The sequence below is a fragment of the Kitasatospora sp. NPDC091207 genome, assembly GCF_044768625.1.
In the GTDB taxonomy this organism is placed as follows: Bacteria; Actinomycetota; Actinomycetes; order Streptomycetales; family Streptomycetaceae; genus Kitasatospora.
In genome coordinates this window covers 85242-142912 of record NZ_JBIVVS010000004.1, presented here as the reverse complement: position 1 = coordinate 142912, position 57671 = coordinate 85242, and the positions used below count along the sequence as shown (strand labels likewise).

The following is a 57671-nucleotide window of genomic DNA, read 5'->3' as shown; positions in this document are numbered from 1 at the left end:
TCCGTCAGACGCTCGGCGGCCCGGTGCGGTCGGCCCGCGCCTTCGACACCGCGGTCGGGTCCTCGGTCGCGGTGAGCCGGTAGTCGACGCCGGTCGAGAAGGTGCCGGAGCCGCCGCGAAGGACGATCTCGTGCTGCCCGGGGGTGAGCCCGTCCAGTCGTACCCACAGGCCGCAGGCCCAGGAGTCGTTGAAGTCCCGGTGGCCGGGGACCGGGCCGTCGGGCACCGAGTCGGCCCGGATCTGGGTGGAGCCCAACTCCTCCACGGGCAGGCCGGTCCCGTCGAGCACCGCGCTGCCCCGGGCGTCGTTCATGAACGCCAGGCAGTCGGAGCTCTTGCCGTACATGGTGACCACCGGGAAGAGGACCGGAATGCCGGCGGGCACCGTGCACCGGCGGGTGACGGTCGCGTCGAACGTCCCGGCCAGCAGCCAGATGCCCTCGCGCTGGCCTTCACCGCAGTGACGGCCGTCGGGGTCGACGACGGGGTTGCGCTTCGTCGGGGTCGACCCCGCCCAGCTCCACCAACGGTTCTGGAGCCCGGCCGAGGTGAGGGAGCGTATGTCGACCGGGGTGGGCTTCGGGGACGGACCGGCGGACACCGGGGTCTCCCCGGCGGCGTGGGCCGACGTGGCCGGTCCGGTGGCCGAGGCCGGGTCCGTGGCCCCGGAGCAGCCGCTGAGCAGGGCGAGTGCCGCGAGCGGCAGCAAGGGAGTTCGAACGAAACGCATGATCGGCAGCCTAGGCCGGGCGGCTCTGCCGCCGCTCGCCATTTCCGGCCGGTCGGGGGGACGGGGAGTTGGTGACCGTGGCCGCGTCGCGGACGGCAGGCCGCTTCCGCTGCCTGGGCGGCGTGCGGGTGCCCGCTCAGGCGGGTGTGTCCGGCTTCCCGCCGCGCCGGGCGCCGAGGAGAGCGAGCCGGAGCAGGATCAGCAGGGCGGCCGCGGCGCCCAGTGAGGCGAGCAGGTAGGTGGCGGGCAGGTCCTCGTCCGGGTAGTGGTCGCCCACCACGCGCGCTGTCGCCGGGTTGCCGGCGGCCACCTCCAGCGGGACACCCACCCCGACGGCCGGATGTGCGACGCGCTTGAGGCCGAGGGTTCTCGAGTAGTCGCGATCGCCCACCCGGTAGGTGACCTTGTAGTCCGTGCCGCCCTTCCGGAGCATCACGGAGGTGATCGTTCCGTCCACCCGGAGCGGCTCGTCGTCGATGAGGCTCCCGGCCCGCCACTGCGCGGCCGCGCCGGTGAGACACCCGATGAGCACCAGCAGGGCGACCAGCGCGCCCGCCAGTGGTGCGAACCCGGGTCGACGTATCAGCTCTCCCACGGTCCGGACGATACGCGCCGTCATTCCGGCGGCTCCACGCGGGGCGGCGCGACCGAGGAGGTGCGACCGAGGAGGTGCGGCCGGCCACGAACGAGCGCGGCCGCCCGGGTGTCAACCGGCCGGTCCTGCCGTCGCCGGGTCGGTCGTCCTGCTGGACCGGCCGGCCGTCGCGGGCTCGCCGCCCCCATCGCCCTGGACGAACTGGTCGTCTATCACTCGTTGACGGCCTGTCTACCCACGCTGCCTAGCGTCCTTCTCGTACCGGCCCGATCCCGGGCCGTCGCCGAAAGGGAGAACTCTCGTGCTGCGCAAGACCCGCGCTCTGCTGACCGGTTCGGTCGCCGTCCTGGCCTTCAGCCTCGCCACGCCCGCCTTCACCGCCCACGCCGCCGGAGACCAGAGCGGCATCGATGCCTGCGCCCGCGAGGCCCAGTGGGCGGGCTTCGCGAAGGACAAGTCCGGAGAGGGCCGCAACGACGACGCGATCTACGCGGTGGCGATCGCCATGGCCGAGTCCGGCTGCAACCGGCTGGCCGTCCACACGAACCTGCCCACCGACCCCGACCCGGGCAGCAAGGACCTCGGTGCCTGGCAGATCAACGAGCGCTGGTACCCCGATGTCCACGGCCACGACGCCGGGGTCGTCACTCCCGAGAACTGGCAGGACATGGGCTGGTCGGCGCGAAAGGCCTTCCAGATCGACAACGACGGCACCGGCCGCGGCTGGGCCTCGTGGGCGGCCTGGCACCTGGGCACCTACCAGCAGTACCTCGGCCAGGCACGCGAGGCGGTCTACCGCGTCTGGCAGTGACGCCCGACCCCGAGTGACCACCGCGGGCCCCCGCCCCCGCCCGGCCGCCCCTGGTGCCCCCACCGGCACCGGGGGCGGCCGGGTTTCGACGGGCCCGGCGGTTGGGCGCCGCCTTCCGACGCGTCGATGCGGGGACCGGGAGGCCGGCGCCCGACGGACCGCCGGGCGTACAGCGCCGAGCCGAAGCGGGTCGGCGGCGACCGGCAGACCGTCATTCGGACCGGTCCTCGACGACGAACTCCCCGCCGGTACCCTTCCCCCCACCCGGGGACCGGCCTGCTACGGGTGGGCCGGTCCTCTCTGCTCATCCCCGAGAGGACGCCCATGTTCAAGGTCAACGAATACTTCGACGGCACGGTCACGTCGATCGCCTTCACCGCGGCGGACGGACCGGCGACCGTCGGCGTCATGGCGCCCGGCGCGTACGAGTTCGGCACCGCGAAGCGCGAGATCATGCACGTGGTCTCCGGCGCCCTGACCGTCCGGCTGCCCGGCTCCGACCGGTGGGAGACCTTCGAGGCCGGCGAGCGGTTCGACGTCCCGGCCGACAGCGGGTTCCAGGTCAGGGCCGACATCGAGACCGCCTACCTCTGTGAGTACCGCGACTGATCCCGGCCTCAGCGCCCGGCCGGGACGGCTCGCCGCCGGGGAGCCGAGGACGGGTGGGGCGCCGAGGACGGGTGGGGGCACACCCGTCGCAGCGGCGTCAGGCCGGGGCGGCGCCGGTGCCGGTGACCATCGGGGCGACGGTTCGCCCATCCCTGCAAGGTCAGCCGCTCGACAATTGACAGGATCAGCGGCTGCGGTCTGCTGTCACCCATACCGACAGCAGACCGCAGAGCTGACACCACGTCACCGCCCCCGGCAAGGAGAACCTCGGAACCACGCAAGGGCCTCACGTGGCGACCGCAGATCTCAAGACCAGCTCACTAGCTGTAAGCGATGCGCTCGACCTCGAAGAGCTGGGCGGCACCGATCCGGCCCTCCTCCAGGGAAAGCAGCCAGCTCAGCAGTTCCGGTGCGGCGTGCAGCTCGTCGTAGGAGCCGAGCCGGAGGTCCGCGAGCCGCCCCTCGAAGAGCCAGCCGTCGAGCGCGTCGGAGAGGTGGCGGTCTGCCGCCTCGGTCCGGGTGCCGGCCCAGACGGTCAGCCACGGTGAGAGGCTCCCGGTGCTGACGGAGATCGCCTCCAGTACCCCGGTGACGGGCTCGGTGCCCGGGTACGCGTGCAGGGCTGCCGGCCACCAGGCGTGCCAGACGGCCTCCAGCGCCTCCCGCTCCGGCGACGTCCAGGTCCGCAGCTCCGCGGCGAGCAGCCGGGAGGCGACCAGCCCGTGGTGGACGTGCAGTCGAGCGGTGGCCAGGAGGCGGACGATTCGCGGTGTCATCCGGCGGTAGAGGGCGGGGAAGTCGTCCCAGTGGTCGGTCGAGGTGGCCGCGACGGAACGGATCAGTTCCTCCGGTACCCGGTGCGAGGGCCCGGCGAGTGCTTCGAGGTCGGTGTCGGTGTAGCAGTAGGTGCAGCCGCCGACAGCGGAGGGCCGCTCGGAGAACGGCGCGAAGACGGCGTCCAGCTCGTCGAGAGCGTTCCGGAGCTGCTGGGAAGGGTCGGTCACGGGAACCTGCTGGGGGACCTCATCCGGCCTACCGGAGAGGGGATGGACGCTACCACACGCTTTCAGTCCGTCAGGGCGCCGGGTGGACGGTGCGGGGAGGCGCCGGCGCCGTCCCCGGACCTCTCCCGGACCGACTCGCCCCGACCATCGCGGCGTAGCGGCCCGAGAGCGCCATGAGCTCGGGGTGCGACCCCTGTTCGACGATCCTCCCCCGGTCCATGACGATGATCCTGTCCGCGTCCCCGATCGTGGAGAGGCGGTGCGTGATGGTGATCGTGGTGCGTCCTTCGGAGAGGGTCTCCAACGCCTGTTGGATCAGCCGCTCCGTGTGCACGTCCAAGGCGCTGGTGGCTTCGTCCAGGATGAGGACCGGCGGGTTGCGCAGCATCGTCCGGGCGATCGCCAGGCGTTGCCTCTCGCCTCCGGAGAAGCGATGGCCCCGCTCTCCCACGACGGTCTGGTAGCCGTCGGGCAGGCGCTCGATCAGGTCATGGATGTGGGCCGCCCGCGCCACCTCGGCCAACTCCTGGTCCGTGGCGCCGGCCTTGGCGAAGCGGAGGTTGTCGGCGATCGTGGTGTGGAAGAGGTGGGTGTCCTGTGACACCACGCCGATCGTGGCGGAGAGGGTGTCGAAGCTCAGGTCCCGGACGTCCGTCCCGTCGATGGTGATCCGTCCACCGGTGACGTCGTAGAGCCGGGCCACCAGGTACCCCAGGGTCGTCTTTCCGGCACCGGTCGCTCCGACGATCGCGATGCTCCCCCCGGCGGGGACGTCGATGTCGATGTCGGACAATCCGGTGGCGGCGCCCGGATAGCGGAACCGCACCCCGTGGAACTCGACGTGTCCCCGGGGGCGGGGAAGTGCCTTGGGACGCGACGGTTCCGGGACGTGGACCGGCAGGTCCAGGTATTCGAAGACCCTCTCGAACAGTGCCATCGAGCTCTGGACGGAGATGCCGATCTGCAGGATCGACACGGACGGTCCGAGCAGCGCCTGCTGGAGCACCGCGAAGGCGACGACAGTGCCGATCGACGTCGGACCCCGTCCGTCGACCCCCACGGTGCCGGCCGCCCAGTAGACGGCGACCGGCATCACGGCCAGGACGACCGAGACCGTGGACTGGTGCCAACGGCCCGTCATCGTCGACCGGACGGCAAGGTCGGTCAAGTCCCTGGAGTGGCCGGCGAACTCCCGGTTCAGCGTGCCGGTGCGCCCCATGGTCCTTCCGAGCAGGAACCCGTTCACCGACAGCGACTCCTCGACCAGCGCGGACATGACCGCCAGTTTCTGCTGGTACTGCCGGGTGACGTCACGCCGGTCGTCGCCGACCCGGCGGGTGATCCAGGCGAACAACGGCAGCATCGCCATGGAGAGGACGGTGAGGGTCGGATTCAGGGCGAGCATGGCGATCAGGCTGGTCACCACGGTCGTGACGTTGCCGACGACGGAGGTGGCGGTGGTGGTGACGGTCGCCTGCATGCCCCCGATGTCGTTGGCGATCCGTGACTGGATCTCACCCGTGCGCGCCGTGGTGAAGAAGCTCAGCGACATTCGCTGGAGGTGCGTGTACACGGCGATCCGGAGATCCTCCATGACCCGCTGGCCCAGGACCACCGTCAGGTACGACTGGAGTACGCCGAGCGCGGTGCCGGCGGCGATGACGCCCGCCATGCCCAGGGCCAGTGCTGTGAGCAGTCCTTGGCGCCCCTCGGGCAGAGCGACGTCCAGGATCTCCCGGAGCATGAAGGGCTGGGCGAGTGAGACGACGGAGGACCCGGCGACCAGGGCCAGCAGGAGGGAGAGCCGGCCGCGGTGAGGCCGGAACAGCCGGAGCAGTCTCCGCAGCGGCACACTCGAGGATCGTTCCTTCAGCCTGGGGCTCAAGGGTCTGGTTCCTCTCCGGAATCGGGTGACGGACTCGGGTGGTGACGGATTCGGGTGGTGACGTATTCGAGGGGTGGCGGTTCAGGGGTGGCGGATCGAACCGCCCGACGAGGGTGGTCGCCGGAACGGGGCAGCGCCGCCGACCGAGGAGGACCCCGGTCGGCGGCGCTGTCCCCGCCGGCGCTCAGTCGAACGTCAGGAAGCCTTCCCGGAGCAGCGACTCCACCAGGACCAGCCGGCCCGGCCCGTCCAGCTCGCCGGGAATCGACTGCGGGGAGAAAGCGGGGCCGCCGCCGTTCTCCACCACGAACCGGACCTCGTCCGTGACGTGGGCCGGGTACCTGACCTTCTTGTTGTGGAACTCCAGCTCGACCCCGTCAGGGGTGCTGCTCAGGGCCCATCCGAGGTCGCTGCGGCGCCGCACCAAGGTGGTGGGCCGGAGGGACGAGAGCGCCTCCAGGTCGCTCAGATGGTGGCGCAGGCTGGTCGGCCCGATGGCGGCCGCGTGCTTCACGGCCTCGGCCGTCATGGTCGCCGGCGCGAGCCGCGACGCCAGCAGCCCGACCAGTTCACCGAGGGTGTCCTCGGTCTGCCGCTGGAGGGCGCCGCTCTTGGCGAACCCCAGCGGGAGGGAGGTCCGGAACCGGACGTCGTCGGCGAGCACCCGCCCGACCGCGTCCTGGAGGACCGATGCCCACAGCAGCGGGTGGACACCGATGGTGACGTGGACCGAGGCGGAGTCCATCGAGGTTCCCGCATGGACCGTGCCGCGCGGGAGGTAGAGCAGGTCCCCGGCCATCAGATCCAGCTCCTGTTCGGCCTCCTTCGGCAGCGGATCGGAATGGTCGTACGGCTGGCTCCGCAGCGGCAGCTCCTGTGCGCTCCCGTACAGCGACCACCGCTTGGACCCGTGGACCTGAAGGATGAAGACATCGTGGGTGTCGTAGTGGGGGGCGAAACCCCGCTCGTTGCCTCCCGGGGTGAGATAGACGTTCATCTGTGGCCGCGCGCTGATCTCCGCGCCGAGTTCCGCCGCGAACCGGCCCAACGGCTCCCACCGTCGGTCCAGGGAATTCAGCACGATCGTGGATCCGGTGCGGTAGTGCTGGTACACGGCCTCGACCGCGGCGGTCCTGCCGGTGGAAGCGTCCGACGCGACCAATGCGGAGACCGGAGTCTCCTGGCCGTCCCTGATGATCCGAACGGTATCCAGATTGGCGTCGACCAGCGCGAGCAGCCGGTCCACGTCGTCCAGGGTCAGGAGTTCGGCGAAGTAGTGCGGATCCGCGTGACTGACGTGCAGGCTCCGACGTTCCCAGAACTCTCCTTCGAAGGTCTCCCGCTCGACCGGATCGAGCATCCAGGAGAGCGCGGACACGAGCCTCCCGCCACGCGTCCGCGTCGCCTGTTCGCCGGTTGCTGTCGCCATATCCCGTGACTCCTCGTCTGTGGCACTCGTGCAGGGCCGGCCGGTCGTGGGGTCAGTCGTTGTCATCCCGATACACGTTGGTGTTGGGGTAGTTGTACCAATCCTTCTTTCCCTCGTCGTTGTAGTTGTTGTCGTCGTGGTTCCCCTTACTGCGGTCATGAGCGGTCGGGGATTCGCCTCCCGGCCGGACGACGACGATGTCCTCGGGGTCAAGTGACTGGGCCATCAGCTTTGTCTCCCTTCGGCTCCCGTGACGGAAGCCTGTACGAGCCGGTCCTTCGACGTGGACGGGCCGACCAGGTGCCTTCGGTCCTGCCGCCCAGGCCGTCGAAACCGGTGGCAGACCCACCGTGCGACGCATTTGTTTGTCCGTCACTACGGAATGGGCCAAGGGCCAGGTGAGTGGCGGACAATCCGGTTTGGCCGTGGACAGAGCAGGGGCACGGGGAGGGTGCCGCGCAGTGCCCACGGGGCGCGTGCCGCGCCTGCCCACGGGGTGCCGGGGCGGCGCGGGGAACGACGCCCGGCCGACGACCGCGACGACGCTGACGCTGCCGCTGGTCCGCACCCGACCCGGTCCGCTTCGCTTCCCCCGCTTGTCCGTGGACAAGGCGGATTGTCCACGGCCCATGTGGCCCTCAGCCAATTCCTCGTTGATGGACAATCAAAGACGTCGCACGGTGGGACCTCCACCGATTCCAGGAGTCTGGACGGCTCCCGGTGCGCACGCGACGTCATCCGAGGAACGGTCGATGGCCACTCGGATGCGCGACCGGGCTCACCGTGCGGAATCGGCTCTGCAGGGAGGGAAACGATGAGGAAGTTCAAGGCTGCCGCGGCGTCACTGATCGCCAGCGGTGTACTGCTGCTGGCGAGTCCCGGAGTGGCGTCCGCGACCGAGGTCCACCAGTACCTCGGAAACCTGGAGAACCCGGGTGCGAGCGGCGACAAGTGGAAGAGCACGGTCAACGCGACCGGGCGCTACAACACCTCCTGTGCCACGGTGAGCGGCTACACGGGGGCGGGGGGCTGGGCCCCGAACGGCTGGTTCAGCTCGATCCGGCGGGCGAGTGACCAGTCCGGGGCCTTCTGGAGTTCCGATCACTACGAGAGTGGCCGGTTCTGCATCTCGGACAAGGACCTGAAGAGCTGGGGTGACTACTACACGCGGGTGACCGCGAAGCACACCACGGCGCTGTCGGGGGTAAGCGTCGATCACTACGCGTGGTAGGTATCCGCACCGCGTGACCGTCCCGGGCGGCCGGGCCGCCCGGGACGGTCATCCCCTTCGGGTCACAGAGGATGTCCGGCGTGAAAGATCGTCCAGCGAGGTCGTCGCACCTCGCACTGCTGTTTCTGGTGTCGGTCGTCGGCTGCTCCGCGCCGACCGGCGGATCCCACAACGCTTCATCCGATTTCCGTCCGGTGGCGTCCGGTGAGGCGGTCGGGCACACCTGGGAGTTGCTGCGCGGGGAGAACGGCGACGGGGTCTCCTGTCTGAAGGTCAAGGTTGACCAGACGGAAAGCTCGGCGGATTGCGGCATGAGCGTGGAGGTCGCGCCGTTCAACGTGGCCGTGCAGAGGTTCGCCGATGGATCCACGGCAGCGTTCGGCATCGCCAGGAAAGAGCTTGCCGCCGTTCTCGTGGAGCGCCGGGGTGTAACGGAATACGTCTCGACCATTGGCTCACAGTCTGCGGGCGGCCCGAACTATGTGGTGGTCATCGGGGCTGTCGGAAATCCGATCGGCAACATTTCGTCGAAAGGTCCGGATGGCAGGGAGTATTCCATCAAGGACAAGATGGATGAGGTCAATTCGGAAGGCGCGTAGCGCCCCTGGCAGCCGCCCTTGGCCTCGCCCGGAGGGTCGGTGCCCCCGCACCGCCTGACGGGCGCGGCCGGGCAGGCCAGGTCCCACGCTGCCCGGCCGGCGACGTCCCGGCCGGAATACGTCCGGGCGGTGGGGGGTTACCGCTGGACATGCGACGTGATCTTGAACCTCCCAGCGGCATACACCCCCTGTTGGCGGCACGGTTCAGCCCCCGCGCGTTCGACCCGTCGGCGACCATCGACGACCACGCCCTCGGTCTGCTGCTGGAAGCCGCGCGGTGGGCGCGGTCGGCCGGGAACTCGCAGCCCTGGGGGTTCTTCACGAGCCGGCCCGGTGAGCCGGCGCACGAGCGGGTGGTGCCGCACCTCGCGCCCAGCTCGGCCCGGTGGGCGACGGACGCCGGACTGCTGGTCGTGACGTTGACGCGCCGACACGTCGACGACACGCAGCTGCTCTACTCCGAGTTCGCGGACTACGACCTCGGCCAGGCCGTCGCGCACCTGACCATCCAGGCCCAGGCATTGGGACTGGCCGCCCGCCAGTTCAGGGCCTTCGACCTGGAAGGCCTCACCGAAGAACTGCGCCCGGACCCGGGATGGGCGGTGGTCTCCATGATCGCGATCGGCACGGCCGCCGGAGCACCGCCGGACCCTCGTGCCCGGCGCAGCACCGCCGACCTGCGGTCCGCTCCCTGGGCGCTGCCGCGGTAGTGCGCCGGTGACAGGGCGGCGTCTCCGGTCCGGACGGCTGCTGCGACGGGCCGGGGAGGTGTCCCGGTTCGTCGCGGACCCGCTCGACGACGTGCTGGATCCGGGGCCGGCCGGGCCCGGGAGGCTCCGGGGGAACGTCAGTCCGAGGTCCGTTCCCCGGCCGAACCGGTGAGGTCGGCCACCACCAGCCCGGCCGCCCGCACCGGGTCCCCGCCGGCGCGGGTGAGAAGCGCGATCACGTCGTAGCCGGTGTCGGCCGTCTCCCGGTCGGTCACCGGCAGGGTCAGCCGCATCCCGTGCACCGACTCGTAGCGCGGTGAGCTGAGCGCCGCGCCGATGTCGGGGCGCAGCCGCTCCAGTTCCGTCACGACCGTCCAGGCGTCGTCCTCCATCCGGGCCCGCCGCACCGGGTCGCAGGCCGCGACGGCCCGGTCGGTTTCGGGTGCGTCGGGCTCGCAGGCGGCCAGAGCCGGCAGGAGTTCGGGGAGGCCCAGGATCTCCGCTGCGTCGAGGGTGAAGGAGTGGGACCAGCTGTCGGATTCCAGCAGTCGCGCGATCAGTGGGACGGCCCGGGGGTCGTGCCGTCTGGCGAGCCCTCGGGCACCCTCCTCCCGGACCTCGCCGTCCTCGTCGGTGGTGCACGTCCACAGTGCGTCCCTGATGGCGGTCGTGTCCTGCTCCAGTTGGAATCCCAACGTGAAGGCCGCCCAGTTGCGGACATCGGCGTCCTGGTCCCGCGTGAGCCGGATCAGCGCCCGGACATCGGGCCCGTCGGGCAGTCCGCTGTTGACGAAGGTGAGTTCCGAAGCGACGTGACGCCGCAGGTCGACGTCCTCGTGCCCGGAAAGCCTGACCAGCACGGGAACGGCGCGCCGGTCCTGCGTCCGGCCCAGCCCGCAGACGAGGGAGGACAGCACGCAGGTCTCCGTCTCGACCTCGGCCAGCGCCATCAACGCGGTCGCCGCCTCACTGCGCAGCGACTCGTGCGTGGCGGCCGCGCTTCCCACCAGATCACAGCCCACCGTCCGCTCCAGGACATCGGCCGACCTCAGCCACCCCGACCCGCAGCGCAACGCGGCCTCCCCGTTCCCCTCCGCCGCCGTCTCCCGGACCAGCGCCCAGTAGGCGTGCCCGTCGTGGTCCGCCTCCGAGGCCTGCGCCACTCGCGCCGCCGTCATCAAGCGCCCCGCCAGCCCCACCGCGTTGTCCATGTGCGCATTCTGGCCCGACGGCCCGGTGCCGGGCACCGGATTTTCACGGCTCGCGTCGGTACCGAAGAACGTGCTCAGTCGTAGAGGTGCTGAGGCAGCACGCGGCGCGGCAGCGGCTGACGCCAGTCACCCAGCCGGGCAACGAGGATCCGGCGAGCCAGAGTCCGCGCCTCGTTCCACGCGGCATCCGCGGTCAACGTGTCGGCCCACCGGCCGGCAAGAGCATGGTCGTCCATCTCGCCCACAAGTCGACCGACGGCTTTGAGGTCCCGCAGGGCTTCCTGGTCGAAGGTTCCCCGATCCGCCATCGCTACGGCCAGCTGGAGGCTGAGCTCGACCTCTTCGGCATCGGCGGCGGTCCGCACCTGGTGCTCGCCGGCCCATGCCAGCTGGTCCAGTGCATCAGCTCCGAGGAAGGCGAGCAGGGGTGTGATCCGCCGCTGCCAGCAGTCGCTGTCGCCGTTCATGCCAGCAGGATCGCACCGGACCGCTCCGGCACCTACCGCTACCCCCGGCCAGGCCGTGGGTGAGGTCGTCCGCAGCCCTGTCGACGGACCGTCGCTGGGCCTCGGCGGGCTGACCCGATCCCCCGAGCCGACCTTTCCGTCCGATCCGACCGTCCGACCGGGAGACGCGGGGTCAGCAGTACGTTTCGATGAAGAGGAGCACCCGGCCGTCGTCGGCGGTGAACTCGTACGCCTCGTAAATCGGCAGGTCGGCGGCGTCGAACCTGGCCCTCGCCGCCAGCCAGGCAGCCGGGCGCTCAGCCTCCGTCAGGAAGCGGGGGAGCCACCGCTCGACGTGACCGTCGTAGTACTCGCCCATCGACATCACGTCGGCGCGGACGGCGAGCCGCTTGGCCCGGCGAGGGTCCAGCGGTCCACGGGCGAGCCGCCAGTAACAGCCGTCGGCGTCGGTGAAACCACGGGCCGCCACGGGACGGAGGACGTACGAGCCACCGCGCTGATCCGCCGCCGCGGGTTCCATGGCGGCCACCATTTCGGCGAAGGCCGTGGCACGCTGACGCTTCTTCGGCACCCGAACAGGATGCCAGGCTCGGTCGCGCCGGTCATCAGCGGATCACGTGGCGGAAGTCCGCCGGCCGTCGCGATCGGTCGCCGCCTGCCACGGGACAGTTGCCGTGCGGTGGGGCCGGGCGGTCGCGCAGGCGGATTCCTCACTGCATGCCCTGTCCTTCCGCGCGGATCCAGACAAAGGAAACCTTCGTGAAGTTGTTCCACCGCAAGGCCGGGAAGTCCCGGAAGGCCCTTCCCGTGCTCATGACGGCGATCTGCACCGTGGCCGTGACGTTGGGGGTCCAGCACGTCCTTCCGCAGAAGCACGGAGGAGAGCCGCGGGCGACGGAGCGGATCGTCACCCCCGCCGCGGGGGGAACCTCCACCGCGGGCTTCCACCTGCTGGACGCGGCATGGACCACGGCCGACATCGTGGAGAAGGCCCGGGCAGGGCCGGCGGTCGGTCGGCGCCCGGGGCTGTGATCCGATGATCGGACGGAACGCCTCGGGGCACTCCCAACGCGATCCGGGAGAGGAAAGCCGTGAGCACAGAGACCGTCCGCCCGCCGATCGAGGACCTCGGCATCGCCGGAGTCGGGCGGTGATCCTGACGGAGCAGGACCTGCGCGAGCGTCGTGCCCCCGCCCGGGGGTTCGTCAGCGGCCCGGCGGGTCAGCGGCCCGGACCGGCCCGTCGGACGGTCAGCATGTCCTGGGTGTGGCCGATCTCGTAGCTGCCGTCCGGCCGGGCGAAGTGGTCCTGGACGTAGGCGGCGAGGTCGGCGCGGTCGGGCAGCGGGTCCACGGCGGTCAGCTCGGCCACGTTCACCATGAACTCGGCGACGTCCACCGCCTCGTCCAGGCGGTCGGTCCGGTAGTGGAGGTCCAGGGTCTCCAGCGCGTAGGCGTGGGCCGGTTCCCGCTCGCGCAGCCGGTCGGCGAGCGGCCGCAGGTCGTAGCGGACGCCGGTGAAGTGCGCGGCCATCCGCATGCACGGGCTGTCCGGGTTCTGCAGCACCACCAGCAGGGCGCCGCCCGGCGCGGTCCAGTCCAGTGCCCGGCCGACGGTGCGCGGCCAGTCCTCCGGCGGCACGTAGTACAGCACGTGCGAGAGGTGGACCAGGTCCGCCGGCCCGGGAGGCCGCACCCGGTCGAGGGGTTCCGGCAGCACCAGGGCGTCCGGGCAGGCCAGGCGCAGCTTCCCGCGCATCGCCGCACTGGGCTCGACGGCCACCGTGCGCTCGAAGTACCGCCCGAGGTGGGCGGTGGTCCGGCCCTCGCCCGCGCCGAGGTCCAGCAGCATCCGGCGGTGCTCCAGGCCCTCGACGACCTCGCTCAGCCGGGCGTGGGTGAGGGGCTTCTCGTCGGTGCCGGCGAGGAACAGTTCGAACGCGTGGCGGTAGGCGGCACCGGAGACGTCCAGTACTCGGAGCGGGTTCGAATCCGCTGTCCTTGTTTCCACCGGGTGGCCCCTCTCGACGTTGCTGCTGCCCGCTCATTGCACCGGGGCGCCCGGCAGGCGTCCGGCAGGGACGTTCCTGCCCGCGTGTCGCACGGCGGGGCGGTCTGCGGCGAGCCGGTCGGCGGGTGGCGGCCGGGGTCGCACCTGCCCTTCCGTCCCCGGGGTGCTGCCCTCCCGGCCCTGGCCCCGTGACCTTCGGTGGCGGGAGAATCACGAGCTGTTCATGACACATCACTGCCCCGTTGAGAAGAGGTGGCGCCTTGTCAGGCTCCCACGTGTCAGGCTCCCACGTAGTGCGCAGACTGGCGCACGTCCTGGCGCTCGGCGTCGCCGTGGGCGCGGTCCTGCTCCCGACGAGCCCCGCCACCGCGGCCGGGTCGGTGTACACCGACGCCGTCGACCTCGGGTCGACGAGCCGGGCGGACTGGATGAAGGACCTCGCGGGCGGTACACCGCTGTCGGCGCTCTCGCTGCCGGGCACCCATGAGACGCTCGCCATCCGCGGGCTCGAACTGACGAAGGCGCAGCAGGACTTCGGCATCAGCGGGCAGACCCTGGCGGTCCAGCTGGACCGGGGGATCCGCGCCGTCGACATCAGGGTGCGGGTCACGGAGGGGAAGTACTTCACGATCCACCACGCGAAGGAGTACCAGAGCGCCAATTTCGACGATGTCCTGAGCAAGGCGCGGACCTTCCTCCAGCAGCACCCGAGCGAGACCCTCCTGATGCGGCTCCGGGCCGAATGCCCCCGGTCGAACATCAGCATCACGGACTGCACCAACGATCCGTCGACGGTGACCAGTCAGAACATCAGGACCATCTTCGACAGGTACGCCAACACGGACTACTCCGGTCTGTTCTACAAGGAGTCGACGGTCGAGGGGAAGCCGACCGCGACGCCCACCCTCTCCCAGGCCCGTGGCAAGATCGTGCTGACCCAGTTCGACAACGTCGAAGCCGAGTACGGAATCGCGTCGTACAACGACCACACCGAGGACACCTACAACAACCCGGGCATCAGCGCGAAGTTCGAGAAGGTCAAGGCCAATGTCGAACGGGCGGTGGCCGGTAGCGGCGGTCAGTTCTACGTGACGTACACATCCGCGAGCGGCGGCGGCGCCACACCCCTGTTCTACGCCGGCGGGAGCGGCTGGGACCCGGCCAGGCAGCAGCCCTCGGTCCTGGGGATCAACCCCCAGTTCATGCGCTACCTCAACGGCGGCGGAGGGAACGGGCGGATCGGCGTCATCATGATGGACTACCCGGGCTGGGCGCTGGTGGAGAACATCATCGCCCGCAACGGCGGGTACGTCGTCAAGGGGGCCCATCAGGCGGTCTGGCAGGTCAACGCCGACAAGACCTACGTCGACACCCGGTACGGCCGGTGCATGGTGCGCGGCCCGGAGTTCGACAGCTCCAAGACCGGCGGGCTGGTCACCCAGCGCGCATGTCAGTCGACGGCACCCAGCAGCCACCAGTGGGGTGCCGTGAAGCCCTCGACCTACGACGGCCAGGGCTACTACTGGATCAAGGCCAACAACGGCACCTGCCTGACGGCCCCCTACAACAACGGCACGCCTCCGCCGCCCGGGACCCAGCTGTACTGGTGGGGCTGCGAGACCCGCTGGTTCTCCGGCAACCAACTCTGGAACGTCATCCCGACGCCGATCAGGGTCGGCGGCAAGGACACGGGCGCCTACAAGTTCATCAACCAGTGGACCGGCCTGTGCCTGTCGGTGGACCCGGCCACCGCGGCGACGGCCGGCGGCAAGGTGACCCTGGACACCTGCCCGAAGTAGCGTCCGCGCCACGAGTGACGGCGACGGTCCGACCGGCGGCGGAGGGGGCGCGTGCACAGGCGTCGCGCCCCCGTCCGTGATCTCGTCCGCCCCGTCCGCGCCCTGAATTCCGCCTGTCGCCGCTTCGGCGCCGAAGAATAGGCTCGTGCCGGGCATTCCGATCAGATCGTGCGCAAATCCCGTTTGCGACCCCTGGTGGGCCGTTGACGGAGCATCGTGCACGAGTGGCGATAGAGGCATCAAGTACCCCTAGACGGAGGAGAATTCCATGCGGGCCCAAAGGACCACGGCCGCGTTGGCCGGACTACTGCTGACGGCCGGGATTTCCGTGGCGACGGGGTCTTCCGCGCAAGCGGCGGCTCCGTGCGAGGGCACCTACACGATCGTCGTCGGTGGCACCGGCAGTTCGTGGAACAACGACGGCTTCACCGGCAACATCCAGCAGCACGTCGGTTACCCGACCCAGATCCCCAACGGCGCGAGCGCCCGGGCGGGCGTCAACGAGCTGAACCGGCTCGTGCGGGACCAGCGCAACGCGTGTCCGGGCCAGCACGTCAAGGTGGGCGGGTACTCCCTGGGCGCCGCCGTGGTGCACATCTGGGTCACCGAGAACTGGCAGACCTTCGACAACGTCAACGCCGTCCTCGTCTCGGACCCCAAGCGCCAGGGCCCGCCCGGCGCCAACGGCGGCGCGGTGCCGTTCGGCGGTGTCATCGGCGCTCCGCTCGCGGGCGCCGACAAGTTCTTCGGCAACGTGCCGGTCAAGACGATCTGTCACTGGGACTACGTCTGTGACGAGTCCGCCGGCATCTGGACGTACCCGCAGAACCACGTCAACAACTACCCCAACGACTTCAACATGGACCACCACAACGACAGCGCCAACGAGGTCTGGTACAACGGCGCCTGGTATCCCGCGTAGCCGCAACACGCCGGCTGCCCACGGCGGTCCGGCCGCCAGGCAGCCGGTCGGCGCGCCGCCCCGGTATCGGGCGCGCCCACCGGCGTCCAGGTCACCCTGCGCTCGGCACGCCGGTGACCCGCACGGGTCCGGCCGCGGTGCCGGTCACGCGCGGTTCACGCGGTGGGCTCGATGCCGAGGTCGGCGAGCAGGCCGCGGATCCGCCGCTCGATCTCGTCGCGGATCGGGCGGACGGCCTCGACGCCCTGGCCGGCCGGGTCCTCCAGGGTCCAGTCCAGGTACGTCTTGCCGGGGAAGAACGGGCAGGCGTCGCCGCAGCCCATGGTGATCACCACGTCGGAGGCCTGCACGGCCTCGGTGGTCAGGATCTTCGGGGTCTCGGCGGCGATGTCGATCCCGACCTCGGCCAGAGCCTCGACCACCGCCGGGTTCACGGCCTCGGCCGGGGCGGAGCCGGCCGAGCGGACCTCGACCCGTTCGCCGCCGAGGCGGGTGAGGAACGCGGCGGCCATTTGGGAGCGGCCCGCGTTGTGCACGCAGACGAACAGCACGGACGGGACGGCGGGAGTGCTCACAGCGGGGTGTCCTTCGGTCTTCGCAGGCGGGCAGGCAGGCAAACAGGCGGGGTCGGCTCAGCGGCCGGCCGGGGCCGGGTGCTGGTCGCCGTGCGGGACGACGACCTCCTCGGAAACGGCCGGGGCCGGGCGTCCGAACAGCACCGTGACCAGGCCGAGCCCGGCGGTCAGGCCGACGAGCTGGGCCGCGATGAACGGCAGCACCGGGGCGGGGGCGATCCCGGCGAAGGTGTCGGTGAACGCCCGGCCGATCGTCACCGCCGGGTTCGCGAAATTGGTCGAGGACGTGAACCAGTACGCGGCGCCGATGAACGCGGCGACCGCGACCGGGGCGAAGCGCTCCCGGCCGACCCGGGCCAGGCCGAAGATCAGCAGGATCCGGCCGGCGGTCGCGACGACCTCGCCCAGCCACAGCTGCGGCGCCCAGCGGTCGTGCGTCGACCAGCGCACCAGCGGCCCGCCGAACATCGCGTCCGCGAGCACCGCCCCGCCGACCGCCCCGGTGGTCTGCGCGACGGCATAGGCCGCGACCTCCCGCAGGCCCGGCCCCGCGCCGCCGCGCCGGCCGGTCCACCAGGCGGCCAGCGTCACGGTCGGGTTGAAGTGGGCGCCGGAGACCGGGCCCAACAGCAGGATCAGCACGCCGAGGCCGAACACGGTCGCCAGCGAGTTGGCCAGCAGCCGCACCCCGACGTCCTGGGAGAGCTCGACGGCCTGGATGCCGGAGCCGACCACGACGGTGACCAGCGCGCCGGTCCCGACGAACTCCACGGCCGCGCGACGGCCGAGCGGCACCGTCGCGGTCATCTCGCGCCTCCGGCGGCCGGGGCCTCCAGCAGGGCCTTGATCAGTCGCCGAGCCCGGCGCGCTCGGCGACATCCCTGTCGAAGATGACGAGGACATCATCGGTGCCCAGGTGGAACGGCCCCGGCCCGTCGGGCTCGTACGTGGCCGAGCGGCCGGCGGCGATCCACACCTGACCTGTGGCGGTCCGCAGGTGTACGGCCTCCGGCACCGGGGTCGGAGCGCCGTGCTCCTCGTCGCACCACTGGACGCGGCACGACGTGATCGGGGCGGAGAGGACCCCCGCCCAGCGGGGGTGCTCCGTGACCGCGACGCGTGCCGTACCGCCCGGCTCGCCGACGCGGGAGAGGAAGTCCCGCATGGGCGCCGAGTAGAGCTCGACGCCGTAGTGGTCGAACGTGCTGCCCCACACGGCCGAGTAGGTGCCGCCGTCGTCCGTGGTCAGCTCGACGCCCATCGTGGGCTCGTGCCACGCGCCGTAGTCCCATGCGTCGGGATCGGTGCCCTCGTCCCCGACCATCAGCACGAAGTAGGCGACCGCGACGACGGTCCGCCCGCGCAGGCCGGCGACGAGCCGTCCGTAGCTGTCAGGGGTCAGGAGCGGCGCGGTACTCACCGGGGCATCCTGACAGTGCCGGTTCCACCAGGGCGAGCGGATTTCGCGGGTCGGGGCCGGGCAGGGCCTGCTGCGCCCAGGCCGTGGGGCCCGCCCCACGGCCTGGGGCGCAGATCCCTGTGCCCGGGGGTGTTCAGCGCTGCCGTCGGCCGCTCGGCGCGGAGTCGTCCGGAGGCGCGCGGTACCCGCCGTCCGCCGTCCGAGCGCGAGCATCGCCTCGGTGACCTCGTCGAGGGCCGCGACCGGGATCGCGGTGGCGGCGTCTTCGAGGACGAGCAGTCGTGCGTCGGGGATCGCGCGCGCGATCGCCTCGCCGTTGCCGACGGGGAAGAACGGGTCGCGGCGGCCGTGGACGACGAGGGTGGGGATCCCGATCCCGGGCAGGCGCTCGCGCCAGCGGGGTCGGCAGTCGAGCTTGGAGAACACCATGCGCAGCTGATTGGCCGTCTGGACCGGGGGCGCGGTGCCGGGGGTGCGGTCCCAGATACGCGCGGCGGTCGCGCGCGCCGTGCCGGGGTCGTCGCCGAGGATCTCGGCACCGGCGGCGGCGAACTCGGCGACGGCCCGGCGGTCGGTCCAGTCCGGCATCGGGCGCGCGAACAGTCGGCTCATGGTCGCGGGGTCGTGGTCGGGGAGGTCGTCGTCCGGCGGGCCGGGGGCGACCGGGCGGGTGCCGACGAGGGTGAGCGCGGCGAAGGTGCCCGGGTGGTCGAGCGCGGCGACCTGGGCGACCATGCCGCCGACGCCGATGCCCGCGAGGTGGGCGGGGCCCCCGCCGAGTGCCTCGGCGAGGGCCGCCGCGTCGGCGGCGAGGTCGCGCAGGGTGTAGGCGGGCGCCAGCGGATCCGCGGTCGTCGACTCCCCGCTGTCGCGCAGGTCGTAGCGCACCACGCGGCGGCCGCCGGCGGCGAGGCGTTCGCACAGCGCGTCGGGCCAGGAGAGCATCGTCGTTCCGCCCGCGAGCAGGACGAGTGGCGCGTCCTCGTGGCCGAACGACTCGACGCCCAGGGCGATCCCGTTGGTGCGGACGGTGGTCATCGGGTCACCGGGATTCGTCCCGCCCGAGGCCGCGGTCGGGCGCGCTCATGTCGCCCGTCGCGGGCGTGCCGTCGGCGAGCCCGTAGCGCAGGTAGACGGTGCCCTCCGGACCGGCCACCGGCGGTTCGAGGAGCGTGAGGTTGGTGGGCACCGCGCCGCCGTCGAACACCTTCTTCCCGACGCCGAGCGTGATCGGGTGCACCCAGAGGTCGAGCCGGTCGAAGAGCTTCTCCCGCAGGAGGGTCTGCACCAGGTCCAGGCTCCCGACGACCTTCACGTGCTCGTGCCGCTCGCGGATCTCGCGCACCGCGCCGGCCAGGTCCGGGCCGAGCCGCGTGGACCCGGCCCACGGGAGGTCGGGCGTGCCCCGGGAGGCCACGTACTTCGGGACGCGGTTGAAGAGCTCGGCGATCTCGCCGTCCTTCTGGTGCGGCCAGTAGGCGGCGAAGATGTCGTACGTGCGCCGGCCGAGCAGGAGGGCGTCGGTGCCCTCGTACGCGGCGAGGATCTGCGCCCCGGTGGCCTCGTTCAGCAGGGGTGCCTGCCAGCCGCCGAACGGGAACCCCACCGGGTCCTCGTCGGGTCCGCCGGGCGCCTGCGCGACGAGGTCGAGGGTCGCGAACAGCTCGATGTGGATGAGTCCCATGTCTGTACTCCCGATGAGTCGGTGATCCCGGTCGAGATATAGACCCGCCGGGACCGGAAAACTCATCGCCGCGCCGGAGCCCGGTTTCCGTATCCATCGGTCCGCCGTCCGGGCCGTCCACCGTTCGGGCCGCCCGGCGGTGGCCGGGACCCTCGGGCCGGGACCCGCGTGCCCGGGCGGCCCGCTCCTCGGTCGCCGGCGCACGGCCGCTTCGCCCCCCTCGGGGGTACCACTCCCGCCGCCCGGTCAGGGCTCAGCCGCAGTGCTCGTAGCTGTAGCCGGCGTCACCCTGTCCGGAGAACTCGTTGTACGCGAGCCGCCCGACGAAGTCGACGCAGGCCCCCTTGGCGTACGTGTAGACCGGGCCCGCGTAGCTGGTGTAGTTGCTGCCGGCGCCGTCCTGGACCCAGGTGCTGCCGCCGGAGCGGCGTAGGGCGACCGTGATCTCGTGCTGGCCGGTGACCACGGCGTCGTTGCCGCGGGCGATCGCGCAGTTGTAGCCGTTCCCGCTGTTGTAGTAGATGTCGATGAAGCCGACCACCGCGCTCAGGGTGCGACTGTCGGTGATCTCCCAGCTCTGCTTGAAGGTGTACGCGCTCCCGCACTTGTTGACCCGGGGGTAGGCGTGGGCCGCTCCGGCGGAGAGGCCGACGAAGCCTCCGGCGAGGACGGTGGCCGCGAGTGCCGTCGCCAAGTGCTTCTTGATCATGGAGAGCCCCTTCGAGTGCGGTGGTCGCCGGGGGCGGGACCGCCGGGTGGCGGTGCCCGGGGAACGGCGCGGCCCTGCTTCCAGGGCCGGAGGTCCCGGCGTGTCCCGTCGCGGGCTCCGGCGAGCTGTCCGAAGGCCCGGTGGAGCTCCCACGGTGCGGGCACAGGTGATTGTCCGCCCACGAGAGCCGGTGACGGCCCAGGTGAACAGTGGACAACCCGGATTGTCCACGGACACGGCAGGGGGAAGGGGCACGGAGTGGGGGAGCGCCGGACGTCCGCTCGGCAGCGTGTCCGGCCGTTCGCGACATCCGTGCGGGCATGAACAACGGCCGTGCGGCGCTGTGCCGTTCCGGTCCGCCGCCTGCTTCGTCCCCCGGGTGTCACGAGTGAGCGCTCCGGGCGATCAGCGGCGCCCGAACGATCACGGAACGGTAACCGGTCTGTACCTAAGTTGGGGAGTTGTTCATACAACCGTGTTTTGAGGGAGGCCGGGGGATCGCCGTGCGGCTCCAAGCTCTTCAGCGGCGGCCGACGTGATGGAGCCTCATCCCGGCCCGCCCGTTCCGCACCCGTCCCCGTCTCCCCGGGAGTTCCCGTGCACATGTCCCGCTCCGTCCGGGCCGCCCTGGCCACGGCCACGCTCACCGCGGCGCTGCTGCCGCTCACCGGTGTCCAGGCCTCGGCGGCCACCGGTCCGTACAAGGGTCTGCCGAACGGCACCAAGACGGCCAAGACCCTGGTGATCGGTGTCGACGGCACCCGCTACGACAAGCTGTTGACCGCCGACGCGCCCAACCTCAAGGCACTGATGGCCTCGGGCCTGACCGCCACCAGCAACCTGTACGCCAACCCGCTGGCCCCGACGCTCTCCGGTCCGGGCTGGTCCACCATCGCCACCGGCGTCTGGCCCGACAAGCACGGCGTGAAGGACAACACCTTCGCCGGCTCGCGCTTCAACCTCTACCCGGACCTCGCCACCCGCCTGGAGACGGCGTCGCCCAGCGCCTCCACCCTGGTCGCCGCCTCCTGGAACCCGATCGCCGACAACGTCTTCAACGGCACGGCGGACCTGCGGATCGACGAGAGCGAGAACGACCCCAAGACCGCCTCGGACGCCGTCGACTACCTCACCAACGGCAACCCCGACACGACCTTCCTGCACTTCGACGAGGTCGACGAGGCGGGCCACAGCCACGGCGGCACCAGCACCCAGTACGCCGCCGCGATCCACGCGGCGGACGCGCTGGTCGGGCAGGTCGTCCAGGCGGTCCACAACCGCGCGACCTACGCCTCCGAGGACTGGCTGATCATCGTGACCACCGACCACGGCCACACCGACGCGGGCGGCCACGGCGGGAACAGCGCCGCCGAGCGCCAGACCTTCCAGATCGTCAACGGAGCCGGCTACCCGGCCGGTTCGACCCGCTTCGACGTCAAGCCGGTCGACATCGCGCCCACCGTGCTCAAGCACGAGGGCGTCGCCCTCCAGCCGGCCTGGCAGCTCGACGGCAAGCCGATCGACGAGATCGTCCCCGACGCGTTCGACGCGCTGCGCCCGAGCCTGCAGACCCGGGTGGACGAGACCGGCATTCCCGCCGCCACGAAGGGCTGGACCCACACCCCGCCGAGCGGCTGGACCATCGACAACTCCCGGATGCCGAGCGGCGGCGTCACCGAGTGGCGCGGTTGGACGTTCGCCACGGACGAGTTCTGGACGGCCTCCCAGCTCGGCCAGTCCCGGGAGACCAACGTCCGGGCCCGCAACGTCTTCGCGGTCGCCGACTCCGACGAGTGGGACGACAAGTCGCACGGTGCCGGGCAGTTCGACTCCACCCTGGTCAGCCCCGCCTTCCCGGTCAGCGGCACCCGGGCCACGGTGTCCTTCGCCACCGACTACAAGGTGGACGGCCCGCAGACCGGCGACCTGTACATCGTCTTCGGGACCGGCGCCCCGCAGCTGGTCAAGTCCTACCGCAGCGACCTCAACACCGTCGAGACGCTCCCGGTCACCGTCCCGGCCGGCGCCACCACCGCGCAGCTCCAGTTCCGCTACACCGGCACCAACAGCGCGTTCTGGACGGTGGACCAGGTCTCCGTCACCTCCTGACGCACCCGCGGGGGCGCGCTCGCCACGAGCCGCCCCCGCGATCCGCTGCCCGGGCGGCGGCCTTCCCGGCGCCTTGACGGCCCGCCCCGACCACCGGGGCCGGGCCGTCAACCGCACGGAGCGGCACCCGTCGACCCACCGGCAGCACCACCGCGGCCCGGCCCCCGAGGGGCCGGGCCGTCGGCATGCCCGGCCCGCAAGCGTTCTGACGCTCCGTCGACGCGCCCGGGAGCCCGCCGCGTGACTGTCGGCAGGATGCCGGATCCCCACCGCTCCTCCGGGCTGTGAGAGGTAACACTTGGCGATTGAACGAATCTTGCGCTGTTAGTGTCAGATTTTTGCTCTTTCATATGGACTTCCTGCGACGGCGCCCATAGTCTCTCCTCGCTCGGCGGAAACCACCGCGCCACACGCTCGAAGCCTCCGCGCCATCCGATCGTCCGCAGCGCCCCTGCCGGTGTCGACCGCCCTGCCGCCTGGTTCCCACCCCCTGGCACGCCCCCCACGACCAGCAAGGATGTGTAACCGATATGCAGTCACCGCCCGCCCGCCGGCTACGGAGCAGCGTCGCCGCGCTGACCGCGGTCGCGCTCGGCAGCGCCGCCCTGTTCACGGCCGCCGTCATCGGCACCGCCACCCCGGCCCGCGCCGCCGGAGTCCCGACGCTCTCGCCGCTGAACGTCTCCGGCCGCGGCGCCACCGTCCCGTTCAAGGAGCAGGAGGCCGAGTACGCGGTCACCAACGGGTCGGTGGTCGGCCCCGACCGGCTCTACGGCCACCTGCCCTCGGAGGCCTCCGGCCGTCAGGCGGTGACGCTCGGCTCGGTCGGCCAGTACGTGGAGTTCACCCTCACCGCGCCGGCCAACTCGATCGACTTCCGCTACAGCCTGCCCGACACCGCGGACGGCAAGGGGCGGGACGCCTCGCTCGACCTGCTGGTCAACGGCAGCAAGCTGAAGAGCGTCGACGTCACGTCCAAGTACAGCTGGTACTACGGCGGTTACCCGTTCAACAACAACCCGGGCGACACCAACCCGCACCACTTCTTCGACGAGACCCGGACGATGTTCGGGACGAGCTACCCGGCCGGGACGAAGATCCGGCTCCAGGTCTCCTCCGTCGCGCAGTCTCCCAGCTTCACCATCGACCTGGCCGACTTCGAGCAGGTCGGAGCCCCGGTCGGCAAGCCGGCCGGGGCCATCGACGTGGTCTCCGACTTCGGAGCCGACCCCACCGGCGCCACCGACTCCACCGCCAGGTTCCAGGCCGCCGTCAACGCCGGCCAGTCCCAGGGCCGCACGGTCTACATCCCGCAGGGCACCTTCACCCTCTACGACCACGTGGTGGTCGACGGCGTGACCCTGGCCGGGGCCGGCCCCTGGTACAGCGTGCTGGGCGGCCGCGACCCGAACAACCGCGCCAAGGCGGCAGGTGTCTACGGCAAGTACGTCGGCCAGGGCGGACCGAGCCAGAACGTCACCCTCAAGGACTTCGCCGTCATCGGCGACATCCGCGAGCGGGTCGACGAGGACCAGGTCAACGCGGTCGGCGGCGCGATGTCCAACTCCACCCTGGACAACCTCTGGCTCCAGCACACCAAGGTCGGCGCCTGGATGGACGGTCCGATGGACCGCTTCACCGTCAAGAACAGCCGGATCCTGGACCAGACGGCCGACGGCGTGAACTTCCACACCGGCGTCACCAACTCGACCGTCACCAACACCTTCGTCCGCAACACCGGTGACGACGGCCTGGCCTCCTGGCCGGAGCGGGTGCCGAACGTCAACGACAGCTTCACCCACAACACCGTGGTGCTGCCGATCCTGGCGAACAACATCGTCACCTACGGCGGCAAGGACTTCACCATCTCCGACAACGTCATGTCGGACACCATCAGCAACGGCGGCGGCCTGCACATCGCCAATCGCTACCCGGGGGTCAACTCCGGCAGCGGCACCGCCGTGGCGGGCACCATCACCGCCGCCCGCAACACCCTGATCCGCACCGGCAACAGCGACTTCAACTGGCAGTTCGGCGTCGGCGCGATCTGGTTCGACGGCCTGAACGAGCCGATCGCCGGCGCGACCATCAACATCACCGACACCGACATCCTGGACAGCTCCTACGAGGCCGTCCAGACCATCGACGGCGCGTCCAGCGGCATCAACTTCACCAACGTGAACATCGACGGCGCCGGCACCTACGCCATCCAGGCGCAGGCCAACGCCAACATGAGGTTCACCAACGTCAAGGCGAGGAACATCGCCCAGGCGGCCACCCCGATCCACAACTGCGTCGGCAGCGGCTTCGTGATCGTCGACGGCGGCGGCAACTCCGGCTGGAACAACGGCACCACCTGCAGCGGCAACTGGCCCACCCCGCAGTGGACCTACGGCGGCCAGCCGTCCACCGGCGGCGGCACCTCCTCGCCGAGCCCGTCACCCAGCACGCCGACCACCCCGCCGGCCAGCCCGTCCCCGTCGCCGACCACCCCGACCACGCCGCCGGTGTGCGTCCCGGGCACCGGCAACCTGGCCCAGGGCAAGACGGCCACCGCCACCAGCGCCAACCAGACCTACACCGCGGCCAACGCGGTGGACGGCAACGCCGCCAGCTACTGGGAGAGCGCCAACAACGCCTTCCCGCAGTCCATCACCGTCGACCTGTGCGCCGTCACCGCGGTCGGCAGCGTGACCGCCAAGCTGCCGTCCGGCTGGGAGAAGCGCACCGAGACCGTCACCGTCCAGGGCTCCGCCGACGGCGTCTCGTTCAGCACCCTGGCCCCGTCGGCGGGCATCACCCTCGACCCGGCCACCGGCAACACCGCGACCGTCGGCTTCGCCCGGACCGACACCCGCTACGTCCGGGTGACCGTCACCGGCAACACCGGCTGGCCCGCGGCGCAGCTCTCCGAGCTGGAGATCCGCGCCCCCGGCTCGACCACCCCGCCCACCACGCCGCCGGCCACCGCCAACCTGCTGGCGGGCAGGTCCCTGAGCGCCACCAGCACCGCGGACGTCTACGGCGCCGGCAAGGCGAACGACGGTGACGCGTCCAGCTACTGGGAGAGCGCCGCGAACGCCTTCCCGCAGTCGCTGACGGGTGACCTCGGGGCGTCCACCGCTGTGGGCCGCCTCGTCCTGAAGCTGCCCCCGGCCACCGCCTGGGCCACTCGCACCGAAACCCTGAGCGTGCTCGCCAGCACCGACGGCGCCACCTGGACCACGGTGAAGGGCCCGGCCGGCTACACCTTCGACCCGGCCACCGGCAACACGGTGACGGTCTCCGTCCCGGGCACCAGCGCCCGCTACCTGAGGCTCTCGTTCACCGGCAACACCGGCTGGCCCGCGGCCCAGCTCTCGGAGTTCGAGGCCTACACCTCCTGACCCCGGCTGACACCGGGCTCCCACCGGGGCCCCTCCGGCCCGCCCCACGCGGGCCGGAGGGGCCCCGGCCTGTCCGGGGTCCGCCGACCGGAGGGTCCGGGCGGTCCGGGTGGTGCGGCGGTTCCGGGGCCCGTGCTGCACCGGGCGGCCGTTCGGTGGGTGGCCGTTCAGCGGGCAGCCGGTTCCGACGGCCCGCAGGTGCCGGTGTGCGGGGCGCCGGTCCGGCGGGCCGGCGCGGGGCCGGTTCCGGGAGGACGGCACCGGTGAGTACCTGGGGGAGGGTACGGGGTGTGCGCGGGATACCCCCGGTCCGGGACCGGCGGGCGGACCACGCGGTGCGAGCAGGCCCTCCCGGTGGGCGACCAGCGCGGCTGGGTGATGAACCGGGTCATGGACTCCACCCGCCGGGGCTGAGCCCGGGAACGGCCGACACCGCGGCCCGGCACCACGCCCGGCATCACGCCCGGCATCACGCCCGGCGCCGCGGCAGGGCACGGCGGTGCCGCCGGGAGGCGTGGCCCCCGGCGGCACCGGATCCGCTGACTACCGTGCGAACCCTACGGGTTGACGGTGATGGTGAACGTCGACGTGGTGTTCTTGATGTTCTGGACGTTGTTGCTCATCCGGAGGTTGTTGAAGGTCACCGAGCCGACCGCCGGGCCCTGGCCGGCCTCGGCCGCCTCGTTGGCCCAGACCCCGATGCCGGACTTGGCGTCGAAGGCGTCGCCGCTCTTCTGGGCCCCGGTGATCGAGATGTTGGTGAAGACGGTGTCGGTGATCGGGTTCTGCGGCTGGCCGCCGGAGTAGTTGGTCTGGAACATGATGCCGTGGTACGTCGGGTCGACGATGTCCACGTCGCTCACCCGGATGCCCTGGAACACCTTGGAGGCGGAGAAGACCCAGATGCCGCCGAAGGTCTGCGAGCCCCAGAAGTGGCCGCCGGCCCGGACGATGGAGATGTTCTGCAGGGTGGTCGGGATGGTGCCGAAGCCGTTCATGGCGTACCCGAAGTCCAGCGAGCTGATGGTGATGCCCGAGTAGACCAGGGTGTCGGCGATGTAGATGTTGCGGAAGGTGTTGTCGTAGCCGCCGTAGACCGCGACCCCGGCCGCGCGCCAGGTCAGGATGGTGCTCAGGTTCTCGAAGACGTTGTTCTTCTCGTCCGCGCCGCCGGCGTCGATGGCGGAGAAGAGCGCGAAGCTGTCGTCACCGGTGGACCGGGCCTCGTTGTTGCTGACCAGGTTGTCGGTGCTGCCGTTGGTCATGTTGATGCCGTCGGCGAAGGTGTCCCGGATCCGCGAGTTCTTGATCACCATGGAGTCGGTGTTGGCACCCCAGTACATGCAGATCATGTGCTCGGTCCAGATGTTGTCGATCGTGATGCCGGAGACGTTCGCGAAGTCGAACACCTTGCCCGGGCCGTCGATCCTGGACGTGTAGTTCCCGAAGTAGCCGAAGCCGGAGAACGTGGAGCCGTTGGCCGTCGACTGGGCCCGGAAGCCCACGTCCGTGTTGGACTGGTCGGCCGGCGCGTAGAAGCGGGTGAACCACGGGCCGGCCCCGACGACCTTGACGGCCTTGCCGTAGACCTGGAACTTGTTGGCGGTCTGGTAGTCACCGGCCGGCAGGTAGACGCCCACCAGCTTGCCGGTGGTGTCCATCCGGACCTTGTCCAGGGCCGCCTGGACGTCGCCCTGCGCGAAGCCGGTCGGCACCACGTACGTGGCCGGGTCCGGGTTGGGGATCGCGGTGGCCTGCTCCAGGCTCACGAAGTCGATCGCGTAGGTGCTGGTGTTGGCGGCGTCCTTCTGCAGCTTGATCCTGCTGCCGGCCGGGACGGTCGTCCCGAGCAGGATGTTCGCCTCGTCGTAGACGTGCCGCGGGCCGCCGGCGCCCGGCGAGTTGCCCGGGGCGGTCTCGTTCCCGTACAGCCAGGCGTACTTGGAGGTCAGGTCGATGGCCTTGAGGAAGCTGCCGTTGACGTAGACGTTCAGCGTGGAGGTGATGCCGTCGCCGCCGGCCGCGTCCGGGACGGAGAACCGGGTGACCAGCGTGTTGGTGCTGGCCTTGGTGGTGAACTCGACCGAACTGCCGGTGGAGTCGAGGGTGACGGCCTTGCGGCCGGAGGCCTCGCCCGCCAGGTCGCCGACGGTGCGGTTCGGGCCGACCACGGCCGCGCCGCCGCCGAGGACGCCGTCCTCCGCCTCGTACGTGTCGTACGGCATGTTGGCGCCGCGGCCGACGTACAGGGGCTGGCTGCCGGTGTTGTTGGCCTGCTTGACCGGCAGCTCGTTGGCGTCGTTGGCGATCACCGTCCGCACGGTGTACTTGCCGTTGCCGGCGGTCCAACTGCCCAGGTTCACCGGGGTGCTGGTCGCGCCGGGCGCGATGGCGCCGGTGTAGGAACCGGTGAGCGTCCTGACCACGCCGCCGGTGGTGGCGTCCGCGACGGTCAGGGTGACGCCGTGCGCGCCGCCCGCCGAGGCGACGGTGCCCTGGTTCTTGATCGCCACCGTGAAGGTGACGTTGTTGCCGGCCGCCGGGTTGCCCGGGGTCCAGCTGACCGGCGCGGCGACCAGGTCCGAGCTGGCGACCTGGGCGACCACCAGCGCGGTCGGGTCGGTGTAGCTGTTGTTGGTCTCGTCCTGCTCGATGACGGCGTTGGCCTCGTCGACCTTGGCGATCACCTGGTAGCTGCCCGCGTTCTGCGGGCCCGCGGAGACGGAGACCGTGCTGGACGCGCCCGCGGCCAGCGCGCCGACCTGCGCGGTGCCGACCTTGGTGGCACCCAGGTAGAGGGTGACGCCGGTCGCGCCGGAGGCCGCCGTGCCGTTGTTCCGCACGGTGGCGGACAGCGTGACCGGGTCGGTCTCGACCGGGGAGGCGGGCGTGGCCGAGGCGGCGGTGACCAGGAGGTCCGGGTTGGGCGCCGGAGTGCCGATCACCTGGAACTCGGCGACCTGGCCGGCCGAGGAGCCCGAGTTGGCGGTGATCCTCAGCCGGACGTCGGCCACCGTGGCCGACAGCGGGATGGTCACCGTGTTGCCCGAGGCCGGGTCGAAGGTGTAGGACTGCGCCGCCGACAGGCTGGTGAAGCCGCTCGCGCTCTGCTCGCGGCCGAGCACCTCGATGGTCTGGGTCCGGGTCGCCCAGGCCGCCGCCGGGTTGAGCTTGACCACGACCGAGTTCACGATCGCGTTCGAACCCAGCTGGGTGGTCAGGGTGTTGGGGTAGCTGCCGCCCGCACCCTCCCAGTAGGTGGCGGTGTCGTTGTCGTTGGCGTTGGCCGCGACGAAGGTGAAGACGCTGGAGCCGGCCGAGATCGGCTTGCCCCCGGCCAGGTTGGTCCCGCCCCCACCGCCGCTGCCGGTCCGCACCACGGTGTTGCTGGTCGCGGACTGGTTGCCGGCCGCGTCCTTCGCCTTCACGAAGTAGGAGACGGTCGCGGTGTCGGGCCGGCTGTCCGTGTAGGTCAGGACGTTGCCCGCCACGCTGCCGCGCAGCGCGCCGTTGGCGTACACGTCGTAGCCGGTCACCCCCACGTTGTCGGCGGACGCCCCCCAGCTCAGCCTGACCTGGCCGGAGGCCGGCTGGGTGAACGTCAGCGTCGCGGGCGCGGACGGCGCCTGGGTGTCACCGGGGGCGCCCGTGCGGGTGACGGTGTTGCTGCCGGCGGACTGGTTGCCGGCCGCGTCCCTCGCCTTCACGACGTACGAGACGGTGGCGCTGTCCGGCCGGCTGTCCGTGTAGCTCAGGACGTCGCCCGCGACGCTGCTGACCAGTGTGTTGTCGGCGTAGATGTCGTAGCCGGTGACACCGGTGTTGTCGCTGGCGGCGTTCCAGGTCAGCGTGATCCGGCCCGCGGCCGGCTGGGTGTAGGCCAGACCCGAGGGGGCGGTCGGCGCCTGGGTGTCCCCGGTGGCCGGCCCGTAGACCTCGAACTCGGACAGCTGCGCGGCCGGCCACGCGGTGTTGGCGGTGACCTTCAGCCGGACGTACCGGGTCGTGGTGGTGTTCAGGTTCAGTGTCACCGAGTTGCCGGACGCCGGGTCGAACACATAGCCGGCGGAGGCCACCAGGTCGGCGAAGGCGGTCCCGTCGTTGCTGGTCTGCACCGTCAGGGTCTGGGTGCGGGTCTCCCAGCCGTCGGGCAGCTTCAGCATCAGCTTGTTGACCGGCACCGCGGAGCCGAGGTCGGCCTGGATCCACTGCGGCAGCGCGTTGTTGGCGCTCTCCCAGTAGCTCGCCCGGTTGCCGTCGTTGGCGTTCGCGGCGGTGTAGGTCTGCGAGGTGCTGCCGGCGGACAGCGTCCGGCCCAGGGCCAGGTTCCCGCCGGTGCCGGTGCTGCCGTGCACCTCCAGCTCGGAGATCTGCGCGGCCGGCCAGCCGGTGTTGGCCGAGATCGCCAGCCGGACGTACCGGGTGTTGGTCGCGGGGAAGGAGATCTTCACGGTGTTGCCGTTGCCCGGGCTGAACGCGTACGCCGCCGAGCCGGTGACGGTGGTGAAGCCGGTGCCGTCGGCGCTGCCCTGGACGGCGAGCGTCTCGGTGCGGGTCTCCCACCCGCTGGGGAGCCTCAGCACCAGCTCGTCGATGCTGGTGCTGCTGCCGAGGTCGACCTGGACCCACTGCGGGAGCGCGTTGTTGCTGCTCTCCCAGTAGGAGTTCTGGTCACCGTCGTTGATGAAGCCCGCGGTCCGGCCGGCGGTCGCGCTGCTCGCGGAGACGGCCTTGCCGGCCGCCAGGTTGGGGCCGCCCGCGGCGTGCGCGGGCAGCAGCGGGCCGGCGACGATCAGCAGGCCGGCCGAGGCCAGCGCGGCCATCAGCCGGGGGATGGGAGCTGTCGATCTCACTGGGGTCCTCTGGATCTCGTCAGGATGACAGGGTGGGGGCGCGGAGACCTGGGAGCTGTCTCCTCGGTGCCGATCCGTGAGTGCCGTCCGGGGTGCGCGGGCATGGCGGTGCGCGGGTGTCCGGCGGCGTGAGGGGAATCCGAGGGGTGGTGCGCGAGCCGAGATCATCTGGAGCCTCCGGTGGAGGGGCCGACGTACTCAGGGCGGGTGGCGGCGCGGCGCCGGTACGGGGCGCGGTCGAACAGCGGTCGGCGGTGGCGCGGCCGGCCGGACGGCACCGCGGAGAGCGCGGAACGGGCGGAGCGTGCGGAGGGGGAGCGTGCGGCGGGGGAGGGACGCTGGCGGAGCGGGCGGAGCGTGCTGCGGGGACGAGCCGCGCCGCCCCCCCGAGGACGACGCGGCCCACGGTGGGCGGCGGCGCTGTCAGGCGGCCTGTCAGGCGGCCCCGCTCCCAGCGCGTACGCGGAGCCGGCCGGTCATGCCCCGCGCAGCCAGACGGCGGTGTCCGCCGGGAGGTGTCCGTCCGCGAGCGGACCGCTGGCCAGCAGGACGGTGGAGCCGGTGGGCAGCGGCACCGGGTCGGACGAGAGGTTGACGACGCAGCTGAAACCGGTGCCCCGGCGGAAGGCGAGGACCCCGGCGTCGCCGGCCAGCCACTCGAACGTGTCGCCGTGCGGACCGGCGTCGGCGCGGCGGACGGCGAGGGCCGTCCGGTAGAGCGCCAGCATCGAGCCGGGGTCGGCGCACTGCGCCTCCACGGTGAGCGCCGCCCAGTCGGCGGGCTGCGGCAGCCACGGCTCGACGCCCGGTGGCGAGAAGCCGTACGGCGCCGCGGTGCCCGACCACGGCAGCGGGACGCGGCAGCCGTCCCGGCCGGGGTCGGTGCCGCCGGAGCGCAGGTGCATCGGGTCCTGGAGCCGCTCGACCGGCAGGTCCTCGACCTCGGGCAGGCCGAGCTCCTCGCCCTGGTAGAGGTAGACGGCGCCGGGCAGTGCGAGGGACAGCAGCGCCGCCGCGCGGGCCCGCCGCAGCCCGAGCGCCAGGTCGGTGGGGGTGCCGAAGGCCTTGGTGGCGAAGTCGAAGCGGGTGTCCCGGCGCCCGTACCGGGTGACCGTCCGGGTGACGTCGTGGTTGCAGAGCACCCAGGTGGCCGGCGCCCCGACGGGGGCGTGCAGGGCCAGGGTGGAGTCGATCGAGGCGCGCAGGCCCGCGGCGTCCCAGGGGCGGGCCAGGAAGTCGAAGTTGAAGGCGGTGTGCAGCTCGTCGGGGCGCAGGTAGCGGGCGAACCGTTCGGCGTCGGGGAGCCAGACCTCGCCGATCAGGATCCGGGTGCCGGGGTAGGAGTCGGCGATGGCCCGCCAGCTCCGGTAGATGTCGTGCAGCTCCTCCAGGTCGGCGTACGGGTGCGGGTCGACGTCCTTGACGAAGTCGGGCAGCGCCGGGTTCTTGGCGAGCAGCGCCGCGGAGTCGATCCGCACCCCGGCCGCGCCGCGGTCGAACCAGAACCGGAGGATCGACTCGTGCTCGTGGCGGACCCGCGGGTGCGCCCAGTTGAGGTCGGGCTGCTGAACGGCGAACAGGTGCAGGTACCAGTCGCCCGGCGCGCCGTCGGGGTCGGTGGTGCGGGTCCACGGGCGGCCGCCGAACTCGGAAACCCAGTCGTTGGGCGGCAGTTCGCCGTGCGGGCCGCGGCCGGGCCGGAAGTGGAACAGCTCGCGTTCGGGGCTGCCGGGCGCCGCCGCCAGGGCCTCCTTGAACCAGGGGTGTTCGGAGGAGACGTGGTTGGGGACGATGTCCACCACGGTGCGGATGCCGAGTCCGAGCGCCTCGGCGATCAGCTTCTCGGCCTCGTCCAGTGTCCCGAACAGGGGGTCGACGTCCCGGTAGTCGGCCACGTCGTAGCCGCCGTCGGCCATCGGGGACGGGTACCAGGGGTTGAACCAGATGGCGTCGACGCCGAGTTCGGCGAGGTAGGGGAGGCGGGAGCGGACCCCGGCCAGGTCTCCGGTGCCGTCGCCGTTCCCGTCGGCGAAGCTGCGCGGGTAGACCTGGTAGATCGCCGCGTCGCGCCACCAGTCCGACTGCTCGGACGGGTGCCTGGGGTTCTGTCCCACGGTGGGGGGTCCTTTCGACTGGAAGCGGGGAGGAGCGTGGTGGGCCGGGCCGCCGGCTCACCCCGGGGGGCGGGAGTCCCGGCCGGCGGCCGTCCGGGTGCGGTACCCGGGGCCGGTCAGCCCTTGAGGCCGCCGGAGGTGAGCCCGGACATGATGCCGCGCTGGAAGACCAGGAAGAACACGATGGTCGGCGCGGAGGCGATGGCCAGCGCGGCGACGATGACGTTCTGCGGGACGCCGGTGGCGAGCGACCTGATGCCGATGTTGAGTGTCTGGTCCGCCGGGTTCGGCTGGACCAGCATCGGCCAGAGGAAGTCCTTCCAGACGTTCACCACGGCGAAGATCGAGACCACGCCGAGGATCGGCCGGGACATCGGCAGCACGATCGAGCGCAGCGTCCGCAGCGGGCCGGCGCCGTCGATGGCGGCGGCGGCGAGCAGGTCCTGCGGGATGGAGTCGAAGAAACGCTTCAGCAGGAAGATGTTGAAGGCGTTGGCGACCGTGGGCAGCCAGATCGCCCACGGGGTGCTGATCAGGTTCAGGTGCAGCAGCGGCAGGTCCAGCACGGTCAGGTACTGCGGCACGATCAGCACCGCCGACGGGATCATCAGCGTGGCGAGCATCATGCCGAGGATGACGTTGCCGAGCACCGGCCGCAGCTTGGAGAGCGAGTAGGCGGCGGCGACATCGAAGACCAGCTGGAAGGCGAGGGCGCCGAAGGCGTAGTAGACGGTGTTGAAGAGCAACCGCCCGATCCTGAGTTCCTTCCAGGCGGTGGCGTAGGTGCCCCAGTGGACCTCCGACGGGAAGAGCGTCGGCGGGCTCTGGATCACCTCCTGGGTGGACTTCAGACCACCGGTCACCAGCCAGTACAGCGGGCCGATGAAGACCAGGGTGAAGACGACCACCACGACGGTCAGGACCGTCCAGTAGACGGCCTTCCCGAGCGGCCGGTCGAGCTGGGTCTGCGGGATGATCGTCCGCATCCGCGGTTCCTCGGCTGCCATGGTCGGCTCCCCTCTCAGTCGTTGTCGCTGTTGCGGCTCAGCCGCGCGTACAGGGCGGAGAATCCGGCGAGCACCACGAGCATGACCAGCCCGAGGGCCGAGGCGACGCCGTAGTTGTTGCCGCCCAGGTCGAAGGCGTACTCGTAGACCAGGTAGACGACCGTCATGGTCGAGTTCTGCGGACCGTTGCCGCCGGTGAGCAGGAACGGCTCCACGAAGACCTGCATGGTCGCGACGATCTGCAGCAGCAGGAGCAGCGACAGGATCAGCCTGGTCTGCGGGATGGTCACGTGCCAGAGCTTGCGCAGCAGGCCGGCGCCGTCCAGGTCGGCCGCCTCGTACAGCTCGCCGGGGATGCCCTGCAGGGCCGCCAGGTAGATCAGCGTGGCGCCGCCCATGTTCATCCAGGTGGCCGCGATCACCACCGAGACCATCGCGGTGTCCGGGGAGTTGAGCCAGGCCGAGGTCGGCAGGTGGAGCGTCTTCAGGATCTCGTTGAAGAGACCGTAGTCCGGGTTGTAGAAGTACTTGAAGAGCAGCACCGCGGCGACCGGCGGCATCATCACCGGCAGGTAGACCAGGATCCGCAAGTAGGCCTTGGCGTGCCGCAGTTCGTTGAGCAGCACCGCGATGAGGAACGGCAGGGCGAACCCGAGCACCAGCGCGAGCAGGGTGAACAGGAAGGTGTTGCGCCAGGCGTGCCAGAAGTCCGGATCGTCGAAGATCCGCCTCAGGTTGTCGAGCCCCACCCAGGTGGTCCTGCCCCGCTTGGTCTTCTGGAAGCTCATGACGACTTCGCGGACCATCGGGTACCAGGTGAAGAAGCCGAAGCACACCAGGGCCCCGAGGAGGAACCCGTGCGCCGACAGGTTGCGGCGGACCTTCCGGCCGAGCCCCGAGCGCTCCCGGCCGCCGCTGCCGCGCCCGGTGGGGGCGCCGTCCGTCCGCGCGGGTCGGCGGCTGGTCTTGTAGGGGGAGATGGTCCCGGCCATCGGCTCTCCTGGTGTGCTGGCTCTACTGGCTGGTCGGACGGGGGCCGCGGCACGGGGGCCGGCCGGGCGGGCCGGCCCCCGTCCGCCGCTACTGGAGGCCGGCGAGGACCTGGTTGGCCTGGCTCTCGGCGTCGGTCAGCAGCTTGGCGATGTTCGCGTTCTTGTCGGTCAGCACGGCGGAGACGGCGGCGTCCAGCACCTTGTAGAGCTGCTGGGCGTTGGCCGGCTCGGTCTTGCCGGGGACCGGGGCCGAGACGTACGGCGCGTAGTTCCGCACCGGGACGGTCGCGCTGGCGGCCTTCGCGGCGTTGTCGGCGGCCAGGGAGGCGCCGCCGAAGAAGTTGGGCTGCGGGATGCCGACCGGCAGGCCGTCCGTCTTGTTGCGGGCGTAGTCGAACTGGCCCTTGCCCATGGTCAGGTACTTGAAGTTGACCCAGGCGATGCCGGCCTTGATCTGGTCGGGGGTGGAGCCCTTCTTGAAGAAGCGGCCGTCACCGCCGAGCAGCGCGGCCTTGCCCCCCGGCATCGGGCCCATGCCGTAGTCCTCGTAGTTGCCCTTGAGCGTCTGCACCATGTACGTGATGTCGTCCGGCGCGCCGACGTAGATGCCGAGCTTGTCGGTGGAGGTCTGGGTCATCAGGTCCGGCCACTTCAGGCCCTGGGCGCCGCCCATGGTGTTGTCCGTCCAGCGCATGTCGTACAGGTTCTGCAGGACCTGCTTGCCCTCGGCGCTGTTGAAGGCGACCTTCCTGCCGTCGGCGGAGAGCATCGTGCCGCCGAGTCCGTACAGTTCGGCGGTGAAGTGCCAGCCGCCCTGGTTGGTGGCGCTGTAGTCGCCGTAGCCGTTGACGCCGTTGCCGAGCGCGGCGATCTTCTTGGCGTCCTCGCGGATCTCGGCCCAGGTGGTCGGCGGCTTGTCGGGGTCCAGGCCCGCCTGCGTGAAGAGCTTGCGGTTGTAGATCAGGCCCATCTTGTAGTTCGTGACCGGCAGACCGTAGAGCTCGCCGTCGGCGTCCTTGAGGGTGCCGAGCACCGACGGGTCGATGTCCTTCAGCGCCGGGACGGTCCTGTCGTTCACGTACGCCGAGATGTCCGCCGCCGCACCGGCGTCGAGGATCTGGTTGGTGTCGGTGAAGTACGCGTAGAAGAGGTCGGGTTGGGTCTTGCCGGCCAGCTGGGCGGTGAACTTCGCGGGCTCCTCGCACGGCTGCCCGTCGGTGGCCTTGATCGTGACGTTCGGGTAGATCTTGTGGAACGCCGCGATGTCGTCGTCCCACTGCTTGCGCTCGGCCGGTTTGGTGGTCGGCGGCTGGCAGTCGGCGGTGATGGTGACCTTGGTGGCCGGGTCCAGCGGGGCCGCGGCGTCGCTCGCCCCGCCGCCGTCGCCCGAGGACGACCCGCCGCCGGAGCTGCTGCACGCGGCGGCCGAGAACGCGAGGCCGGCGACGACGACCGCGACGGCCGATCTGTGGAGAAGCCCGTTTGTCTTCATGTTCGGGTGGACCCTTCTACAAGCACGGTGGGCACGGTCGGCGCTCGGGGCGCGGGAGAGCCCATGTGGTTCCGGTGGGGGCCGTGCCGTCCTGCGGACGGCGCGGGGACGTGCGACGTGCGGGTGAGGTGATGCACCGGGTTGCGCGGCTCCTGGCGCTTCTGGGGCAGCCGTCACGGACCCTGTGCGGGCCTGGCGCCGGGTGCCCCCTGGCGGCGCGGCTCACTTAACCACTCCTCGACAGATGGCCACAAGATGTCTACAGGATTTCGCAAAAACACGATGCTCAGTCGTGACTTTGTGAACCGATGCACCGCAACCAGGCGATCCCGGACATGGCAGGAGGGTGCGAGCCGCAGCTCGCACCCTCCTGGGAACCCTCCCGCCGACGGACCCGCGGGCCCGCGCGCGACCGTCGCGGCGGGCGCCCGGCCGGGCCGTCGGCCGCCCGCCGGGGCGCCGGTCAGGGCGCCGGTCAGGACACCCGGGACCGGCCCCCGGGAGCCTGCGCGGGAAAGCCCGGCACGCCTTGCCGCGGCCCCGGCGGAGCACCGCGGCCGGGCGCCGGACCGCTGGACGCCCGGACCACCAGATCCGGCTCGAAGGACACCTCGTCGTGGTCCACCCGGGCCCCCGCGATCTCGCTGACCAACAGCTCCACGGCCGCCTTCGCCATCGCCTCGATCGGCTGGCGGACCGTGGTCAGCGGCGGATCGGTGCAGGTCATGAAGGGGGAATCGTCGTATCCGATCACCGAGAGGTCCGCCGGAACGGCCAACCGGTGCCGGCGCGCCGCGCGGATCGCCCCCAGGGCCAGCGGATCACTGGCACAGACGATCCCGGTCACGCCGTGCCGCAGCAGTCGCCCGGCCGCCGCCTGGCCGCCCTCGATGGAGAAGAGCGCCCGTTCGACGAGGCGCTCCGGCAGGTCGACCCCGGAACGCGTGGCGAACCCGCGCGCGGCGGCGAGCTTGCGGTTCGACGGGACGTGGTCCTGCGGACCGAGGAGCAGGCCGATCCGCTCGTGCCCCAGCTGCCGCAGGTGCCCGAAGGCCTGCTCCGTCGCCACCGCGTCGTCGCAGGAGACCCGGGGGAAGTCGAGCGCGCCGGTGCCGGCGTTCAGCAGGACGGTCGGCACGCCGCGCTCGAACAACTGGGCGTAGTGCCCGTGCGGGGCGTCGTCCTGGGCGTACAGGCCGCCGAAGAACACCACCCCCGAGACCTGCTGCTGCAACAGCAGATTCACGTACTCCGGCTCGGACACCCCACCGGCCGTCTGGGTACAGAGCACCGGCGTGAAGCCGTTCTGCGCCAACGCCGCCCCGACGCTCTCCGCGAAGGCCGGGAAGATCGGGTTCTGCAGCTCCGGCAGGACCAGGCCCACCAGCCGCGACCGCTGCCCGCGCAACTGCGTCGGCCGCTCGTACCCGAGCACGTCCAGCGCCGTCAGCACGGCCACCCGGGTGCTCTCCGACACGCCGGGCCTGTCGTTGAGCACGCGACTGACCGTCGCCTCGCTCATCCCGACCTTCTTCGCCACTTCCGCAAGTCGTCGAGTCATGATGGCGATCCTAGGGCAGCGATCTCAAAGGATTTTGCATCCGACCGTCAAGTTCTTCCGGTCGTGCGTCAGGATTCTCGGCCGCTCCGGGCATGCCGGTGGCACTCGGGTCGACGGGGCCCACCGGGTCGACGGGTGCGGGCCGGCGCGCCCCGGAGCGTTGTGATGGCGCTCGGTCCGCTGGTGACATCCGTGCCGCTCTTCAGCCGGGATGCGAGGTTCTGCCGGGCGCCCTGCCGGGCGATCGGCCGGGGACTGCTCGCGTTCTCGGCCCTCGGCCTTCTCGTCGGATCGTCCGTACTGGTGCCCGTGGGTACCGTCCTTCTTGCGCCGGGAAGCCGCTGCCGCTCTACGGTCCCTCGTCCGCCGCTGTTGGTGGGCGCTCCGGTGCCGGCGGTGGCCCTCGGTTTCGAAGGCTGGGCGACCGGAGCTGTCGGGACTGGCCGCATCGTGTCAACTCGCTCTGTCGGAGCCACAGTTGCTTGCCGAAGGACCGGTCCGGACCTATCGTCGTCCACGGCACCGTCCAGGCCTGTGAAGGAACCGCTATGAGCCCGCGCTCCGGGAACGACACCGACGCCGCCGCCGGTGCCACAGCGATTCGACGTCGTGCGCGGGTGGTGCTGGCCGGCGGAGCGGTCGCGGTGCTGCCGGTGGTCGGGCTGATCGCCGCGGGCTCCGCCGCTGCCGAGCCCGCCCCGGTGACCGCCCGCGTGGCGGACAAGCCGCCGATGAAGGCCGTCGCGGCCAAGCCGCCGATGAAGGTCGCCGCTCCTGCGCCGGAGCGGATCACGGACAAGCCGCCGGCGAAGGCCGTTTCTGCCAAGCCGCCGGTGAAGGTGGCGGCTTCGGACCCACGGCCGGGCGGAGCCCGCTGACCGTCCGGGGGCGCGGCACGGCACGGCGCATCGCGAAGGCGCCGTCGCGGGCCCGTTCTGTCATCCTCGGCCCCCTACCCGCCCGTCGCCAGGGTTCTCCACCCGGCCCGTCGTGGCCGCGCACCTCGGCGAGGGCATCCGTGCTGCCCTCGCCGGGGAGCCGCTCACGGGCGTCGCCGTGGGCTTCGACGGCCGTTCGTAGGGCGACGGGACCCTTCTGGACGCCGGTCGGCCGCCGTCGCTCTCCTCCACCCACGGCATCCGCGTCGACCCGACGCTGACGGCGGGGCTCCCGGGGCTCGCCCGGCTCCCGGCTCCCGGGGCACGGGGTCGGTCGGTCAGGTTCCGACGGCCTGGTGGGCGGCGAGCAGCTCCTCAAGGTCCACGACACGGTAGCCGCGATCGCGCAAGCCGGTGATCACCGCGGGCAGGGCGGCGACGGTCTGCGAGCGGTCGCCGCCGCCGTCGTGCATCAACACCACCGAGCCCGGGCGGACCTGGCTCAGTACCCGTTGGGCGATGGCCTCGGGGCCGGGCCGTGACCAGTCCTTCGCGTCGACGTCCCAGAGCACCGTGGTGAGGCCCAGGCCCGCCACCGCGTGGAGGAGTTCGGGGCTGCGGCCGCCGTACGGGGGCCGCAGCCAGCGCGGCGGGCGCGGGCCGCCGCCGGCGTGGACGAGGGTGTCGGCGGTGAAGCCGAGCTGGTCGGCGAGTCCGGTCGGGCCGAGATCGGGCAGGTAGGCGTGGGACCAGCTGTGGTTGCCCAGGGTGTGGCCCTCGGCCGAGACCCGGCGCACCACGGCGGGGTGGGCCAGGGCGTGCAGGCCGATGCAGAAGAACGCGGCGGGGGCGTCGTAGCGGGCGAGCACGTCCAGCACCCGCGGGGTGTACCGCGGGTGCGGGCCGTCGTCGAAGGTCAGCGCCACCACCGGTGCTGTACCGGTGCCACCGTTCAACAGAAGCCCTCGCCGGGCCAGTTGGTGTTCGACGGGTTCGCTGGCCTTCTCTTTCCCGGCGATCTCCTCCTCGCGGCCGCTCATCGTCCAGCCCCCGGGCGGTAGGGCCGTCAACCCGGCGGGGCGGGAGCGGCCGAGCGCGGCGAGCGCCTCCGCGGTGGCCTGACCATTCGTCAGGAATACGGGGTCGGCCCGGAGTACGGGTATGCCGGCGGCCGCGAGCGGGGCGTCCATGATGCCGTTGGCACTGTCGAGGACCACCGCTAACCCGTCGGGCGCCTGCCGCGCCAGCGCGACCAGGGCGGCCACCGGCACTTCCACGCCACAATGTTCATACGTCTCGACGACCCCCGGTGACCTGCCGCCCGCACCCGGCACGGCGATCCGATAGCCCTCACGTGTCACACCCACACCCGCGAACCGCACTGTTCCGTGCCTCCCTCGGACCGACCGCATGGACCGATCGAGGCCGGCCGGACGGCTGCGGCCCCCGCGCGAGCCCGTCGGCGCCCGATCGGCGGGCAGCCCAGATCATACGGACGACGGCCCGCTACGACGACAGGTCGTGCCATGTCGCCGCGACGGCCCTGGTGGGTTCGTACGGGCGCGCGTCCCGTCGATCGCCGGCCCCGGTCGGATCGCGCGGGTCGGCCCACGGTCACCCGCCGCAGGTCCGTCCGGTGGGATGGGTTGCCCGGACCGGGAGTTCGCGGATCAGTCGGTGGGACCGGTTGCCCGGCCCAGGAGTTCGCGGATCAGCCGGATCAGGTCGGGGACGGCCGGGTGGGGCGGGGTGTCGGCGCGCCGGGCCAGGAACAGGGGCACCGGCGGGGTGTCGGCGAGCGGGCGATAGGCGATCATCGGGTGCTGGTGCAGCCGGGGGGCGCGGTGGAGACGCCCACGGCCCGGCCCATGGCGATGGCGGTGAGCCACTCGTCGGTGTTGCTGACCTCGACGGTCGTCGTGGGGCGGGCGTCGGCGGGCCAGAGGTCGAGCGTGGTGGTGCCGGCGACGGTGTTCAGGGCGACCGGCCGGCCGGCGAGGTCCGCGAGGGTGAGGGTGGCGCGTTCGGCGAGGTCGCTGTCCGCGGGGACGGCCGCCACCCGCTCCTCCTCCAGCAGCAGTTCGGTCACCAGGCCGGGGGTGTTCACCTCGCCGCGCAGCAGCGCGACGTCGACGCGGCCCCGGGTGAGGCCGGCGGTGCGGTCGTCGATCCGGCGCAGGTGCAGGGGAGTGTCCGGGTGGTCCTGGTCCCAGCGGCGAAGCAGGGGGACGGTGTGCTCCCCCAGGGCCGGCCACGGGTGGCCGAGGCGCAGCGGCAGCACGGCCAGGGTGCGGGGGTCGAGGGCGGTGTCCACGGCGGCGAGTGCGGCGGCGGCCCGGTCGCGGAAGGTCCGGCCGGCGGTGGTGAGTTCGAGGTGGTGGGTGGAGCGGTCGACGAGTCGGGTACCGAGGTGGTTCTCCAGTTGGCGCAGCGTGCGGGAGAGCGCGGGCTGGCCCGTGTGCAGGCGGGCCGCGGCGCGGGTGATCGTCCCTTCCTCGGCGATGGCGAGGAAGGCGCGCAGGTGTCGCAGCTCGATGGTCATGCCCGGGGAGCATAACCGTCGTGGGATCGGCATTTCACGCGCCCGGCGCGGCTTCCTAGCGTGGAGGCATGACGAACACGACTTCAGGGACGGTGTCGCCGGTGGCGTCACCGGTGGCCGTGGCGGCGACGGGCGGCCCCGCGGGGGACCGCGTCCCGGTGGTGGCCGCGCCCGCCCGGGCGGGGGGCGCGTCCGGTGTCGCGATGGTGCTGGCCAGCACGCTCTCGGTGCAGTTCGGCTCCGCCGTCGCCGCGACGCTCTTCCCCCGGGTCGGGGCGCTGGGCACGGTGACGCTTCGGGTGACCGTCACGGCCGTGCTGCTGTTGGCCGTCTGCCGTCCCCGGCTGCGCGGGCACAGCCGGGCCGACTGGGCGGTGGCGGGTGCTTTCGGGGCCGCCCTCGGTGGTATGAACATCCTCTTCTACCAGGCGATCGAGCGGATCCCGCTCGGCGCGGCGGTGACCCTGGAGGTCCTCGGACCGCTCCTGCTGTCGGTCGTCACCGCCCGACGGGCCGCCGGCCTCCTGTGGGCCGCGCTGGCGTTCGCCGGGGTCTTCCTGCTCGGACGGGACGGTTTCGGCCGGCTCGATCCCGCGGGTGCCGGCTTCGCGCTCGGGGCGGGCGCGCTGTGCGCCGCCTACATCGTGCTCAACTCCCGTACGGGGCAGCGCTTCCCGCGCCTGGACGGGCTGGCGGTGGCGATGACGGTGGCCGCGTTGATGAGCCTCCCGCTGGGCATCGGGTCCTGCGGCGGCACGCTGCTGGAGCCGGGGGTACTGGGGCTGGGGCCGGCGGTGGCCGTGCTGTCCTCGGGGCTTCCGTACACGCTGGAGTTGCTGGCGCTGCGCCGGTTGTCCGCGCCGACCTTCGCCGTTCTGACCGGCCTGGCCCCGGCGGTCGGCGCGCTGGCCGGATTCCTGGTCCTGGGGCAGGAGTTGTCGGTGGGCCAGGGCCTGGCGGTCCTCCTGGTGGTGGCGGCCGGAACGGGGGCGGTGCGGTCGGGGCGGCGTGGGTGACCGGGGTGACCGGTGTAGCACGGCCACGGCCCGCCCACGGCCACGGCCCGCCCACGGCCACGGCCCGCCCACGGCCACGGCCCGCCCACGGCCACGGCCCGCCCACGGCCACGGCCCGCCCACGGCTCACGGCCCGCCCGCGGGCCTCGGCGCTGGGGCGGGGGGATCGGTTCCAGGGTTCGTGAGCGAGCCGGATCGGTTGTCAGGACGCGGCGGTGGGCCGGAGATCGAGGACGCTGGTGAACGGGCCGGTGCCTCTCGGGGGTCACTGCGGGCGCTTCACCCGGGCCACAGCCGCAGCAGCCAGTGCTCGGCCCGGTGGGGGAGGAGTTCTCGGGTGGGGCGGGGGGCGCCGCGGTAGGCGGTGAGGGTGTAGCGGCCGGGTGGGAGGCGCAGGACCGCGTCGGCCGGGAGACGGGAGACCCCGGAGGTGAGGGTGAGGCGGCCGCCTTCGAGGTCGACGGTGAGCTGGCTGCGGCGGGGCCAGTCGCCGGGCGGCGGCGGGGGCGGCGCGGTCCAGTGCTGGAGGGTGACGTGGGGGTAGTGGTCGGAGAGCGCGCTGTTGAAGGTGACGGCGCCGGCCGCGGCGGTCGCGAGTTGGTCGCGGCGCGGGGTCTCCGGTTCGTCGTCGGGCTCGCCGCCGGGTGCGGCGGCGGTGTCGACGAGGTGGAAGAGGTGGTGTTCGGCGCGCACTTCGGTGGCCAGTTCGGTGACCGGTGCGACGGGGGGTCGGCCGGCGGTCGGGTCCACGGGGCGGTCAGGGGTCGACCTGGACGTGGAAGGGGTCGTTGGTGAAGTCGCTGCCGAGGATGCGCCGGTTCTGGTAGAAGGCGCTGAGTTTGCCTCCGGAGCCGCGGTTGTCCCAGTCGTGGATGGGTTCGACGCTGTAGTTCTTGAGGTTGTCGTCGGCGCCTTCGAGGGTGGACGCGAAGGGGTACTCGTCGCAGTCCAGGCCCTCGTGGGCGTAGTCGGGGAAGTACGTCTGGCAGGCGGCGACGGCGACGGCGCGGTGCGCGTCGATGGCGGCCTGGTCGGCGACGCGGTGCAGCGGCGCGGCGCCGGGGGCGCCGGGGATCTGCTTGTTCGGGGCGTCGGGGACGGTCTGGTCGGGGTGGTACTGGGCGGTGATGATGTGGTCGGCGGACTCGGGGTGGTCGGCGCGGTTGATGTGCAGGGTCTCGGTGACCCAGGGGAAGACGCAGCCCTCGCCGGCGGCGGTGGCGATGAGGTAGGGGGCGGAGTCGCAGCGGATCCCGCTGTTGGGACCGTCGTAGGGGTTGGCCGCGCCTTCGCCGATGACCGAGACGTGTGCGGCGAGGTCGGCGTAGCTGATGAGGGCGGTGCCGAGGCCGCCGGTGGGATCCTGGCGGAAGGAGTAGTAGCGGCTGGTGACGGACCCCTCGGCGGCCCACAGTCCGATGGGCTGGATGTAGGGGCCGCCGAAGCCGCTGTCGACGACGCAGGGGCCGAACCCGGGCCTGGCGGTGCAGGTGACGTTGAGGCTGAGCGGTACCTCGGCGATGTCGCCTTCGAGGCGCCAGTTGTCGAGGACCTGGACGACGTCGACCTCGCGGCGTGCGTTGTGGCCGTACTGGATGTCGGTCATCTCGGCGTCCGCGCTGCCGGTGACGGAGCAGAAGATCCACCAGCAGGTGACGTGGGTGGGGTGGAGGTGGAACGCCTGGCAGGTGGCGAACCGCGATTTGCCGTAGCCCTGGTCGTGGAAGGCCGCGTCCTGCTCGCGGCACTCGTAGGCGGGCAGGTCGTCCTGGCCCGAGCGCTTGCCGGCACGGGGGGCGTGGTGCTCGTGCGGTCCGGGTTCCATGGCGCGGATGCGCTCCACGAGCTGGTCGAGGGGCTGCTCGTGGCCGGGTTCGGTCAGCGGGACGTGGGCGGGGGCCAGCAGGACGTAGTCCCGGCGGGCGGGGGCGTCGCCGGAGCCGGCCGCGTGGGCGGGGGCGGCGACCGTGGCGGTGGTCAGCGTCAGCAGGGCCGTGACGACGGCGGTCACGACGCCGCGGGGCCGGTGCCGGTGGCCGGGGGTGCGGTGGGCCGGGCGCATCGTTGCCTCGATTCCTGTGCGGGGAGTCCGGGACTCAGGAGCGGGGGTCGATGCGCCAGCCACGGGCGTCGCCGATCACGTCGGTGGAGGTGTCGGTGATGACCTGTCGGGTGTAGGCGTCGCGGAAGAGCCGGTACTTCACGTCGAACGCGGCGAGGTCGTTCGCGCACGTGCCGTTGGGGTAGCAGTGGTCGACGCGGATCTTGAGGACGACGGTGCGGTAGTCGGGCGTCTGGTCCTGGTTCTGGAACCAGGCACGGACCTTCCAGCCGGCGAGGCCGTAGCCGCGGTTCGGCGCGGCCTGGACGACGTCGAACGTCCATTCGTTGGCGGGGGTGAAGGCGCACGCGTTGATCGAGGTGTCGACCTCGGCGGCGCGCTCCCAGTCGCCGTAGACGTTCTGCGCCTGCAGGTGGTAGGTGGCCGAGGGGGCGCACGCGGTGGCGGCCCGGCCGGCTTGGGCGGCCTGGGCGGTCTTCGCGGCGGCGGCGGGCGCGGCGGCCGCCAGGGAGGCGACGGCCAGGGCGGCGGCCGCGAGTCGGAGCCCCGCGCGCGAGGTCGTGCTGTTCATCCGGTCTCTCCTCACCATTGACTGTTCGTGGACTACCCATTGAGCGTGACATGTAGTCATCGAGCGAGCACGCGCAGTATCGCCCGAGTGGACCCCCGCCGGGCTCCGGCCCCGCCCCGCCCGCCCGGCGTGCCGTTCCCGTCGGCCGCGCTGCCGTCGGCCCGGCGCGACCGGCCCGGCCTCCGGTCCCGACCCCTCGCCGTCGCCCCGGCGGCGGCCGGCCGGGGGCTGTCGGAGGCCGGCCGGGGTGGCTCTGCCGGCGGACGCGATTCGGGTGGCCGCGAGGCCGGTGACGGTCCGGGTCCCGGGCGCGCCCCTTCGAAGGGTGCGCAATCTTCGCAGAAGCGTCACGGCGAGGTCTGGAACCCTCACAGTCGGGCTGCCTAGGCTCCGCATGCGCACGACGACGTGCGCGGAACCCCGGCCGACGACGACCGGTGTGTGCCGGCCACCCCGGCAGCACGGGAAGATCACATGGACTACTGCGAACCCTGCCGCCGTCACCTGAACGGCGCGATGACCTGTCCCGGCTGCGGGGCCCTCGCGGACGCCCGGGCGATGCCGCCCGATGCCGCCGTGCCGCGGTCGCTGCCCGCCGGTTCGCCGCCGCCCGCGCCGCCCGCGCCGCCCGCGCCGCCCGCGCCGCCCGCGCCGCCCGCGCCGCCCGCGCCGCCCGCGCCGCCCGCGCCGCCCGGCCGGTCCGCCGGATCGGCGGGCCCCCGGCGCCCCGTGCGCCGCTCCGCACGCCGCCCGGGCGTGCTGGTGCTCTCCGTCGTCGGCCTGGCCGTGGCGGGCCTCGGTGCCGCGGCGCTGGCCGCCAACGGCACGGAGGGCGCGGCGCCCCCACCGGTCGCGGGCGGACCGGTCGCGACGCCGTCGCCCGGTGCCCCGACGTCCGCCGCACCGGCCACCACGACGGGCAGGACCACGGCCCCGGCCGCGCCGACCGCGCGGCGGACGGCCGCGAGCCCGATCGCCTCCGTCACCGCCTCCGTCACCGCCCTCGCCTCCGCCACCTCCGCCACCGTCTCCACCAGGGGCACCGCCCAGGGCGCGCCGACGGGCAGCCGGGCCCCGGAACCGGCCCCTTCGATCCCGCCGGTGCCCACCACGGCCCCGCCCACCGCGACCGCCACGCAGCCCCCGACGGTCTCGCCGCACCCCTCGGGCACCGCCACCCCGAAGCCGACGCCCACCTGCACCCCGTTCCTGTTCTGGTGCACGTAGCGGGGGCCTCGGTCGGCAAGGTCGGCACGCGGCGGCGGACATGGGCCGCCGTCCGCCGGGACCGCCTCCCGCGGCTCCGGCCCGAGGCCGGCCGGAAGCCGACCCGGTCCTGGCCGCCGGACACGTTCCTGCCGGCATGCCTCTGCCGGGCACGGCCTCGCCCCACTGCGGACCTGGCGCGGGCGGTCCACGACCGCCCGCGCCTTCGTCGACCTTCACGGCGATGCCGGGAATCCACCGGGAGAATCGCGCGAAGTCGCGATCAGGACCGGGAGGATTCGGTTCCGTGCCCCGGGACCGCCGGGCTAGCCTTGATCACGCAACTCGACGTCGATGTGGCGTACGCGGGGCCGGCCGCTCGGCGGAACGGCCGGCCCCGGGGACATCGCGGCGGGACCGGTCGGCCCACGTCGACACGGCCGGCCGGTCTCCACGAGGGGGACGAACGGCGGGTCCTATCGAGCCGTCTGCTTCAGGGTGCGGTCGAGAAGGGGCAGCAGGCGGTCCCAATGGCGCTGCAGCGCGGCGGGATCGAAGGCGTCGGTGTCGGACATGGTGAAGCCGTGGACGGTGCCGGGATAGATCTCGGAGGTGTGGTCGACACCCGCGGCGTCCAGGGCCCGGTTGAGCTCGCCGAGGGCCTCGGGCGTCAGGTCGCCTTCGGCGTGGCCGAGGTGGACCTGGGCCGTGAGCGCGGCGAAGCTGTCGGGCCCGTCGGCGCCCACGGGGCCGTGGAATCCGGCGACGGCGGCCATCCGGTCGGGGTGGGCCGCGGCGGTGCGCATCGCCAGGAGGCCGCCGATGCAGTAGCCGGTCACCCCGACCGGTCCGGCGCCGACCTCGGACTGGGCGGTGAGGAACCTGAGGTAGGCGTCGGCGTCGCGCAGGACACGGTCGGCGGTGTGCGCCTCGATCAGGGGCATCAGCCGGGCGAGGACCGCGGGCCGGGCCTCTTCTCCGATGTGCGCGGGGAGTTCGATCACCGGTGCCGGGCCGTGCCGGTAGAAGAGGTTGGGGACGAGTACGTAGTACCCGTGCCCGGCCAGCTCGCGGGCCATCTCCCGCAGCACGGGCCGGATGCCGAAGCCGTCCGGGTACATCAGCACCCCTGGGTGCCGGTCGCCGCGGTCGGGGAAGGCGGCGAACGCGTCGGCCCGGCCGTCCGCGGTGGGAATGCGCAGCGTCTTGGTGGGCATGAGTTCTCCTGTCGTGGTTGACGTGTCGAGCTGTGATCAACACGACAGGAGGGGGAGCCCGCGCGGCGGCGCCGGATCCTCGACCGCACAGCGGGCCCGCCCCGGCTCGTACGGCGCTCAGAAGAGCACCGGGTCACCAATCCGTGTGCGGCGCAAGGCCATCCCGGTCGTCATGGCCGTGCAGCCTAGCCCACCTCACGGGACCCTCGCTCCACCAGGCCCGCGATCGGACTCCTCCGACGGGCCGGGGGCCCGGCCCGGCAGGCGTTCTGCCGGCCGGTGGAGAACTCGGGCCCGCTCGACGACGGCGAGCCTGGCCTGGGCCGGGGTGGACGCCCCGTCGCCTCCGCCGCCCGGCCCAGTCCGTGGCCACTCCTCGGCGCGGCATGAGTCAGGGCCCCTCAGGGTGGGTCAGGAGGTGCCGTCCGGACGCGGGCCGAGGCCGGCCGGGTCGTGGGCGCAGATCAGCCGTACCTCGTCGTGGTGGGTGCGGCGCAGTTCGCGCAGCCGCTCCCGGTTGTGCAGGCGGGCGCCGTTGTCGACCGCCATCATGCGCTGGAAGGCGGTCAGCCCGGGTGGGCGGCGGGGTGCGGCAGGATCGACGTCCGTCTGTGAGAAGTAGGCGTCGCCGCAGTGCAGCAGCCAGCGGTCCGCCTCCCGGACGGCGACGCCGCAGTGGCCCCGGGTGTGCCCCGGGAGCGGGACCAGCAGGAGGTCGGGGGACTGGCGCGGGAGCGGCGGGATCGCGCGGAAGCCGTACCAGCTCTCGGTGGCGGCGCTCGGCCGGTGCTCGACCCAGCGCGGACCGTGGGCCCACTGGACCGGGCGGTAGCGGTCGCGTTCCCCGCGGGTCGCCAGGGCCTCGGCGGCCCGGAGCTCGTCGGCGAGGACGTGCACTCGGGCGTGCGGGAAGTCGGCGATCCCGCCGGCGTGATCGGGGTCGAGGTGGGTCAGGACGATGTGGCGGACGTCGCGCGGGTCGTGGCCGAGCGCGCGGACCTGGTGCAGCGCGGTGGTCGCCGGTTCCAGCCGGGGCCGGACCGTCCGCAGGAACGACCGCCCGAGCCGGCGGGGGTCCGCGACGTCACCGGTCCCGAAGCCGGTGTCGACCAGGATCAGCCCGTCCGCGCCCTCCACCAGCAGGCAGTGGGCCGCCAGCCGTCCGACCAGTGGTCCGCCGCTGCCCAGCAGCAGCCGGCCCCCGACGGGGCACATGGTCGCGCAGTTCAGGTGATGGATGGTCATCTCGTCTCCGATGCGCCGTGCTACGCGATCCGCATGTCGCCGCGGGCCCGGGGGCCGGGCACGGCCGTGCCCGTCGGCGCCCGGTGGCCCGCGGGTCGAGTCAGCAGTCCGTCCAGCTCCTCGGCCAGCCGGACGTCCCCGTGCGCGGTGTACAGCTCGCCCGCGGTCCGGAGGTGGTCGCGGGCCTCCTCGGCCCGTCCCGTCCCCGCCAGGAAATCGGCGAAGTGACGCCGCGCCAGGGCGTGCAGCCGCCCGTTGCCGCTCGACCCGCACAGGCGCAGGGCCTCCCGCCAGACCCGTTCGGCCGCTTCCGGTTCTCCCAGTGCCTGTCGGGCGAGCGCCTCACTGACCATCGCCCACAGGTGGGCATTGGCCGTCGGACGATCGGACAGCAGGGCGCGCGTCTCGCGGGCGTGCTCCAGCGCGGTCACCGGCTCGCCCAGCACCACCTTGATCGCCGCCGCGTTGCTGAGCACGGTGGCGGCGTGCTCGCGCAGCCCGCTCGCCCGGATGAGGGCGAGGGCGGCCCGCGCGATCCGGTCGGCCTCGACGGTGTCGCCGGACAGGGCGGCCATCGAGGAGCGCACGGAGAGGGCGTGGATGTGCAGTTCGCCGTCGTCCGGTGTGGTCCGGCCGACGGCCCGCCCGGCGAGCGGCAGCGCCTCGGCGACGCGTCCGCTCGACCCGAGCGCGCAGGCCGTCGCCGTCTCCATGGCGGCCAGTCCTTCCCGGCCGCCGTCCAGCCGGGCGGCCCGCAGCCCGACCCGCAGGCAGTCGAGCCGGTCGGCGACGCGTCCGGCACCGTAGTAGAGGGTCGACGTCGACCGGGCCAGGCGCCACGCGCGTTCGTACTCGCCGCGGTCGGTCGCGGCCGTCACCAGCGCGCGGAGCACCGGCTCCTCGGCGTGGCACCAGGCGAGCGTGGACCGGACGTCGTCCAGCCGCGGCAGCGCACGCGGCCCGGGCCCCGGCGGCCGGAACGGCTCGTGGTACGGGTTCATCCGCCGCACCGCCAGGCCGCTGGCCACGAGCTCGTAGTCGACCAGGCGTCGGAACGCCTCCCGCTGCCGTTCGGGGGCCAGCCGGTCGAACAGCTCCGTGCCGTAGAGCCGGACGAGATCGTGCCGGCCGAAGCGGCCGGGCGTCTGCTCCGACAGCAGGTGGTGCGCGGCGAGCGGGCCGAGCGCGTGACGAGCCCCCTCGGCGTCCGTGTCCAGCAGCGCGGCGGCCGCGTACGGGTCGGTCGCGCTCCCCGGGTGCGCGGTCAGCAGCGCGAGCAGGCGCCGCGCGTCGTCGGGGACATGACGGTGTGTCAGGGTGAGCGCCGCCCGGACGCTGACCACCCCGCCCTGGGTGCCGAGCGCGGCCAGCCGGGTGCCCTCGTCGGTCAGCTCGTCCACCAGGTCGGCGACCCGCCAGCCCGGGCGCGCGGCGAGCCGGGCGGCCACGATCCGCAGGGCCAGCGGGAGCCGGTCGCAGAGCTCGATCAGCCGCCCGGCCGGCTCCGGCTCCGCCGCCACGCGCTCGACGGTGAGCAGGCGCTCCAGCAGGCGGTGCGCGTCGGCGGACGGCAGGGCGGCGAGCCGGAGCAGCGCGGCACCGTCGGTGACCACCAGGTCCTCCAGGCTGTTCCGGCTGGTGATCACCGTGGCGCAGCCGGGTCCGGAGGGCAGCAGGTCGGCCAGGTCGGCGACGCACCGCACGTTGTCCAGTACGACGAGCAGCCGGCGCCCGCGGGTGTGGTCGCGGAAGAGTGCCGCCCGCGCGGCCCGGTCCTGCGGGATCGCCGGCTCGGGCAGGCCGAGCGCCCGGAGGAAGCGTCCCAGGGCCTGGACCGGGTCGCCCGGTCCTGCGGGGTCGAAGCCGCGCAGGTCGGCGAAGAGCACGCCGTCCGGGAAGCCCGCCGCGGCGTGGTGGGCCCAGTGCAGCACCGTCGCGGTCTTGCCCACGCCGGCGGGGCCGGCCACCACGGCCAGGCCGTCCCCGGTCCGGTCCGGCCCGCACCGCTGGTCCAGCCAGCGGTTCTCCGCCGCGCGGCCGACGAAACCCCGGGGCGGTCCGGGCAGGTCACCGGTGGCCGCCGACGGCGCGACGGGTGCGTTCGCCGTCGCGGGGGCACCGGGCGGCTCGGCCGCCAGCACCTCGGCCAGGGCCTCCTGCAGCGCGGGCCCCGGTACGACGCCGAGTTCCTCGTCCAGCCGGGCCCGGGCCCGGTGGTAGACGCGCAGCGCGTCGGGCCCGCGGCCGCTCTGGTGCAGACAGCGCATCAGCAGGGCCGCGGTGGGCTCGCGCAGCCCGTCCGCGCGGACGCTCTCCTCCAGCGCGGGGACGGCCGTGCGGCCGTGTCCGAGCCGCAGCTGCCGCCCCGCCCAGCCGGTCAGCGTCTCGGTCCGGCCCTCGTCGAGCCGGCCGGCCAGGGCGGCGCGCAGTGGGGTGGCCGGAAGGTCGGCCAGGGCCGCGCCACGCCACAGCCCGAGCGCCCGCTGGAGCAGCGCGGCGGCGGTGGCGTCGTCGGCCGTCGCGGCGGCCCGCGCGGTCAGGGAGGCGGCGGCGAGCGCGTCGACCGCCTCGGGGGCGCCGTCGAGCCGGTAGCCGGGCGCGCGGGTGGCCAGCGTGAAACCCGAACCGGCCAGCACCTTGCGCAGCGCCGCGACGTGTCCCTGCAACGCCGCCCTCGCCCGGGTCGGCGGCTCGTCGGCCCACAGCAGCTCGAAGAGCCGCTCGACCGCCACCGTGCGGCCCAACTCCAGGGCGAGCAGGGCGAGCAGGGCGAGCACCCCCCGCCGTTGCGCACCGCTCACCGCGGCGGCCTCGCCGTTCGCGAGCCGCAGCTCGACCGGCCCGAGTAGCCGAATCCCCATCGTCCCCGTCCCGCCCGCTGCCTGTACTGCCGTCTCCGTGTAGGGCCACCGGCATCCTACCGGCGGGTAGCATCCCGGTGGCACCCGTCGTCCGACGGGGGAGGGGGCGACGTCGCCGGCCGGCGCCGCCGGCCCGCCCACTGAGCGGCCGATGTTCTCGGGCAACCCGTACGCCCGGCACCTCCAGTGGCGCTTCGCCAACCGGTGTGGTCGGGAACGGCGTTCAGGACCGCTCCTGACCCCGGTGCGGGCGCCGCCGGCAGGGGCGGGGGAGGGTGGGCCTGAGCGCCGTCCGGCGGCACCCTGGCCTCCTGTTCGGAACGTGTGTCGGTGGTGGCTGGGATGCTGGCGGGCATGGACGACGAGGCGCTGTTGCGGGGCCGGGTGTACGGGACCGACCACGACGACCCGGACCCCGGCCCGAGGCCCGGGCGTTCCTACCGGGAGCTGGTCGGGGGCCCGCTCGACGGCCTCCTCCTGGACGTCACCGGCTGGGGCGAGGCGGAGGTCGCCGGCGGCGCCGCGCTGCCCACCGAGATCGGCCGGTACGGCGCGGGTGGACGTGCTCACTACGAGCCGCGCGCCGAGGATCCGCGGCGGTGGGACTGGAGGGGCGATACCCGCTGACGTACCCGTGACCCGGTCTGTCACGTGACCCGGTCCGTCATGTGACCCGCCGCGCGCTGACCGGGCCGCGCTCCGACCCGCCGCGCGGCCCGGGTCGGGCGGCAGGTGGCGGGCGGCGCGGATGATCTCCGCGGCGGCGACGGCGGGGCGTCCGCCGACCCGGCCACGGGCGCGCGCCGCGGCGAGGCCCCCGGCGGCGGTGAGCGTGCCGAGCCGCTGCTCCAGCCTCCGCCCGCCCGTCGGCACTCGGGCGTACCCGAGTTCGCGTTCGGTGCGAACGAGCGGTCCGACAGCGGGCAAGTCGGCTTCACCACCAGCATGCTGAATGATCGTCATCATCCCGACCCCTGTCGGAGGACGGCGATCCGAGGTGGTCGAACGACCTGGGTTCGATGGGCTTCCGCGCCGGGCGGGACGCAGTCGTCCGGGTGCGGGGTGAGCGAGGTCGGGAAGGAGCCTGCGGGAGCGAAGGCCTCATGTGCCGGACGGTCGATTCCGAACGTCCGGGCGAAACCCCTTGCCTAATGGTCAAGAAACGTTGACCATTAGGCGCATGCCTACCGACGATCTTCCCGAGACGTTCCACGTCACCACGGACGAGCAACTGCGCGCCGTTTCCAACCTCACGCGCCACCGGATCATGGCCGTGCTCCGCTTCGAGCCCGCGACGATCACGCAGATCGCCGAGCGGGTGGGTCTCGCGAAGGGGAGTTCCAGCTACCACGTCCGGCTGCTGGAGCGGGCCGGCCTGGTGAAGGTGGTACGGACGCGGAAGGTGCGGGGTGTCACCGAGCGGTACTACGCGATGGCCGCGCGGGCGATCGTACTGCCGGATCCGGGCGAGGGAGGGCCGGATGTGCTGATGCGGCACGCGGTGGCGGACTTGGAGGCGTCGCCGGCGGACGGCGAGCGACACGTGGGGATGGCGCATCTGCGGCTCACCGAGGAGCAGTTCGCGGAGCTGGGGGCGCGGCTGCGAGCCCTGGCGAACGAGTACCGAGCGCTGTCCGATCCGTCCCTGCCGGACGCGTCACTCGTCTTCGCGCTGTTCCACCCGGCACCGCGCCGGCAGGCCGAAGGGGACGCCAAGTGACCTCAGACATTCAGAAGTTGCCGACCGGGTTCGGACGGCTGTGGACCGCGCAGACGGTGTCCTCGCTCGGTGACGGGGTGTCGCACGCCGCGCTGCCGCTGATCGCCCTGACGTTGACGCGGGATCCGATGGCGCTCGCCGTCGTCACGGCCACCGGAACGCTGCCGTGGCTGCTCTTCGGGGTGCTCGGCGGTGCGCTGGTGGACCGCTGGGACCGTCGGCGCACGATGTGGGTCACGGACGCGGCGCGTGCGGCGCTGCTCGCGATACCGGCGGCAGCGGCCGCGCTCGACGTGCTGAGCATTCCGTTGCTCGCGGGCGTCGCCTTCCTGCTCGGCCTCGGCGGACTCTTCTTCGACACGGCCGCCACGGCCTACCTGCCGGATCTGCTCGGCCGCGACCCCGCGCTCCTGGAGCGCGCCAACTCCCGCCTGCGCGGCGCCCAGACCGCCGCGTCCGGCTTCGCGGGGCCGCCCGCGGGCAGTGCCCTGCTCGCACTCGGGCGGGCGGTCCCGCTGCTCGCCGACGCGGTGTCGTTCGCGCTCTCCGCCCTGCTCGTGCGGTCGCTGCCCGCCGCGCCCCGGCCCGTACCGCAGGCCCGTGAGTCGCTGCTGCGGCAGGCGCGGGCCGGCGCCTCGTACGTGTTCCGGGATCAGTTGCTGCTCGGGCTCGCGCTGCGTCCGGCGGTCGGGAACATCGCCTTCCTCGCGGTGGAGACCGTACTCGCCCTCTTCGCGCACGATCGCCTCGGCATCGGCACCTTCGGCTTCGGCCTGCTCCTCACGGCGGAGGCCACCGGCGGTCTGCTCGGCGCGGGCATCGCCTCCTTCCTCGGCCGACGACTCGGCACCGGCACCGCGCTGACCTGCACGGCCGCGGTCGAGGGGCTCGCCATCCTGGGCCTTGCCGCCGCCCCGAACGCGTACGTCGCCGGTCTCGCGCTCGCCGTCTGCGGAGCGGGCATGGGCGCCACGATGGTGCTCGGCCCCTCCCTCCGCCAGGCCATCGTCCCCGCCCACCTGATGGGCCGGGTCGCCTCCACCTCCCGCATGCTCGCCATGTGCGCCGCCCCGTTCGGCGCCTTCCTCGGCGGCTGGCTGGCCACCACCTACGACGTACGCGCCCCGCTCTACACCGCGGCCGGCCTCCTCCTCGCCATGACCGTCGTCACCGCGACCATGACCGGCAACCGCCGGGTCGAGGCGGCGCTGCGTGCCGCCGCCCCGGCCGATGCCCCGGATCAGCCGGAATCCCGGGAGCCCGTTCCGGAGGGTGTCAGCTAGCGCTCCACGGGAGCGCCGAGCCCGACTCGGTGCTCCCCGTCTCCCAAGAGCCCGTCTCCCAAGAGCCCGTCTCCCAAGAGCCCCTCGCCCCTCGCACCGGGCAGTGACGGGGCTCCCGGGGAAAGGCCCGCGATGACCGACTCCCGCTCCTGTGGACAACACCCGCTCCTGCGAGCACGCGACCCCCGAGGTCACGTCGCAAACGACGTCGTCCATCGGGCGCCGGCTCAACGGCCGTGGCGGACAACCGGCGCCGGAGGCCGACCCGCTACCGGCGCGGGCCGTAGCTCCAGTAGTGGTCCGGGTAGTCTCCGCACGGGTACTGCATCAGTGGGGCCTCCGGGGCACTGCTGCCGCGGGAGACGGCGAGACACTGGTGGCTGTTGCCGTTGACGAAACGGATGCCGTGTGGCCATTTCTCGATCATCCAAAACTGCCCGGGGCTGTTCCCGCACGCCGACTGGACGACCGTGGCGGCGGCTTCGGTGCTGGAGTCCCGGACGGAGAGGCACAGGGCGCTGTTGTAGCTGACGATCCGGTAGTAGGTGTCGCCGGCGGCGTCCGTGTGGGACTTCTGGCTTTCCCAGAAGTGATCGGGGAAGTCCGCACAGGGGAACTGCTGGACCTGCCGGCCCTCGTCCCGGCTGCCGCCGGAGGTGGTCACGCACTGCAGGCTGTTGCCGTTCCTGATCTCCACCGATCCTGTCGGCGGTGTCATCGGGGTTCCGCCGAGGCGGCCGGGCTCCGGGGGATCGGGCAGCGGCGTGGTCGTCGGTGCGGAAGGGGCCGGCGACGGTGCGGGCCGTTCGCCCCCGGCCGACGGTGATGAGGTGGCGAGGGGCGGTGGGACGCCGGGCCCCGCCGTCGGAACCACCGTACCGGCGGGTGCGGGTAACGGCGGGGGGCTCGGTGTTCCCGTGCTCCGGGAAGCAGCGATGTCCGGTGCGGGAACGGTCGATGAGGTGGTCGGCCGCTCGACGGGAGTCGGCCCCGGGGTGTCGACCGCCCCGGGCGGGGAGGTGCCGGCGCTCGCGACGGCTGTCTCGGCGGCGGTACCGGCCGGTCGGGTGGCCGTCCCGACGGGGGTACCGGCCGCTAGAGGAGCCGGTCCGACGGGGGAGGGAGCCGCCGTGCCCAGCCGCTGGCCCACCAGCACCCCGGCCAGCACCAGCGCTCCGGCCAGCAGGGCGGCCACCGCGCCCATCGCCGCACCGGAACGGGCCGTTCGGCGCCGGGCGCCTGCGGACACCCCGTGCGGCGGCCCGGTGAACGTGGAGCCGAGCACGAATGCGGTGGTCCGGCGGTTGTCCGCGGTCCGGACCAGCTCGCCGCGGACAATCCCGTGTCCGGCCCCGGCCGGCACCATCCCGGTCAGCTCCCGGCGTCGGTCGGCCAGCGCCTCCCGCACTTCGACGAGATCGCCGTACAACCGCCGCAGCGCGGGAAGACGCGCCTGAACGCCGTCGGCCACCACCAGCTCGGTACTCGCCGCCCGGTCGTCGTCCGCCCGGGCGGGCCCGCACTCCTGACCGGCCAGAAGCCCGAGGGCGGCGCGTTCCAGCTGTGCCGCCCGCTGCGCCTCGCGCGCGCTCTCCCGGATACGCCGGACCTCGGCCAGGCAACGCGTCGCGTCGCGCAGCTGGGACCTGCGCAACCGCGCGCCGTCCCCGTCGGCCACCCGCCACGCGGAGCGGCCGGTGTCGTCGGCGGCGCCGGTACCGAGTTCACCCCGCAACTCGGCCACGATCGCCACCAGCACGCGGATCAGCTCCTCCGCCTCCGCGACGCCCTCCTCGGCGAGCCGTTGCGCCCGACGGGCCTCCTCCAGCGCCTGCCGCGCCGCGGACCGTCCCGCCGCGGGCGGCCGGAGCCCCCGGGCCGCCCGGGTAGCCTGTTCGTGCAGCTCACCCGCACGCGCCAGCAACACCGCCCGGGCCCGCGGGTCCGCCACGCGGTCGTGGACCAGGCGCTGGAGCAGGTGCCACGGAATGTCCTTCTCGGCGGAGCGGTACTCGCTCCAACTGGTCTTGCCGACGGGGTGACGCCGGGCCAGCTCGCGGACGGTGACGCCGGACGTCACCTCCTGTACGAACCGGGCCAGGGCGTCCGCCTGCGCGGTCTCTCCCTTGAGCTGTCCCTGCGGACGTCCAGCACGACCCACGTTGTGCCCCCCTTGCCTTGGCCGCGGCCAAACCCGATTGTCCGCAGCTCATCTGGCCATCGACCGAATCCTCATGGCTGGACAATCAAACATGTCGAACCATGGGGCCTCCACCGGTTCTTCGGACAACCTGCCGAAGCCCGCGACGGAAACCGCCGGGCCTCCGGGCCCGTAGCCGAAGCCCCTTCAGGAAGGCACTCGCGTGGACACGCGCACAACGGTGGCCGTTCCCGCCATCGCGGACAGGACGACCCAGATGCCTCGAACGGGACGAACCTCCCGCTCCTCCCGACTCATCCGCACCATCGGCGCCCTCACCGCGACGGCGACCGCCGTCGCCCTCGGCCTCGGTCTCGGCCAGGCGAGGGCCGCGTCCGTGGCCACCTGGGAGAAGGTCGCCCAGTGCGAGAGCGGAAACAACTGGAGCATCAACACCAACAACGGGTACTACGGCGGCCTGCAGATCAACCTCACCAACTGGAGGTACTACGGCGGCACCGCGTACGCGGCCCGGCCCGACCTCGCGACCAAGAAGCAGCAGATCCTGATAGCCGAGAAGATCCTGGCCGACCAGGGCGCCCGTGCCTGGACCTGCGCACCCGGCACCGGCCTCGGCACCGACCACGCCAACCCGTATCCGGACCCGACTCCGACGCCGTCACCGGCCAACCGCGTCATCGAGGCTGTCGAGAACGGCGCGTTGCACGAGATCTACACCGACTCGGCCGGTGACTGGCACGACAACCCGGTCCTCGGGGTGGGTGGCAGCATCAGTGCTCTGGCGTTCGCTTACAGCCCTTCCGGTGCGCGGGTGGTCGAGGCCGTCGAGAGTGGCGTACTCCACGAGATCTACACCGATCCGGCCGGTGACTGGCACGACAACCCGGTCCTCAATGTCGGTGGCAGCATCAGTGCTCTGGCGTTCGCTTACAGCCCTTCCGGTGCGCGGGTGGTCGAGGCCGTCGAGAGTGGCGTACTCCACGAGATCTACACCG

General features: G+C 72.5%; 45 protein-coding genes and 2 pseudogenes. 16 read left to right on the top strand and 31 right to left on the bottom strand.

Translation table 11 applies throughout. The features are described 5' to 3' along the window. Window positions 1–4: 4 nt before the first annotated feature. Window positions 5–730 carry a hypothetical protein gene (locus ACIQTO_RS10290; RefSeq protein WP_402385560.1) on the bottom strand — a complete coding sequence of 242 codons (726 nt, stop codon included), beginning with the start codon at window positions 728–730 and terminating at the stop codon, window positions 5–7. A 136-nt stretch (window positions 731–866) separates the two neighbouring features. Then, window positions 867–1325 carry a hypothetical protein gene (locus ACIQTO_RS10285; protein ID WP_402385558.1) on the bottom strand — a complete coding sequence of 153 codons (459 nt, stop codon included), beginning with the start codon at window positions 1323–1325 and terminating at the stop codon, window positions 867–869. A gap of 301 nt (window positions 1326–1626) precedes the next feature. Here ACIQTO_RS10285 and ACIQTO_RS10280 point away from each other — a divergent pair, with 301 nt between their 5' ends. Further along, window positions 1627–2136, top strand: a complete 510-nt coding sequence (locus ACIQTO_RS10280; protein WP_402385555.1) for a hypothetical protein — start codon at window positions 1627–1629, stop codon at window positions 2134–2136. A 324-nt stretch (window positions 2137–2460) separates the two neighbouring features. After that, on the top strand, window positions 2461–2745 hold the full coding sequence (locus ACIQTO_RS10275; protein ID WP_402385552.1) for a pyrimidine/purine nucleoside phosphorylase: 285 nt from the start codon (window positions 2461–2463) through the stop codon (window positions 2743–2745). 320 nt (window positions 2746–3065) lie between these two features. Here the strand turns inward: ACIQTO_RS10275 and ACIQTO_RS10270 are convergent, their stop codons facing one another. From ACIQTO_RS10270 to ACIQTO_RS10255, 4 genes are all read right to left on the bottom strand, one after another. After that, on the bottom strand, window positions 3066–3749 hold the full coding sequence (locus tag ACIQTO_RS10270; RefSeq protein WP_402385550.1) for a hypothetical protein: 684 nt from the start codon (window positions 3747–3749) through the stop codon (window positions 3066–3068). A 70-nt stretch (window positions 3750–3819) separates the two neighbouring features. Then, window positions 3820–5595, bottom strand: coding sequence for an ABC transporter ATP-binding protein (locus tag ACIQTO_RS10265; RefSeq protein WP_402386280.1), 1776 nt, complete (start codon window positions 5593–5595; stop codon window positions 3820–3822). A gap of 223 nt (window positions 5596–5818) precedes the next feature. Then, window positions 5819–7063 carry a cupin domain-containing protein gene (locus tag ACIQTO_RS10260; protein WP_402385547.1) on the bottom strand — a complete coding sequence of 415 codons (1245 nt, stop codon included), beginning with the start codon at window positions 7061–7063 and terminating at the stop codon, window positions 5819–5821. Window positions 7064–7115: 52 nt separating this feature from the next. After that, complete coding sequence (locus ACIQTO_RS10255) at window positions 7116–7289, bottom strand: hypothetical protein (RefSeq protein WP_402385545.1); 174 nt, start codon at window positions 7287–7289, stop codon at window positions 7116–7118. Window positions 7290–7877: 588 nt separating this feature from the next. On the opposite strand from ACIQTO_RS10255, the gene ACIQTO_RS10250 reads away from it, so the two are divergent. The 3 genes from ACIQTO_RS10250 to ACIQTO_RS10240 all read left to right on the top strand — a co-directional run bounded on the left by ACIQTO_RS10250 (window position 7878) and on the right by ACIQTO_RS10240 (window position 9603). Beyond that, the gene (locus ACIQTO_RS10250) at window positions 7878–8294 is read left to right on the top strand and encodes a hypothetical protein (RefSeq protein WP_402385542.1); all 417 of its coding nucleotides are present in this window, start codon (window positions 7878–7880) and stop codon (window positions 8292–8294) included. 80 nt (window positions 8295–8374) lie between these two features. After that, a complete protein-coding gene (locus tag ACIQTO_RS10245) occupies window positions 8375–8893 on the top strand; it encodes a hypothetical protein (RefSeq protein ID WP_402385539.1) in 519 nt (172 codons plus the stop codon). A gap of 149 nt (window positions 8894–9042) precedes the next feature. Continuing rightward, window positions 9043–9603, top strand: coding sequence for a nitroreductase family protein (locus tag ACIQTO_RS10240; protein WP_402385536.1), 561 nt, complete (start codon window positions 9043–9045; stop codon window positions 9601–9603). A 137-nt stretch (window positions 9604–9740) separates the two neighbouring features. Here the strand turns inward: ACIQTO_RS10240 and ACIQTO_RS10235 are convergent, their stop codons facing one another. From ACIQTO_RS10235 to ACIQTO_RS10225, 3 genes are all read right to left on the bottom strand, one after another. Continuing rightward, entirely contained in the window at window positions 9741–10814 is a 1074-nt protein-coding gene (locus ACIQTO_RS10235) for a HEAT repeat domain-containing protein (RefSeq protein ID WP_402385534.1), read from the bottom strand. Between the two features lie 74 nt (window positions 10815–10888). Next, window positions 10889–11281, bottom strand: a complete 393-nt coding sequence (locus ACIQTO_RS10230; protein WP_402385531.1) for a hypothetical protein — start codon at window positions 11279–11281, stop codon at window positions 10889–10891. A 172-nt stretch (window positions 11282–11453) separates the two neighbouring features. Next, window positions 11454–11852: a hypothetical protein gene (locus tag ACIQTO_RS10225; protein WP_402385528.1), complete on the bottom strand. Its 399-nt coding sequence runs from the start codon at window positions 11850–11852 to the stop codon at window positions 11454–11456. A 188-nt stretch (window positions 11853–12040) separates the two neighbouring features. On the opposite strand from ACIQTO_RS10225, the gene ACIQTO_RS10220 reads away from it, so the two are divergent. Then, window positions 12041–12313 (top strand): hypothetical protein, encoded by a 273-nt coding sequence (locus ACIQTO_RS10220; protein WP_402385525.1) that lies wholly within the window; start codon window positions 12041–12043, stop codon window positions 12311–12313. 189 nt (window positions 12314–12502) lie between these two features. Here the strand turns inward: ACIQTO_RS10220 and ACIQTO_RS10215 are convergent, their stop codons facing one another. Next, window positions 12503–13291, bottom strand: coding sequence for a class I SAM-dependent methyltransferase (locus ACIQTO_RS10215; RefSeq protein WP_402385522.1), 789 nt, complete (start codon window positions 13289–13291; stop codon window positions 12503–12505). Between the two features lie 293 nt (window positions 13292–13584). Here ACIQTO_RS10215 and ACIQTO_RS10210 point away from each other — a divergent pair, with 293 nt between their 5' ends. After that, window positions 13585–15090, top strand: coding sequence for a phosphatidylinositol-specific phospholipase C domain-containing protein (locus tag ACIQTO_RS10210; protein ID WP_402385519.1), 1506 nt, complete (start codon window positions 13585–13587; stop codon window positions 15088–15090). Window positions 15091–15358: 268 nt separating this feature from the next. After that, on the top strand, window positions 15359–16012 hold the full coding sequence (locus tag ACIQTO_RS10205) for a cutinase family protein (RefSeq protein WP_402385516.1): 654 nt from the start codon (window positions 15359–15361) through the stop codon (window positions 16010–16012). 155 nt (window positions 16013–16167) lie between these two features. Here the strand turns inward: ACIQTO_RS10205 and ACIQTO_RS10200 are convergent, their stop codons facing one another. The 5 genes and pseudogenes from ACIQTO_RS10200 to ACIQTO_RS10180 form a co-directional block, all read right to left on the bottom strand. Beyond that, a complete protein-coding gene (locus tag ACIQTO_RS10200; protein WP_402385513.1) occupies window positions 16168–16587 on the bottom strand; it encodes an arsenate reductase ArsC in 420 nt (139 codons plus the stop codon). A 57-nt stretch (window positions 16588–16644) separates the two neighbouring features. Further along, a complete protein-coding gene (locus tag ACIQTO_RS10195; RefSeq protein WP_402385511.1) occupies window positions 16645–17394 on the bottom strand; it encodes an aquaporin in 750 nt (249 codons plus the stop codon). Window positions 17395–18205: 811 nt separating this feature from the next. After that, window positions 18206–19045, bottom strand: a pseudogene (locus tag ACIQTO_RS10190) (alpha/beta fold hydrolase); the annotation flags it as partial. A gap of 4 nt (window positions 19046–19049) precedes the next feature. Continuing rightward, window positions 19050–19691: a dihydrofolate reductase family protein gene (locus tag ACIQTO_RS10185; RefSeq protein WP_402385508.1), complete on the bottom strand. Its 642-nt coding sequence runs from the start codon at window positions 19689–19691 to the stop codon at window positions 19050–19052. A gap of 253 nt (window positions 19692–19944) precedes the next feature. Further along, window positions 19945–20400, bottom strand: coding sequence for a hypothetical protein (locus tag ACIQTO_RS10180; RefSeq protein WP_402385506.1), 456 nt, complete (start codon window positions 20398–20400; stop codon window positions 19945–19947). A 603-nt stretch (window positions 20401–21003) separates the two neighbouring features. On the opposite strand from ACIQTO_RS10180, the gene ACIQTO_RS10175 reads away from it, so the two are divergent. Next, window positions 21004–22509, top strand: a complete 1506-nt coding sequence (locus tag ACIQTO_RS10175; protein WP_402385503.1) for an alkaline phosphatase family protein — start codon at window positions 21004–21006, stop codon at window positions 22507–22509. A gap of 530 nt (window positions 22510–23039) precedes the next feature. Continuing rightward, the gene (locus ACIQTO_RS10170; protein ID WP_402385500.1) at window positions 23040–25895 is read left to right on the top strand and encodes a discoidin domain-containing protein; all 2856 of its coding nucleotides are present in this window, start codon (window positions 23040–23042) and stop codon (window positions 25893–25895) included. Between the two features lie 557 nt (window positions 25896–26452). Here the strand turns inward: ACIQTO_RS10170 and ACIQTO_RS10165 are convergent. The 6 genes from ACIQTO_RS10165 to ACIQTO_RS10140 all read right to left on the bottom strand — a co-directional run bounded on the left by ACIQTO_RS10165 (window position 26453) and on the right by ACIQTO_RS10140 (window position 37914). Then, entirely contained in the window at window positions 26453–30718 is a 4266-nt protein-coding gene (locus tag ACIQTO_RS10165) for a discoidin domain-containing protein (RefSeq protein ID WP_402386277.1), read from the bottom strand. A gap of 506 nt (window positions 30719–31224) precedes the next feature. After that, the gene (locus ACIQTO_RS10160) at window positions 31225–32862 is read right to left on the bottom strand and encodes a glycoside hydrolase family 13 protein (RefSeq protein WP_402385497.1); all 1638 of its coding nucleotides are present in this window, start codon (window positions 32860–32862) and stop codon (window positions 31225–31227) included. Window positions 32863–32978: 116 nt separating this feature from the next. Next, on the bottom strand, window positions 32979–33869 hold the full coding sequence (locus ACIQTO_RS10155; RefSeq protein WP_402385495.1) for a carbohydrate ABC transporter permease: 891 nt from the start codon (window positions 33867–33869) through the stop codon (window positions 32979–32981). 14 nt (window positions 33870–33883) lie between these two features. Next, window positions 33884–34861, bottom strand: a complete 978-nt coding sequence (locus tag ACIQTO_RS10150) for a carbohydrate ABC transporter permease (protein WP_402385492.1) — start codon at window positions 34859–34861, stop codon at window positions 33884–33886. An 88-nt stretch (window positions 34862–34949) separates the two neighbouring features. Further along, window positions 34950–36353 carry an extracellular solute-binding protein gene (locus tag ACIQTO_RS10145; RefSeq protein WP_402385489.1) on the bottom strand — a complete coding sequence of 468 codons (1404 nt, stop codon included), beginning with the start codon at window positions 36351–36353 and terminating at the stop codon, window positions 34950–34952. Window positions 36354–36828: 475 nt separating this feature from the next. Further along, on the bottom strand, window positions 36829–37914 hold the full coding sequence (locus ACIQTO_RS10140; RefSeq protein WP_402385487.1) for a LacI family DNA-binding transcriptional regulator: 1086 nt from the start codon (window positions 37912–37914) through the stop codon (window positions 36829–36831). 548 nt (window positions 37915–38462) lie between these two features. On the opposite strand from ACIQTO_RS10140, the gene ACIQTO_RS10135 reads away from it, so the two are divergent. Beyond that, window positions 38463–38792: a hypothetical protein gene (locus ACIQTO_RS10135; RefSeq protein ID WP_402385484.1), complete on the top strand. Its 330-nt coding sequence runs from the start codon at window positions 38463–38465 to the stop codon at window positions 38790–38792. 338 nt (window positions 38793–39130) lie between these two features. Here ACIQTO_RS10135 and ACIQTO_RS10130 read toward each other — a convergent pair whose 3' ends face one another. Next, the gene (locus ACIQTO_RS10130; RefSeq protein WP_402385482.1) at window positions 39131–40069 is read right to left on the bottom strand and encodes a polysaccharide deacetylase family protein; all 939 of its coding nucleotides are present in this window, start codon (window positions 40067–40069) and stop codon (window positions 39131–39133) included. Window positions 40070–40462: 393 nt separating this feature from the next. Continuing rightward, window positions 40463–41334: pseudogene (locus ACIQTO_RS10125) on the bottom strand (LysR family transcriptional regulator). 68 nt (window positions 41335–41402) lie between these two features. Between ACIQTO_RS10125 and ACIQTO_RS10120 the strand changes: the two are divergent. Next, complete coding sequence (locus ACIQTO_RS10120; RefSeq protein ID WP_402385479.1) at window positions 41403–42350, top strand: EamA family transporter; 948 nt, start codon at window positions 41403–41405, stop codon at window positions 42348–42350. A gap of 279 nt (window positions 42351–42629) precedes the next feature. On the opposite strand, the gene ACIQTO_RS10115 is transcribed toward ACIQTO_RS10120, so the two are convergent. From ACIQTO_RS10115 to ACIQTO_RS10085, 7 genes are all read right to left on the bottom strand, one after another. Continuing rightward, on the bottom strand, window positions 42630–43100 hold the full coding sequence (locus tag ACIQTO_RS10115) for a hypothetical protein (RefSeq protein WP_402385477.1): 471 nt from the start codon (window positions 43098–43100) through the stop codon (window positions 42630–42632). A gap of 7 nt (window positions 43101–43107) precedes the next feature. After that, the gene (locus ACIQTO_RS10110) at window positions 43108–44412 is read right to left on the bottom strand and encodes a NucA/NucB deoxyribonuclease domain-containing protein (RefSeq protein ID WP_402385474.1); all 1305 of its coding nucleotides are present in this window, start codon (window positions 44410–44412) and stop codon (window positions 43108–43110) included. Window positions 44413–44446: 34 nt separating this feature from the next. Continuing rightward, window positions 44447–44983 (bottom strand): hypothetical protein, encoded by a 537-nt coding sequence (locus ACIQTO_RS10105; protein WP_402385471.1) that lies wholly within the window; start codon window positions 44981–44983, stop codon window positions 44447–44449. A gap of 500 nt (window positions 44984–45483) precedes the next feature. Beyond that, entirely contained in the window at window positions 45484–46206 is a 723-nt protein-coding gene (locus tag ACIQTO_RS10100) for a hypothetical protein (protein WP_402385468.1), read from the bottom strand. Between the two features lie 459 nt (window positions 46207–46665). Next, window positions 46666–47406, bottom strand: coding sequence for a dienelactone hydrolase family protein (locus tag ACIQTO_RS10095; protein WP_402385466.1), 741 nt, complete (start codon window positions 47404–47406; stop codon window positions 46666–46668). A 411-nt stretch (window positions 47407–47817) separates the two neighbouring features. Further along, the gene (locus tag ACIQTO_RS10090; RefSeq protein WP_402385463.1) at window positions 47818–48651 is read right to left on the bottom strand and encodes an MBL fold metallo-hydrolase; all 834 of its coding nucleotides are present in this window, start codon (window positions 48649–48651) and stop codon (window positions 47818–47820) included. A 20-nt stretch (window positions 48652–48671) separates the two neighbouring features. Beyond that, entirely contained in the window at window positions 48672–51512 is a 2841-nt protein-coding gene (locus ACIQTO_RS10085) for an AfsR/SARP family transcriptional regulator (RefSeq protein WP_402385460.1), read from the bottom strand. A 354-nt stretch (window positions 51513–51866) separates the two neighbouring features. Between ACIQTO_RS10085 and ACIQTO_RS10080 the strand changes: the two genes are divergently transcribed. The 3 genes from ACIQTO_RS10080 to ACIQTO_RS10070 all read left to right on the top strand — a co-directional run bounded on the left by ACIQTO_RS10080 (window position 51867) and on the right by ACIQTO_RS10070 (window position 54515). Further along, on the top strand, window positions 51867–52139 hold the full coding sequence (locus tag ACIQTO_RS10080; RefSeq protein ID WP_402386274.1) for a hypothetical protein: 273 nt from the start codon (window positions 51867–51869) through the stop codon (window positions 52137–52139). Window positions 52140–52692: 553 nt separating this feature from the next. Beyond that, on the top strand, window positions 52693–53232 hold the full coding sequence (locus ACIQTO_RS10075) for an ArsR/SmtB family transcription factor (RefSeq protein ID WP_402385457.1): 540 nt from the start codon (window positions 52693–52695) through the stop codon (window positions 53230–53232). Beyond that, complete coding sequence (locus ACIQTO_RS10070) at window positions 53229–54515, top strand: MFS transporter (protein ID WP_402385454.1); 1287 nt, start codon at window positions 53229–53231, stop codon at window positions 54513–54515. Before ACIQTO_RS10075 ends, ACIQTO_RS10070 begins: the two co-directional genes overlap by 4 nt. Before the next feature lie 268 nt (window positions 54516–54783). Here the strand turns inward: ACIQTO_RS10070 and ACIQTO_RS10065 are convergent, their stop codons facing one another. After that, window positions 54784–56676 (bottom strand): RICIN domain-containing protein, encoded by a 1893-nt coding sequence (locus ACIQTO_RS10065; RefSeq protein ID WP_402385452.1) that lies wholly within the window; start codon window positions 56674–56676, stop codon window positions 54784–54786. A 256-nt stretch (window positions 56677–56932) separates the two neighbouring features. Here ACIQTO_RS10065 and ACIQTO_RS10060 point away from each other — a divergent pair. Next, a partial coding sequence (locus ACIQTO_RS10060) for a transglycosylase family protein (protein WP_402385449.1) occupies window positions 56933–57671 on the top strand: 739 nt, incomplete at its 3' end.

Bases quoted from the DNA above. Each gene is read 5' to 3' on its own strand.
- ACIQTO_RS10290 (WP_402385560.1), bottom strand. From the start codon at position 730: ATGCGTTTCGTTCGAACTCCCTTGCTGCCGCTCGCGGCACTCGCCCTG.
- ACIQTO_RS10275 (WP_402385552.1), top strand. From the start codon at position 2,461: ATGTTCAAGGTCAACGAATACTTCGACGGCACGGTCACGTCGATCGCC.
- ACIQTO_RS10260 (WP_402385547.1), bottom strand. From the start codon at position 7,063: ATGGCGACAGCAACCGGCGAACAGGCGACGCGGACGCGTGGCGGGAGG.
- ACIQTO_RS10255 (WP_402385545.1), bottom strand. From the start codon at position 7,289: ATGGCCCAGTCACTTGACCCCGAGGACATCGTCGTCGTCCGGCCGGGA.
- ACIQTO_RS10250 (WP_402385542.1), top strand. From the start codon at position 7,878: ATGAGGAAGTTCAAGGCTGCCGCGGCGTCACTGATCGCCAGCGGTGTA.
- ACIQTO_RS10240 (WP_402385536.1), top strand. From the start codon at position 9,043: ATGCGACGTGATCTTGAACCTCCCAGCGGCATACACCCCCTGTTGGCG.
- ACIQTO_RS10235 (WP_402385534.1), bottom strand. From the start codon at position 10,814: ATGGACAACGCGGTGGGGCTGGCGGGGCGCTTGATGACGGCGGCGCGA.
- ACIQTO_RS10230 (WP_402385531.1), bottom strand. From the start codon at position 11,281: ATGAACGGCGACAGCGACTGCTGGCAGCGGCGGATCACACCCCTGCTC.
- ACIQTO_RS10205 (WP_402385516.1), top strand. From the start codon at position 15,359: ATGCGGGCCCAAAGGACCACGGCCGCGTTGGCCGGACTACTGCTGACG.
- ACIQTO_RS10195 (WP_402385511.1), bottom strand. From the start codon at position 17,394: ATGACCGCGACGGTGCCGCTCGGCCGTCGCGCGGCCGTGGAGTTCGTC.
- ACIQTO_RS10185 (WP_402385508.1), bottom strand. From the start codon at position 19,691: ATGGGACTCATCCACATCGAGCTGTTCGCGACCCTCGACCTCGTCGCG.
- ACIQTO_RS10180 (WP_402385506.1), bottom strand. From the start codon at position 20,400: ATGATCAAGAAGCACTTGGCGACGGCACTCGCGGCCACCGTCCTCGCC.
- ACIQTO_RS10175 (WP_402385503.1), top strand. From the start codon at position 21,004: ATGTCCCGCTCCGTCCGGGCCGCCCTGGCCACGGCCACGCTCACCGCG.
- ACIQTO_RS10170 (WP_402385500.1), top strand. From the start codon at position 23,040: ATGCAGTCACCGCCCGCCCGCCGGCTACGGAGCAGCGTCGCCGCGCTG.
- ACIQTO_RS10165 (WP_402386277.1), bottom strand. From the start codon at position 30,718: ATGGCCGCGCTGGCCTCGGCCGGCCTGCTGATCGTCGCCGGCCCGCTG.
- ACIQTO_RS10155 (WP_402385495.1), bottom strand. From the start codon at position 33,869: ATGGCAGCCGAGGAACCGCGGATGCGGACGATCATCCCGCAGACCCAG.
- ACIQTO_RS10150 (WP_402385492.1), bottom strand. From the start codon at position 34,861: ATGGCCGGGACCATCTCCCCCTACAAGACCAGCCGCCGACCCGCGCGG.
- ACIQTO_RS10145 (WP_402385489.1), bottom strand. From the start codon at position 36,353: ATGAAGACAAACGGGCTTCTCCACAGATCGGCCGTCGCGGTCGTCGTC.
- ACIQTO_RS10140 (WP_402385487.1), bottom strand. From the start codon at position 37,914: ATGACTCGACGACTTGCGGAAGTGGCGAAGAAGGTCGGGATGAGCGAG.
- ACIQTO_RS10135 (WP_402385484.1), top strand. From the start codon at position 38,463: ATGAGCCCGCGCTCCGGGAACGACACCGACGCCGCCGCCGGTGCCACA.
- ACIQTO_RS10120 (WP_402385479.1), top strand. From the start codon at position 41,403: ATGACGAACACGACTTCAGGGACGGTGTCGCCGGTGGCGTCACCGGTG.
- ACIQTO_RS10110 (WP_402385474.1), bottom strand. From the start codon at position 44,412: ATGCGCCCGGCCCACCGCACCCCCGGCCACCGGCACCGGCCCCGCGGC.
- ACIQTO_RS10105 (WP_402385471.1), bottom strand. From the start codon at position 44,983: ATGAACAGCACGACCTCGCGCGCGGGGCTCCGACTCGCGGCCGCCGCC.
- ACIQTO_RS10095 (WP_402385466.1), bottom strand. From the start codon at position 47,406: ATGCCCACCAAGACGCTGCGCATTCCCACCGCGGACGGCCGGGCCGAC.
- ACIQTO_RS10090 (WP_402385463.1), bottom strand. From the start codon at position 48,651: ATGACCATCCATCACCTGAACTGCGCGACCATGTGCCCCGTCGGGGGC.
- ACIQTO_RS10085 (WP_402385460.1), bottom strand. From the start codon at position 51,512: ATGGGGATTCGGCTACTCGGGCCGGTCGAGCTGCGGCTCGCGAACGGC.
- ACIQTO_RS10080 (WP_402386274.1), top strand. From the start codon at position 51,867: ATGGACGACGAGGCGCTGTTGCGGGGCCGGGTGTACGGGACCGACCAC.
- ACIQTO_RS10075 (WP_402385457.1), top strand. From the start codon at position 52,693: ATGCCTACCGACGATCTTCCCGAGACGTTCCACGTCACCACGGACGAG.